The sequence below is a fragment of the Streptomyces sp. CA-179760 genome (assembly GCF_050937045.1).
Taxonomy (GTDB): domain Bacteria; phylum Actinomycetota; class Actinomycetes; order Streptomycetales; family Streptomycetaceae; genus Streptomyces.
Genome location: NZ_JBNJLZ010000001.1, coordinates 854,172 through 911,842, shown reverse-complemented (window position 1 = coordinate 911,842; position 57,671 = coordinate 854,172). Strand labels below are relative to the sequence as shown.

Here is a 57,671-nt window from a genome sequence, read left to right as displayed (position 1 = left end):
CGAGGGCGACATCGAGCAGGGCTGGGGCAACATCAGCGGGCAGGAGCTGGTCCGCCGCGCCTGGGAAGCCACCGTCCGCGGCGGCTACTTCACCCACGGCGAGACGTATGTCAACGACCGCGAGGAACTTTGGTGGTCCAAGGGCGGGGAGATGACAGGTACGTCACCCGCCCGCCTCGGCTTCCTGCGCCGGATCGTCGCCGAGGTCCCCGGCGGTGCCCTCGAACCGCTCCCGGGCGACTGGGACGCCCGTTGGGCCGGCACCGACGAGCACCGCCTTGTCTACTTCGGGTTCGGCCGTCCGTCGCGGCGCACGTTCGTGATGCCGCCGGGCACAGAGTGGGCCATCGACGTGGTCGACACGTGGAACATGACGGTCGACACCCTGCCCGAGCCGCACAGCGGCCGCTTCACTGTCTCCCTGCCAGGGCGCGAGTACATGGCCGTCCGACTGCGAAGGCGAAAGTGACGCGATCCCGCGCGACCAGGTCCGCGGGCGTGCATCTCGTCACTTGACCGGCCCTGGGCGCGACGCTCAGCAAGCAGAGGCCCTCGTCTGCGTGGCCCCTGGCGCGGGGAGCCGGCCTCCTCGAATTGATCGAGGCAATCGGCCAGGTGCGGCCTCCGCGTGCGGGCGGACGACTCGCGCTGCAATGTACTGGAGACGATGAGTGCCGTCCTGTGCTCGGCAGCCGACGGCCGCCGAGTCGAAGTGGCCACCACGACGCAGGTGACCGAGCCGGCCCTCGACGCAATCCTGGCGAGCTTGCCAGAGCCCCGACGGCCCTTTGGTAGGCCGTCCTCGCTGCAGGCCGACGCATGGGGCGCTGACGTAACGGTTGTGCAGAGTCAGGTTCTTGAGGACGAACGGACTTACCAGGGGGCCGGTGACGTTCCTTCCGCACCTCCGGTGTTGCGCGGCCAATCGACGCTCTGGCCGACGCCCTGTGCTTCGGCCCGCTCGTAGATGCTCCAGGCCGCTGCTGCGTCCTGAACACCGAGGCCGGCGCTGATGTACGTGATGATGTCGTCGTCGCTGACGCGACCGGTCGCGGCACCAGTCAGAACATGGCCGAGTTCGAGGACTTCCAGCTCAGCCGCGTCGGCCTGGGCCAGAGCCGCGACGATCGGACCGCAGTTCTGCCGCGCCGTCGGTTCGTGATCGACCACGACGTGACGGCTGGCGTGGAGGATGTCGGGTCCGATCTCGCAGCGGTGCCGGTCGAAGGATCCCACCGTGACGACGGTGGCACCGGGGGAGAGCCCGCGCGCGGAGAACAGCGGCTCCGTGGCCAAGGTGGCGCAGACGACGACGTCCGCCTCGGCGATCGCGTCGCTCAGGGACTCCACCTGCTCGACGTCGAGCCCCTGCTCGCGCAGGTGGCCGACGGACGCGTCGAGCGAGGACCGGCGCGGTGACCACATTCCGGTCCAGGCGTAGGCCCTGTCCCGCTGCAGGGCGGCGATGTGCGCCTGCCCCTGCACGCCGGACCCCAGTACGAGGAGACGGGTCGCGTCCTTCCTGGCCAGAGCTCCGACCGCGACCGCGCTGGCAGCGGCTGTCCGCAGCGTCGTGATCGCCGTGCCGTCCATGAAGGCCACAGGAACGCCGGTGAGGGGGTCGAGCACGGCGACCACGGCATTCACTGTTGGTCGGCCCGCCACCGCGTTCCCGGGGTTGATGCTCCCGAACTTGCAGACGGGGCCGCTTCGGCGGTCGAGGCGGGAGGCATAGCAGAAGACGGTGTCGGGCTCGTCTGCCACGTGGCCGCCCAGGATTTTCTCGGGTTGCCACGCCTCTCCCTGTGCGAGAGCGATGAAGGCCGTCCGCTGGGAGGAGATCGCGGTGTCGATGTCGAGGAGGGAACGGACGTCCTGCTCGTCGAGGAATCTCATGGCTGCCGCGCCGTTCGCCACCGTGATGCCGACAGCGAGCGTGCCCAGTCGGCTCGCGTACGTTCATGCCGGTCGTCGCGCAACGCACGGTGGGGTGAGAGGGTATCGGCCATCACGGCGGCGGGCCCGGCCGCGACACGGGAGGGGCCCCGGGGGTCGCGGTCAGGGGCCCGTCTGACGCGAATGGTGACGCTAGTGCGTTGGGGTCACCGCTCAGGTATGACGACATTTTCGAGTCTCCTCAAGTCGAGTGAGCCTGCGGACAGGTATCGAGCTGCGGCGCCGAGCCAGCCGCCGAAGGGCGCCGAGCTCGAGGTTTCCTGGGGAGCCGGCAGCGTGGCCGCCGGTGGCAATGAAGTATGCGAAGGACAGCGGTGACCAGCAATGCGCTCGCTGCCGGACCGGCTGTTGACGTACATCTGAGTCAGAAATTCGGCTTCGGTTCCCCGCAGTCGGTCGCCCGCGCCACACCGTGCGATCCCCTGACGCCGCGCGGACGGAGCGGAGAGCCCTCTCAGATAGCCGCGCGAATGGCCTGTTCGAAGCCTACGACGTGGCTGCCGGCCAGATGCGCCGCCTTGTCGGGGTCACCGGAGACGATGGCCTCGATCAACGGTCCGTGCTCCGAGACGTGCCCAGCCATGTCGGTGAGCCGGTCGACGAACAGGCACCAGATGCGGGTGGCCAGGTTGTCGTAGTGGATGAGGGTGTCCACCAGGTATGGGTTGTGCGTAGCGGTGTAGATGGCGCGATGGACCTGAAGGTCCAGAAGCATGAGCTCGGCGGCGTTGTGCCGCCGCGGATCGGCGCTTTCCAGTTCCCGTCGCAGGGCCGTCAGCGTCCCACGGTCCGTGGCCGTGGCGCGCCGCGCGGCCTGGGCGGCGGCGAGGGGCTCCAGTTCCTGGCGCACCTCGGAGATGTGGGCCAGGTCGGTGATGTTGACGTCGGTGGCGAAGGTGCCGCGTCGGGGATAGGTCGCGATGAGGCGCTCGTACTGGAGCCGCTTGAGCGCCTCCCGCACCGGCGTCCGGCCGACGCCGAGGGACTGTGCCAACTGGTCTTCATTGATAGGCGAACCCGGGCGGATCTCCAGCATGACGAGCCGGTCGCGGATGACGCGATAGGCGCGCTCGGCGAGGGACAGCTCCTCGCCCCCGGGCTCTGTCGCCGTCTGCTGCATGAAGTGCCCCCTTGACCTGGCCGACGAGCTCCCATACCTTACCGCACAGATTGATATATCAGTCGTTCATTAGTTGGCTCTCAGAATGGTGTGCAGATGGCAACGAACCCGTCCACCACCACGGTCGCCTCCCCTCTCTCCGTCCCGCTCAGCGAGCTCGACCCGGAGGTCGCCACCGCGGTCGACGCCGAGCTGCGCCGTCAGCAGTCCACCCTGGAGATGATCGCCTCGGAGAACTTCGCCCCGGCGGCCGTCATGGAGGCTCAGGGCTCGGTTCTCACCAACAAGTACGCCGAGGGCTACCCCGGCCGCCGCTACTACGGCGGCTGCGAACACGTTGACGTCATCGAGCAGTTGGCCATCACCCGAGTGAAGGAACTGTTCGGCGCCGAGGCCGCCAACGTTCAGCCCCACTCCGGTGCCCAGGCCAACGCGGCCGCGATGTTCGCGTTGCTCAGCCCTGGCGACACGATCCTCGGCCTCGACCTCGCGCACGGTGGCCACCTGACCCACGGCATGCGCCTCAACTACTCCGGCAAGCTGTACAACGTGGTGCCGTACCACGTGCGCGAGTCCGACTTGCGCGTCGACATGGACGAGGTGGAGCGGCTCGCTCTCGCCCACCGGCCGAAGATGATCGTCGCGGGCTGGTCGGCCTACCCGCGGCAGCTGGACTTCGCCGGGTTCCGTCGGATCGCCGACGCGGTGGGCGCGTACCTGATGGTGGACATGGCGCACTTCGCGGGGCTGGTGGCCGCGGGCCTGCACCCGAACCCGGTGCCGTACGCCGACGTTGTCACGACCACCACCCACAAGACCCTCGGCGGCCCGCGCGGCGGAGTCATCCTCAGCCGCGCCGGCCTGGCCAAGAAGATCAACTCGGCGGTCTTCCCGGGCCAGCAGGGCGGCCCGCTGGAGCATGTGATCGCGGCGAAGGCGGTGGCCTTCAAGGTGGCCGCTGGCGAGGAGTTCCGCGAGCGCCAGCAGCGCACGCTCAAGGGCGCAAAGATTCTCGCCGGACGGCTGCTGTCCGACGATGTCGCCGAGGCCGGGATCACGGTGCTGACCGGCGGCACCGAGGTCCATCTGGTCCTTGTCGACCTGCGGAACTCCGCGCTCGACGGGCAGCAGGCCGAGGACCGGTTGCACCGCATCGGCATCACCGTCAACCGCAACGCGGTGCCCTTCGACCCGCGGCCGCCGATGGTCTCCTCGGGTCTGCGGATCGGCACCCCGGCCCTGGCCACCCGGGGCTTCGGCGAGGCGGAGTTCCGGGAGACCGCCGACATCATCGCTCAGGCCCTGAAGGGCGAACGGCCCGACGACGAACTGCGCGCCCGGGTCGAGAAGCTCGCCGCCGCCTTCCCCCTCTACCCCCACCTGAACGGAGACGCGGCATGACCAGCACGCCGCTGCCGGAGCATCCGGACTTCCTCTGGCGCAACCCGGAGCCGCGCTCCTCGTACGACGTCGTAATCGTCGGCGCGGGAGGCCACGGCCTGGCCACCGCCTACTACCTGGCCAAGAACCACGGCATCACCAACGTGGCCGTCCTGGAGAAGGGCTGGCTGGCCGGCGGCAACATGGCCCGCAACACCACGATCATCCGCTCGAACTACCTGTGGGACGAGAGCGCGGCGATCTACGAGTTCGCGCTCAAGTTGTGGGAGGGGCTCCCGGAGGAGCTGGGCTACGACTTCCTGTTCAGCCAGCGAGGTGTCCTCAACCTCGCGCACACCCTCCAGGACGTCCGCGAGGGTATGCGCCGCGTCAACGCCAACCGTCTCAACGGTGTTGACGCCCAGTGGCTGGAACCGGACGAGGTCGCCGAGGTCTGCCCCATCCTCAACGTCTCCTCCCGCACCCGGTATCCGGTCCTGGGCGGCACCTTCCAGCCGCGGGCCGGCATCGCCAAGCACGACCACGTCGCCTGGGCGCTGGCCCGCCGGGCCGACGAGCTGGGCGTGGATCTCATCCAGGGCTGCGAGGTCACCGGCTTCCTCAAGGACGGCGACCGGGTCGTCGGCGTCGAGACCAACCGCGGCCGTATCCACGCCGGCCGGGTCGGCCTCGCGGCCGCCGGGCACAGCAGCGTGCTGGCCGAGCGGGCGGGTGTACGGCTGCCGGTGCAGTCCCACCCCCTGCAGGCCCTGGTCTCCGAACTGCACGAGCCGGTGCACCCCACCGTCGTCATGTCGAACCACGTGCACGTCTACGTCTCCCAGGCCCACAAGGGCGAGCTGGTGATGGGCGCGGGCGTCGACTCGTACAACGGCTACGGGCAGCGCGGCTCCTTCCATGTGATCGAGCAGCAGATGGCCGCCGCCGTCGAGCTGTTCCCCGTCTTCGCCCGCGCGCACGTGCTGCGGACCTGGGGCGGCATCGTCGACGTCAGCCCGGACGCCTCCCCGATCATCGGCACTACCCCGGTCGAGAACCTCTACGTCAACTGCGGGTGGGGGACCGGCGGGTTCAAGGCCACCCCGGCCGCCGGCTGGACCTTCGCCCACACCATCGCCACGGGTGAGCCGCATCCGCTGAACGTCCCCTTCGCCCTCGAACGTTTCGCGACGGGCGCCCTGATCGACGAGCACGGCGCCGCAGCCGTGGCCCACTGAGGAGGACACCGTGCTGCTGATCACCTGCCCATGGTGCGGTCCCCGCAACGAGACCGAGTACCACTACGGGGGACAGGCCCACGTCCCCTACCCCGGCACCCCCGCGGACCTCACCGACGAGCAGTGGGCCGAGTACGTCTTCTACCGGGACAACCCCAAGGGCCCCTTCGCCGAGCGGTGGATGCACAGCATCGGCTGCCGCCGCTGGTTCAACGTACTGCGCGACACCGCCACCCACGAGGTACTGACCTCCTACCGGCTCGACGAGCCCCGCCCCGAACTGCCCCAGGCCGGAGGGATCCGATGACCGACCAGCACTTCCGGCTCCGGCAAGGAGGCCGCATCGACCGCGACGCCGTACTGCGGTTCACCATCGACGGGCGGGAACTGACCGGGCACCCCGGCGACACCGTCGCCTCGGCGATGCTGGCGAACGGCGTTGTCGAGGTCGCCCCGTCGCTCTACCACGGTCGCCCGCGCGGCATCGTCTCCGCGGGCGTCGAGGACCCGAACGCCCTGTTGCAGCTGGACGGTTCGTACTCGGAGGGCATGCTGCCCGCGACGACGGCGGAGCTGTACGACGGCCTGTCCGCCACGACACTGTCCGGGATGGGCCGGCTCGACCCGGGCTCCGACCCCGCCGTCTACGACAAGAAGTACGTCCACACCGACGTCCTGGTCGTCGGCGCCGGACCGGCCGGGCTCGCTGCCGCTGCCGCTGCCGCTGCCGCGGGCTCCGGCGCCCGCGTGATCCTCGTCGACGACCAGCCCGAGCCCGGCGGTTCGCTGCTCTCCGCGCGCACCGAGCGGGCCGGCGCGCAGAGCGCCCGGGAGTGGGTCGCCGAGATCCGCGCGGCACTCGACGCCGCACCCGAAGTCGTCGTACTGCAACGCACCACGGCCTTCGGCTCCTACGACGACAACTACCTGCTGGCCCTCCAGCGGCGCACCGACCACCTCGGAGCCGACGCCCCCGACGCCTCCGCAGGCGTCTCACGGCAGCGGCTGTGGCACATACGGGCCCGCCAGGTCGTCCTGGCGACCGGCGCTCACGAGCGCCCGCTGGTCTTCGCAGGCAACGATCGGCCCGGCGTGATGCTCGCCGGAGCCGTGCGCACGTACCTCAACCGGTATGCGGTGGCCCCGGGTTCGCGGGCCGTTGTCAGCACGACCAACGACAGCGCCTACGACACGGTCGCCGACCTCCACGCCGCCGGCATCGACATCGCCGCCGTCGTGGACGCACGCCCCGAACTGTCCCACCGGGCCGCCGAGGTCGCCGTGGCGACCGGGGCGCGGGTGTTGACGGGCAGCGCGGTGGTCGACACCGCGGGCGAAGGCCGGCTCACCGGTGTCACCGTCCAGACCCTCGACGCCGAAGGCCAACTCGCAGGCGTACCCGAGCCGTTCGACTGCGACCTGCTCGCCGTCTCGGGCGGCTGGAGCCCGGTGGTCCATCTGCACAGCCAGCGTCAGGGCAGGCTCCGCTGGGACGAGGACCTGGTCGCCTTTGTTCCCGACGGCACCGTACGGGACCAGCAGGTCATCGGTGCGGCCCGCGGGACGTACGGTCTCGACGGCTGTCTGACCGAAGGGGCGCGGGCCGGTGCGCTGGCCGCGACGGATGCCGGATTCGCGGTTCCCGTGCCGCCGCCCGGCGATGCGCGCTCCGGAGTGGGCCCGATACGTGCCCTGTGGCTGGTGCCCGCACCGGACGGCGAGCCAGGCACCTGGGACAGCCACTACGTCGACCTCCAGCGCGATGTCACCGTCGCCGACGTCTGGCGCTCCACCGGTGCCGGCATGCGCGGTGTCGAGCACGTCAAGCGCTACACCTCGCTCGGCACGGCCAACGACCAGGGCAAGACGTCGGGCGTCAACGCGATCGGTGTGATCGCCGAGGCCCTGGGCGGTTCGTTGGGAGAGATCGGCACCACGGCCTATCGGGCGCCGTACACGCCAGTGGGCTTCGCCGCCCTGGCGGGACGTGAGCGCGGCGAGCTGTTCGACCCGGAGCGCATCACGTCCATCCACAGCTGGCACGTGGCGCAAGGCGCGGAGTTCGAGGACGTCGGACAGTGGAAGCGCCCCCGGTACTACCCGCAGACCGGTGAGGTCATGGACACGGCCGTGGCGCGCGAGTGCCGTGCGGCCCGTGAGGGGGTGGCGTTCATGGACGCATCCACCCTCGGCAAGATTGAGATCTGGGGCGCGGACGCGGGCGAGTTCCTCAACCGGATCTACACGAACGCCTTCAAGAAGCTCAAGCCCGGCATGGCCCGTTACGGCGTCATGTGCAAGCCCGACGGCATGATCTTCGACGACGGTGTGACCCTGCGCCTCGACGAGAACCGCTACTTCATGACCACCACAACCGGCGGCGCGGCGGGCGTCCTGGACTGGCTGGAGGAGTGGCTGCAGACCGAGTGGCCCGAACTCGATGTCCACTGCACCTCGGTGACCGAGCAGTGGTCGACCATCGCGGTCGTCGGCCCGCAGTCGCGCCAGGTCGTGGCCCAACTCGCCCCCAACATCGACCTGTCCGCCGAGGCGTTCCCCTTCATGGCCTTCCGCGAGACCACCCTGGCCTCGGGCGTCCCGGCGCGGATCTGCCGGATCTCCTTCTCCGGAGAACTCGCCTACGAGATCAACGTCTCCGCCTGGTACGGCCTGGCCGTCTGGGAGCAGGTGTACGCGGCCGGGCAGCCGTACGGCATCACCTCGTACGGCACCGAGACCATGCACGTCCTGCGGGCCGAGAAGGGCTACATCATCGTCGGACAGGACACCGACGGCACCGTCACCCCACAGGACGCGGGCATGTCCTGGGTGGTCTCGAAGCAGAAAGACTTCGTCGGCAAGCGGTCCTACTCCCGCGCCGACACTGCTCGCACCGACCGCAAGCAGCTGGTCGGCCTGCTGCCGGCCGACCGCACGACCCGGTTGCCCGAAGGCACCCAGCTCGTCGCGCCGGACGTCAACCTGGAGACTGTGCCCGTGCCCATGCTCGGCCACGTCACCTCCAGCTACCACAGCCCGGCCCTCGGCCGCCCCTTCGCCCTCGCCCTCGTCGCCGACGGGCAGGCAAGGAAGGGCCAGACCCTGCTCGCCCCGGTGGGCGAGGACCTGGTGCCCGTCGAGGTGACCGACTTCGTCCTCTACGACCCCGAAGGGACCAGGCGAGATGGCTGAGCTGACCGCCGCATCGCGTACCAGCCCCGTGGCGCACCTGGAGGAACGGATGCGCGCCGCCACCGTCACCGGCCACCGCGGCGTCACGCTGACCGAGTGGCCGTTCCTCACCATGGTGAACGTGCGCGTCAACCCCGCATCCGCAGCGGCCGACCGGATCGGGAAGGCCCTGGGGGCGCCGCTCCCGCCACGGTGCGGCCACACCACCACATCCGGACCCCACACGGTCCTCTGGCTCGGCCCCGACGAGTGGCTCGTGCTGTCCCAGGCCGACGCGACCGCTGTGACCGCCGAGTTGCGGGAGGCACTCGGAGCGGACCCCGGCTCGGTCGTGGACGTCTCGGCGAACCGCACCACGCTGGAGCTGAGCGGCCCGGCCGCCCGGCACGTGCTGGAGAAGGGCTGCACGCTCGACCTCCACCCCCGGGCCTTCGCCCCCGGCCAGGCCGTGTCCACCACGGTGGGACCTATCGCCGTACTGCTCTGGCAGGTCGACGACACACCGACGTACCGGCTCCTCCCGCGCTCCTCGTTCGCCGACTACCTGGCCCGCTGGCTCATCGACGCGATGAGCGAGTACCACGGTACGGAGACTCCCTGATGGCGTTGAGCGCGTTCGACCTGTACTCGGTCGGCATCGGCCCCTCCTCCTCCCACACGGTGGGGCCGATGCGCGCGGCCCGACGCTTCGTCGGGCTCTTGGACGAGGAGGGCCTCCTGCCCTCGGTCAGCCGGGTGCGGGCCGAGCTGTTCGGCTCGCTCGGCCTGACCGGCCGCGGTCACGGCTCAGACAAGGCTGTCATGCTCGGTCTGGAGGACGAGGATCCCGCACCGTGGACACCGACCGGGCCGACGGCCGGGTCGCGCAGGTACGCGACAGCAACACCCTGCTCCTGGCCGGCAAGCACCGGATCGGTTTCGACAGTGATGCCGACCTGGTGCTGCACCGGCGCAAGTCCCTGCCCGCGCACCCCAACGGAATGATGTTCCACGCCTTCGCCGACGACGGCCGGGTGCTCGGCAAACGGATCTACTACTCCGTGGGCGGCGGCTTCGTCGTCGACGAGGACGCCACCGGCGCCGACCGCGTCGTCGCGGACACCACACAAGTACGCTTCCCCTTCGGCTCGGCAGCCGAACTGCTCGCGCACTGCGCGCGGGAAGACCTCGCCATCAGCGACATCATGCTCGCCAACGAGCAGGCGTGGCGGCCCGAGGCCGAGGTGCGCGCAGGACTGCTGCACCTGTGGTCGGTCATGCAGGCGTGTGTGGAACGCGGATGCCACCGCGAGGGAGTGCTGCCGGGCGGCCTGCGGGTGCCGCGCCGCGCACCGGCGCTGTTCCAGACCCTGAACTCGGGCACCGCCGACCAGGATCCGCTGCACATCATGGACTGGGTGAACCTGTTCGCCCTGGCCGTCAACGAGGAGAACGCCTCTGGCGGCCGCATCGTGACCGCCCCGACCAACGGGGCGGCAGGCATCCTGCCCGCCGTACTGCTCTACTACACGCGGTTCGTCACCGGCGCCGACGACGACGGCATTGTCCGCTTCCTGCTGACCGCCGCTGCCATCGGCATCCTGTTCAAGGAGAACGCCTCCATCTCCGGCGCCGAGGTCGGCTGCCAGGGCGAGGTCGGATCCGCATGCTCCATGGCGGCCGGAGCACTGTGCGAGGTCCTCGGCGGGACTCCGGAACAGGTCGAGAACGCCGCCGAGATCGGCATCGAACACAACCTGGGGCTCACCTGCGACCCGGTCGGCGGCCTGGTGCAGATTCCGTGCATCGAGCGCAACGCCGTCGCCGCTAACAAGGCCATCAACGCGGCCCGGCTCGCCCTGGCCGGTGACGGTACGCACAAGGTCACCCTGGACAAGGCCATCAAGACCATGCGCGACACCGGCCGGGACATGAAGGCCAAGTACAAGGAAACCGCCCGCGGCGGCCTCGCCGTCAACATCATCGAATGCTGACACCATGACTGATTCCCCGGCTTCCGCCGCGTCCTCTGCCCACTCCGACTCGCGGACCGACCCCGCCACGGCGCCGGTCGAGCACGTGCTCACCCTCGACTGTCCCGAGGCTCCCGGCATCGTTCACGCCGTCTCCCGGTTCCTGGTCGAACACGGCAGCGACATCATCGACAACCAGCAGTTCGGAGACCGCCGCGACGGACACTTCTTCATGCGGGTGCGCTTCGCCACTGTCGGCAGCGAGAACACCTCGCAGACCCTGCGCCGTGACTTCGCAGCCGTGGCCTCTTCCTTCACCATGCGGTGGCACCTCGAACCGGTCAGCACCCGGCGCCGCGTGCTGATCATGGTGTCCCGCTACGGCCACTGCCTCAACGACCTGCTCTTCCGCGCCCGCAGCGGCGACCTGCCCATCGACGTGGTCGCGGTGGTCTCCAACCACCGCGACCACGAGGCACTCGTCGCCTGGCACGACATCCCGTTCTTCCACGTGCCGGTCACTGCCGCGACCAAAACCGAGGCCGAAGGTCGGCTACTGGAAATCATCGACTCGTGCGATCCCGACCTGTTCGTGCTGGCGCGCTACATGCAGGTGCTCTCCGACGACGTGTGCGCCCGACTGGCCGGCCGCATGATCAACATCCACCACTCGTTCCTGCCCAGCTTCAAGGGCGCCAAGCCCTACCACCAGGCACACGAGCGGGGCGTCAAGCTCGTCGGCGCGACAGCCCATTACGTCACCGCCGACCTTGACGAGGGCCCGATCATCACCCAGGAGGTCATCGACGTCGACCACAGCCACACTCCCGACGGTCTGGCCGCCATCGGCCGCGACGCGGAGTCGGCGGCCCTGGCCCGAGCGGTCCGGTGGCACTGCGAAGGCCGGGTGTTCGTCCAGGGGCGGCGCACGGTGGTTCTGCGCTGACGGCCGGGAGGCCAGGGTGGTGCCGAGTGTCGTGCTGTGTGGGTGTCGCGTCGGAAGCCATTCGGTTGGGCCGTCGGTGGCGTCGGCGCGGTCGGCTGGGCGAAGCCCTGCGTGGCCTTGCGGGTCTCGGTGGTCGGTCGGCTCGACGTTTGCCGACGTTGGCTCCAGGTTCCGCTGAACCGCCATCTCCCTGGCCTTCACCGGCCCCCTGCCCGCGCCGCGTGCGGTTGGTCCGGCAGGTCGGAATCCGCCGGCGGTCCGGCGTCAACACCGTCACCGGCAGCTCGTCCTGCCAGGACGCGGCCGTCGGCCCGGCACCGGTGAGACCGCTGTTTCCTGCTCCACCTGGCCTCGGTCACCGTGGCCGCCACCCGGCTACGGGGGCGGCGGCGCTCGTGATCGATACACCGGATGCGACGAAGCGCCGCGCTGCCCTGCGGTACCCGTTCTCACCACGTTGCCGAGGTCGACGTCCTGCGTGTATCGCCGGGACGTGGCGTGGGTCTGCCGGCGATGGCGACCCAGAGGTTGGGGTCGACGTGGTCCTGAGGCAGCAGGTTGGCCATGTAGCGGGTGCTGCGTTCGATCTTGATACGCCACAGACGTGCTGCTTCCTCACCGTCGCCGTTGAGGACGGCCTCGAAGATCGCGGTGTTCTCGCGGGCGATGAGGTCGGCGGCCGCGTCGGTGAAGTCCAGCCGCAGGATGGAGATGAACATCCGTAGCCGCATGCTGAGGCGCTGGAAGAACAGGCTTGCCTGGGGCAGGCCCGCGGTGCGGGCTATCGCGTCCTGGAAGCGCAGGTCGGCCTCCCCGATCCGCACGAGGTCGCTGCGCCGGACCGCTGCGCGGACCTCGGACAGGGCTGTGTCGACCGATCGGAGTTCGGATCGGTGCAGCATGGCGACCCGGCGCATGAGCACGGAGCCCAGTGCCGCCCGGACCGCGTAGAGGTCGAGGACGGCAGTGACGTCGACCTGAGGAACGGCGGCTCCGCGGTGGGGCAGCCGGTCGAGCATTCCTTCCTCGGCGAGCACGCGCAGTGCCTCGCGGACGGCACCTCGGGAGACGCCGAGCCGGGACGCCAGGGGTGCTTCCTTGACGCGTTCGCCGGGTGGGAACGGGCCGGCGAGGAGAGCTTCGCGCACGAGATGGACGACCGGGTCGGAGGTGTCGGCCGGTCCGGGCGTGATGCCGGATGCTTCACCGGTCCACTCGTGATCGGCGGAGTCGTCGGGGCGACATCTCTGCCCGCTCCCAGCCGCGGTTGAGTCTTTATCAAGCCTCATCCAGACGAAGGCACCGGACTGCGGCGTCCACGTGCCGCACCAGGCGCGGAGGCCGTCGCGGAGTGCGGTCGTCGATGTCGCGAAGCCGGGCACGTTCTCGTGGGTGAGCAGCGGATTGTTCGCCAGGAGAACCTCGACCTCGTCGAGCCATGACGCGTCGGTGGGAAGGAGATGCCGGTGGAAACGCGGATGGTGCCGCACCCATGTCTCGACCGTGTCGCGGGCGGGGCTGTCGGGCTCGCCCTCGACGAGAAGGTGGACTTCCGAGCCCGCCGTCATCCGCCGCTCGAGGCTCTCCAGGAAAGCGCCCAGAGCCGCGCCCGGGCCGGTCGGATCGTGTGTGTCTGATGTATCCGGTGTGTCCGGTCCGCCGCGGACCAGTGCGAACGCGTTCGCCACGGCGAGGATGTTCCTCACCTCGGTGGCGCGTCGGCTCATCGGCGCCGCGGGTGTGGAAGTCTTGGCTCCGCGATGCTGGAGAGGCGCGGCGCGACTGTCGGCGACGACGGCGAGCACGCGCGTGGGAGGGTCGAGGAAAAGTCCGATCACGTCGCGGACCTTGGCGGCGCGCAGCGAGGTCCGGCCATCGTTCGCAGGCAACCGGCCCGGTCGCGACTGCAGCCCGTACCTACGCCAGATCCGGTTCACAGTCGCCTGGCTGAGGCGGCGTTGTCCCGACCATCGGCGGCCAGGCGTGGATCAACGGTTACGGGCTGCCCCGCGATTGATCTTGGGGCGTGTTGGCCTGGAGGTTCGGCTGGTGGGGTGATTCAGCAGGCCGTCGCGCGGACGAGTACGATTTCGGTGCGCGCCTAGCGGCGAGTGGGTCTGCGGGCGGCGCGGTCGGAGACGAGTCCGGCGATGGGGCGTGCGGGCCTGACTCGTCATCACACCCGACTCAACTCGCGCGGCCTTCCCATGTGCCCACCTGTGACCAAGATCAATCGCGGGGGCAGTCCGTTAGGCGGAGAAGCCAGTGACCTTGTTCGGCGTCACCCGCACGATAAGCCAGAGCACTTCCTCCGGTTCGGCCGGCGGGTTCTCACCGAGGTACTTCTGCCAGAGCGTGTGAGGCAGCGACTTCTCCCGGTCCTCGATCAGCTCGGCGGTGCCCCGGATGTCTACAGACTGGTACGGGTTCTCGGTATCGAAGACGGTAAGGCTGACCCGCGGGTCCCGGGCGAGATTCCTGGTCTTCTGGCGCCCCGCCGTAGTGGTGAAGAGCACCGTGTCTCCGTCCCTCGCGATCCAGACCACCGAGGTCTGCGGCCCACCGTCCCGGTTCAGCGTCGCGACAGTGGCGAAGTTCCTCCCGTCCAGCAGTTTGCGCGTCCCCTCGTTAAACGTTGCCGACACAGCCCCACCCTTCTGTTCAACACTCTGAGTTGTTCACTGCTGATGCAGTACGGGCTTGAAGATCGAATTCTTCCCACCACAGGGCCGAGGGCTGCTGACCTCAGCCACGGCACCGGACCTCGCTGGTACCGCAGACGGCGCCGAGACGAGTGCGGCCGCCGCTGATGATCGCGCATTGTGCGGACTGGTGAAGAGACGGTGACGGCGGGCCCTGCCCGTCGGTAGGAGATGTTCGACGCTCTGACGGGGCCGTATCGCGGGTCAGCGCGTTATAACACCGTCGTACTCGACCCCGACGACCCGTTTGTCGACGGCTTCACCGTCGGGGATATCTAGGCTCGAATTTGGTCAAAACGAGCGGTGCCCCACCGCTGGGTCACGTACCAGGCTTGTGGTGTCGACCGGCGGCCGTGGAGTGGTCAGCGGGGCGGGCTCCCGGCCAGGCCGGCCACCCGCCCCTCCGCTACGCGAAGGATGCGACAGGCTTGCCGAAGACGCCCTCGTCGGGAACGACGCCGAGACCGGGGCCGGTCGGTACCTGAACGTGGCCCGCTTCGACCCGGATCGGATTGTCGGAGTCGTAGTGGACGTCCATGAAGGGTTCGGCGAGCCATACGCCTTCGAGCAGCTGCGGCTTTACCGTCGCGCCCATGTGAACACATGCGGCAGCGATGATGTCCCCTCCCCATGAGTCATCACATGTATGAGGCATGGAACGTGACTCGCAGAGGTCTCTGACGGTCGCGATACCTCCCAGACCGCCGAGACGTGTGACCTTGAGTCCGAACCCGTCGCATACTCCGAGCGAGATCGCCCGGAGCACGTCATGCACACTCTCGGTGTTCTCGTCGAGGTAGATCCCGTGGTGCAGTTGCCCGCGAATCGCGGCGATCTCCTCCATCGTGTTGCAGGGCTGCTCGAAGACGAAGGGGATGTCGGCGCATTCCCGGCCGATGCGCAGCACGTCGCGTGTGTTCAGCGCCCGGTTGGCGTCGACGGCAAGCCGGGCACAACCCGTCGCTTCCCACACCTTGCGAATCGTCTCGATATCGAGTTCGACCGGCCGCCCACCCACCTTGATCTGAAGACGCGGATAGCCCTCGGCAATCTTCTCCACGGCGATCCGGGCAACTTCATCCGGGTCGCCGACGGTCAGCGAGTAATACGAGTTCACGCGCTCGCTCGCGGCGCCGCCCAGCATGTCGCACACGCGTATGCCGTGGGCCTTGCCGATCAGATCGTGCATCGCGATGTCGATCGCGGCTTTCGCATAGTTGTGCCCATGAAGGAGTGTTGCCATCGCGCGGCGTATCTCCAGCGGACCCGTCACCGTTCTGCCGATCAGGCCCGGCGCCATCTGGTTCAGCGCGGCCCGGGCACCCAGAGCGTGCTCCTGCGCGTACACCGGGCCGACCGGGCACACTTCCCCCCAGCCGGAGACGCCCGTGCTGGACACGACTTCCACAATCGTCGAATCCAGGGCCGAATAGGCGCCTTCGGACATCCGGTAGACCTTGCCGCTCAATGGCAGGTCCATTTGATACACGTGAATCTCGGCGATGCGCATTCTTGCCTTCTTTCGTTTTCACACCGTCGAGGCCGGCGGGATGAGCACCAGCTTTCCGAGGTGGCGTTTCGTGAGGAAGTCTTCCTGTGCTTGAGCGATGGCTTCCAGGGGGTAAGTGCGGGAGACGACCGGTCGCACCTCCTCGCGTTCGAGATACTTGATCACGTTCTCGAACACCTCGTCCTCCTGGAACGTGCAGCCGAACACCGAGAGATCCTTGAGGTACAGCGTGCGCAGATCGATCTCCGCGACCGGCCCTCCGATGGCGCCCGCGACGGCATAGCGGCCGCCGGGGCGCAGCAGGTCCAGCAGGCTCGGAACCTGAGGGCCGCCGACGAGATCGATCACCACGTCGACGGAGCCGCCGCCAAGGGCGCTGATCACATCTGCGCCCCGGTCGACAGTCTGGTCGGCGCCCTGCGCCATGACATCGGCGGCCTTCGTGGCCGAGCACACCGCGATGACGGTCGCGCCCCGGCGTTTGGCGAGTTGTACGGCGGCGAGCCCCACTCCGCCCGAGGCGCCGGTCACGAGTACCCGCTCCGCTCCGACCGCGGCCCGGTGCAGCATGTTCTCCGCGGTGGAGTAGGCACATGGCACGGCCGCGAGTTCCTCGTCGCTCCAGTCGCTGTGAACGGCGTACGTCTCCGCGGCGGGGGCCACTGCGAACTGCGCGAATCCGCCGTCGCATTCGCTGCCGAACGTCCAGCACGCGAAGGGCTGGTGGTCGACGGGCGTGCGCAGCATGTTCCGAACGAGGACTCGTTCGCCGATGCGATCGCGCGACACACCCTCGCCCACGTCGGCGATGCGGCCGCAGACGTCCGCACCCTGGATGCGGGGGAACTCGAGGGCTTTGCCCGTCCACGTCGCGTCCGCGTCGTCGACGGCGTCGAAACCCGCTGATCCTCCTTCGCCTGTCCCAGAGGTGATCACCTTCGAGTACCAGCCGATACGCGTGTTCACGTCCGTGTTGTTGATCCCGGCGGCGGCGACCTGGATGAGCACCTCGCCCTTCTTCGGGCGAGGAACGGGTACGTCAGTCCGGTACTCGAGTTTCTCCAGCCCGCCGTGCCCGGTGAGGAGGACGGCTGCCATTGTCTTCGGCAACAAGTTTTCGCTACCTTCGATGTCGTTCACTTACAGCCCCCTGTCATGCGTCGATTCGGACGTCGCTCAAGGGCTTGGAGCAGCAGATCAGGATCTTGTTCTGGGCGATTTCGCGCGGACGGATTCCCCCGTTGTGCTGCATGTCGACCTCTCCGGCGAGCATGGTCGTCTTGCAGGTCCCGCACATCCCCTGGGTGCACGAGGCCGGAGGCCTGAGGCCGGCCGCGTAGGCGGCGTCGAGCAGGGTTCCATCCGCGGCGCAGGTGACGGTGCGGCCACTGCGGACGAACTCGACGCTGTAAGTGGTGTGCGCGTCGGCTTCTTCGGCCGGTGCAGGGGCGTGGTCACCCTCGAGGGCGTCGGGCAGCGCTGCGGCTCCGTCGGCATCGCTGTCGACAGGAGGGGGAACGTCGGAGGCCGGGAGGCTTTCGAAGGAGAAGCTCTCCTCGTGGTACCCGCTCATGTCGTAGCCGAGTTCCCCGAGGATGCCCCGGATCGACGCCATGTAGCCGGCGGGCCCGCAGGTGTAGGTCTGGCGTTCGTCGAGATCGGGTGCGAGTGCCTGGAGTATGGGCGCCGACAGGCGGCCGCGCAGCCCCATCCACCGTTCCGATGGATAGTCGTCCTCACATACGTGGACGATCCGGATGTTCGGCATGACAGCGGCCATGGCTTCGAGCTCGCGGCGGAAGATGATATCCGCAGGCGTGCGGGCGCTGTGTACGAAGAGGACGTCCGCATCCGAGCCGAGGTCGTACATGGTCCGCGTCATTGACATGAGCGGAGTAATGCCGCTGCCGGCGGACAGGAACAGGTACTTCGGCGCCGACGGGTTCGCCAGCGTGAAGCCGCCCAACGGTGCCTGGGCGGTGATGCGTGCGCCGGGGACCACGTGGTCGTGCAGCCAGTTCGAGACCGGGCCACCGGGGACGCGCTTGACCGTGATCGAGATCAGGTGCGGGCGTGTCGGTGGTGACGAGATGGTGTAGCAGCGAGTGAATGCCACCCCGTCGATCTCGAGCTGGAGCGTGATGAACTGACCTGGGTCGAAGCGGAACGTGCGATGGCCGTCAGCCTCGAAGTGGAAACTTTTGACGTCATGGGTGATGTCGAGGACCTTGCGGCACACCAGTACCGCCTGGTCCTCCTCGCCCCAGCAGTCCGGAGCCCAGGGCGGGGACACTAGGCCGAAATCTGCCTGGGTCGCGAACAGGTCACCTGTGGTGACCACGGTGTCCGGGCCAGTTGCTGCGACCACCACTTGAACCTCCAGTAGCACGGTGGGCACCGATTGATGACTCGAAGCCGAACCCGCTGCGTCGGGTGAGCAGCGACTCGGTTGTGTGAAGCGTTCGGTTCTGCTCAGCCGGAACTCAGGCGGTGATGTGCTCACTCCTGCATCAGGTCCCGGCTTGTAGCCAGGGGCTCGTGAACCCGTTCGGCGGTCAGTAGCGCACCGAGGGGTTCCCGCGGGGTGACTCGCAATGTTGTACCGCATGGCGCAACCTTCGTATCCTGCGAGACAAGAGTGAGTCCGTCGGTCCTCGGTTGTCAACAGGCCTCGTCAGGTCGCCGAAGGAGCCCTTGGGGGAGGGGTGGGGCTGCTTGCTCGTCAAGCGGATCGCCGCCGCCGCAGAGCCGCCTCCGCCGTGTCCGGCGCCCGGCCGGTTCGTCGATGTGCCGGTGCTCCGTGAGTCGAGGCGGCAGGCGAAACCGCCAGGTAATCAAGCATTTACCAAGCGGGTGCCAATTCGTCGGAACCGCCAGGCTGGAGCCCTTGACAGGGTATGGGGTCACTTCTAGCCTCGGTTCGCACAGTGCGATTGTCCCACTGTGCGAAACAGGGACTCGTCGTAAATTCTTGATCATGAGTGGGAGATGTCCCGTGAACTTCTCGTCCGCCAATCCGGCATCGGCCCCTGATATCGCCGAGATGGTCGCGCGCCGAGCGGTCGGCTACAGCCTTGAGGCGCCCTTCTATACCAGCCAAGAGGTCTACGACCTCGACCTCGAGGTCATATTCGGTAGGCACTGGCTGTTTGCCTGCGCGGAGGCGGAGCTGGCCGAGCCGGGTGACTACGTCACCCTGGACATCGGGCGGCAGTCGATCATCATCGTGCGGGATGACGACGAGAGCATCCGAGCCCTCCGTAACGTCTGCCGGCACCGTGGCTCCCGGATCCTGGAGGACCCGTGTGGTTCTGTGGGCAACCTGGTCTGCCCGTACCACCAGTGGACCTACCGCACGGACGGCACCCTGATCCACGCCGAGGGCCAGGACCCCGCGCTCGACCGTAAGCAGTTCGGTCTCAAGCCCGTCAGCGTGCGCACCGTGGCCGGACTGGTCCTGGTGTGTCTCTCCGATGAGCCTCCCACGGACATCGACGAGGTGGCCGCGGTCATCGAGCCCTACCTGGCGCCCTACCGGCTCCAGGACGCGAAGGTCGCGCACCAGATCGACCTGATCGAGGAGGGCAACTGGAAGCTGGTGATGGAGAACAACCGCGAGTGCCAGCACTGCGATGCCGGCCACCCGGAGTTGCTCACCGCCTACTTCCCCCTCGGGCTTTACGCCGGGGGCGATTATCCCCCACGGATGCGTGCCGTTCTCGAGCGTTACCAGGCCGCCGAGGCTCGTCTGCACTATGCGTGCGCGGCGACCGGCATGCCGGTCGGCACGCATCGCGAGCTCGACGATCGGCCCACTGGGTACCAGATCACCCACCTGCCGCTCGACGGCGTAGGTGCCTCCTTCGGAGAGGCGGGTGCGCAGGTCAGCCGCAGGCTGATCGGTGAGATCGCGATCCCTGAGTTCGGCGACATGTCGCTGCATCTGCAGCCCAACTCGTGGTTCCACATGCTCAGCGACCACGCCGTGGTCTTCCGTGTCATGCCTGTCGCGCCGGACAAGACCCTTGTCCGCACCACCTGGCTCGTGCACGCCGACGCCGTGGAAGGTGTCGACTACGACGTCGACTCCCTGACCGCCGTATGGAGCGCCACCAACGATCAGGACCGGGCATTCGTCGAGAAGTGCCAGCGAGGTGCGAGTGACCCTGGATACGAGCCCGGCCCCTATGCGGGGGTCGAGGGCGACGTCGAGGCATTCGACAACTGGTACATAAAGCGCCTGCGCGATCATCTCGGTCTCAATGACGCACACCTGTCCCTGATCACTCACGCCTCCGGCCAGTGACCATCCACCAAACACTCGAAGTCTCGGGCCCCGTGGCCTTCACGTGACTGAGAGCCGAGTTCGCACCACAACCGGCGACAGGAGTCCGGCATGAACGCGATTGTGGCCCATGAGACGTACAAGGTCTTCGGTAAACGTCCTGACCGTGGCGTCGCACGTCTGCGCGAAGGCGCGACGCGCGAGGAACTGCGCAAGGACGGCATCACCGCAGCTGTGATCGACGCGTCCTTCGAGGTACGTGAAGGCGAGATCTTCGTCGTCATGGGACTGTCCGGCTCGGGCAAATCCACGCTGATCCGCATGGTGAACGGGCTGTGGGAGCCCACCGCGGGTGAGTTGCTGGTCCATGGCGAAGACGTCGTCACGATGAACCAACAGCAGTTGCGACGCATGCGCCGGGAGAAGGTCAGCATGGTCTTCCAGCACTTCGCGTTGTTTCCGCATCGCACGGTGGGTGAGAACGCCGCGTACGGCTTGAAGGTCCAGGGCATACCCAAGGACGAGCACGAGCGCCGAGCCAAGGAAGCACTGCGCCTGGTGGGGCTCAAGGGCTGGGAGGACTCACTCCCGGGACAACTGTCCGGGGGCATGCGGCAACGTGTCGGCCTGGCGAGGGCACTTGCCGCGGGTACCAACATTCTGCTGATGGACGAGGCGTTCAGCGCGCTGGATCCCCTGATCAAACGCGAGATGCAGGACCAGCTGATAGAGCTTCAGCACAAGCTCGGCAAGACCATCCTCTTCATCACGCACGATCTGAACGAGGCCATGCGCCTCGGGGACAGAATCGCGATGATGCGCGACGGGCGGGTCGTCCAGGTCGGCACGGCCGAGCAGATTCTCAACGATCCGGCCGACGACTTCGTCGCCCAGTTCGTTCTGGACGTCGACCGGACGCGTGTGCTGACCGCCGGCGCCGTCATGACCCCACCGGTGGCTCTTGTCGGGTCCGAGCTGGGACCCCGAGCCGTCCAGAAGATGATGCGTGACCATCAGGCCGCGCGCCTCTTCGTGGTCGACCGGAACAGGAAACTGTGCGGTGCCGTCGACGAAGAGGCGGTCGTGGGCGCTGTGGGGGAGGGGGCGGACTCCCTGGACGGCGTTCTCGACGACCAGGTGGTCAGCGTGTCCGAGCATGCCCACCTCTCCGAACTGCTGGCGTTGAGTGCCGACACCCCCAAGGCTCTGGCCGTCGTGGACGACGAGAGCCGAGTGGTGGGGGTGCTGGCTCGCGTCACGCTGCTCCACGCCCTGGCGCAGCGAGGCGGCGTACATCAGGCCAGTAACGGCCAAGCCTCTGCGGTCCCGGTGCTCCATTCCGATCACGACCGTGCGGAGGTGAGTGCGCGATGACCGCGCTGTCGCTGTTCGATGTTCCCAAGATCCCCGTCGGGGATGCGCTCCAGGACTTCTTCGACTGGCTCACCACACACATGGGTGGGTTCTTCGACACGGTGAGCAACGTCATCGGCTCTGTTGTCGACAGCTTCATCAGTGTCCTCGAAGCGCCGGACCCCGTTGTTCTGGCGCTGATCTTCGCCTTGATCGGGATGCTGTTCAAGGGATGGAAGTTCGCCGTCGTCGCCTTCCTCGGATTGCTGTTCATTATCAGCATGGAGCAGTGGGCCGCCGCGATGCAGACACTGGCGCTCGTTCTGGTCGCCACTTTGGTGGCGATTGTGATCGCGATCCCCACAGGAGTGCTCGCAGCGAGGAAACCGTGGGCGAGTGCGGCGCTCAGGCCGATCATGGATCTGATGCAGACGATGCCCGCGTTCGTGTGGCTGGTGCCCGTCGTCACACTCTTCAGCATCGGTGTAGTCCCGGGCGTCGTCGCGACGATCATCTTCGCGTTGCCGCCGGGCGTCCGACTGACGGAGCTGGGGATCCGGAACGTCGACGCGGAGGTCGTCGAGGCGGCCAACGCGTTCGGGTCCACGCCCCGCCAGACCCTGCTGGGCGTACAACTGCCACTGGCGCTCCCGACGATCATGGCCGGGGTCAACCAGGTCATCATGCTGTCCCTCTCGATGGCTGTGATCTCCGGCCTGGTGGGAGCCGAAGGACTGGGCGGTCAGGTGACAACCGCCATTTCGACGCTGGATCTCGGTCTCGGCTTCGAGGCAGGGCTCTCGGTGGTGATCCTGGCCATCTATCTGGACCGGGTCACGGCCTCCGTGGGACAGGGCAGGGGCGGCGGGAGGCGCGGTTTCTGGCTTCGCAAGCCACGGCCGTCCGCTCCCGAAGAAGAGGATTCCACTCTCGACGGAGGTGAGAAGGAATCACCCGCAGTGGCGGAAATCGGGGCGTCAAAGATCGGCGGATAGGTCACTGCGGCCGTCCGGTACGTGAGAGGAACAAGAATGATGGCGAAGCGATGTAGAGCGGTTTCGATGCGGCTCGGTATAGCCGTGTCAGTATTCGCCCTGGCCGCGGCCGGCTGTGCGGAAAACAGCGGCTCCGGCGGCGACGACAAGACCATCACGATGGGCGTGATCCCGGGATGGACCGACGAAACGAGCACGGCGTATCTGCTCAAGAACGTTTTGGAAAAAAATGGCTACACCGTCAAGGTGACGAAGCTCAGTGACAACGCCCCGATGTACACCGCGCTCTCGAACGGGGACATCGACCTCCTTTCCTCCGCCTGGCCGGAACGCACGCACAAGTCCTACATGGACAAGTACGGCGACAAGATCGAGGACATCGGTACCTATTACGACAACGCGGGGCTCTTCCTCGCGGTGCCCACGTACTCGGACGTCAAGTCCCTCGCCGACCTGCCCAGCCACGCGAAGGAGTTCGACGGCAAGGTCACCGGGATCGAGCCGGGCGCCGGTCTGACGAAGGCGACGCAGGACGACGTCTTCCCCGCCTACGGACTCGACAGCAAATTCAAGCTGGTGACCTCCTCGACGACCGCGATGCTCACGGAGCTGAAGAAGGCCACGGGGGCGAAGGAACCCATCGTGGTGACGCTATGGAAGCCGTTCTGGGCCAATCAGGCTTTCCCCGTCCGGCCCCTAGAGGACCCGAAGGGAGCGTTCGGCAAGCCGGAAGGCCTGCACAGCCTCGCTCGCGACGGATTCTCCAAGGACTTCCCGGACGTTGCTGAAATGATCAAGAACTTCAAGTTGACCGACGCGCAGTACGGCAGCTTGGAGGACTCCGTGGTCAACAAGTTCGGCCAGGGCAAGGAGCCGCAGGCCGTTCAGGCGTGGCTCAAGGAGAACCCGGACTACGCGCCGTCCCTGGAGAAGTACCTGAAGAAGTGACGCGGCTGCCCCGGTACGGCACTTTCCTCGGCACTTTCCTCCCCACGAGGCAGAGCGCCGTATCGGGGCCCGACGGTTCCACCGAGCGGGCGGGAGTCGTATGACGAAGCCCGCCACGCACCCGTGAATCGCTCCCCAACCAGGAGCAGGACGGAGTCACCTCACATGGCAGGCAACAAGGTCGTCGTCTACCAGGGGCCCGGCAAGGTCGGGATCGAGGAGATCGACTATCCCAAGCTCGAACTCCCCGCCGACGTGGTGAAGGGGCTGAGTATCAAGAAGGCCGCGCCGCATGCCGTCGTACTGAAACTCGTCACCACCAACATATGCGGCAGTGACCAGCACATGGTCCGTGGCCGTACGACGGCCCCGGTCGGCCAGACGCTGGGCCACGAGATCACCGGCGAAGTCGTCGAGGTGGGTGACGACGTCCTCTTCGTCAAGGAGGGCGACATCTGCTCGGTGCCGTTCAACATCGCCTGCGGGCGCTGTCGGATGTGCAACGAGGGCAAGACTGGCATCTGCCTGAACGTCAACCCGGCCCGCGCCGGCGCGGCGTACGGCTACGTCGACATGGGTGGCTGGCTGGGCGGCCAGGCGGAGTACGTCATGGTGCCGTTCGCCGATTTCAACCTGCTGAAGTTCCCCGACCGCGACGCCGCATTGGCCAAGATCCTCGACCTGACGATGTTGTCCGACATCTTCCCGACTGGCTACCACGGCGCGTACACCGCCGGCGTGACCACCGGCTCCACCGTGTACGTCGCGGGCGCCGGTCCGGTCGGTCTCGCCGCGGCGTACTCCGCGCAGTTGCTGGGTGCCTCGGTCGTCATCGTCGGTGACATGAACGCCGACCGGCTCGCGCAGGCCCGGAGCTTCGGCTGCGAGACCGTCGACCTCAGCACCGGAAACGACCTGGCCGACATGATCGCGGACATCCTGGGCGAGCCAGAGGTCGACGCCGCCGTCGACGCGGTCGGCTTCGAGGCCCGCGGGCACGGAGCGGGGGCGGGCGAGGCTCCGGCGACGGTACTCAACGACATGATGACCGTCGCTCGTGCCGGCGCGTCGCTCGGCATCCCGGGGCTTTACGTCACGGGCGATCCGGGTGCGGTCGACGACGCGGCCAAGGTGGGGCAGATCGGGGTACGCCTGGGCCTCGGCTGGGCCAAGTCGCACGAGTTCACCACCGGCCAGTGTCCGGTCAAGCGCTACAACCGGCAGCTGATGAACCTCATCCTCGCCGACAAGGCGCACATCGCGAAGGCGGTCAACGCCGTCACGATCGGACTCGGCGAGGCGCCGCAGGGCTACCAGGAGTTCGACCAGGGCGCGGCGAAGAAGTACGTCATCGATCCGCACGGGATGGTGGCTCCCTGACTCCCGTTCATCCGGCGGCCGAACAGCCGTCGTAGGGAAGGCCGTCCCCGGAGCACACCGCCAAGCAACACATACGCACAGGCACATGGAGGATACAGTGAAGGACGTGGTGATCGTCGGGGGCGGCCTCGCCGGCCTGGCGGCGGCGTGGAGACTGCGCCATCGCGACATCCTGTTGATCGAGGCCGACAACCGGGTCGGCGGCAGGATCCGCTCCGAGGCCCGTGGCCCCTACTGGCTGAACTGGGGTGGCCACGTCTACGACGGCGGTCCCGCGTCGGCCACCCAGCGGCTGCTGAAGGACACAGGGTTCACGTCAAGGCCGGTGCCGGGGAACCTGACCGGCCTCAGCATGAACGGCCGACTGCTGCTCAGCGGTCGCGTGGAGACCTTTCCCTTCCGGGTCCCCATGTCCTGGGGCGATCGGGCGAGTCTGATCAAGGTGGGAGCGACGGTCCGGCTGGCCGTGGCGCGCTACGCCCGTCTGGTCAAACGTCGCCCGGGCGAGGACGAGGCCACCCGTCAACAGCGGGTCTACGACTTCATGAATGATCGTTCCTTCGCCGACTTCATCGGCACCCTTCCCGAGGACGCCGAGGCGCTCTTCAAGCCCACGGTGACCAGGTCCTCCGCGGAGATGCACCAGATCTCCGCCGGGGCCGGCATCGGGTACTTCAACCTGGTCTGGAACATCGGCGCGGGACTGTCGCACAGCATCGACGGGGGACCCTCCACCCTGCTCGAGGGCATCGCCGACGCACTGGGCGATCGGGTGCAACTCGGCGCCGCCGCCGAGGAAGTCGTGAGCAAGGGCGCGTCCGTCGTGGTGCGATACCGCCAGGGTGGCGTCGAGCACGAGGTCGAGGCCCACAGCGTCATCCTCGCCACGACCGCGAGCGTGAGCCATCGCATCGGTGTCGACCTCGACGAAGACCTCCGCGACGCACTCTCCCAGATCAAGTACGGCCCGTTCGTGAGCGCGGCCTTCCTCACCAACGAGACCGAACGTCAGAAGTGGGACGGCACCTATGCGATAGCCACCCCCAAGCGGTCGTTCAACGTGGTGCTCAACATGTCCAACAACGTGCACGGCCACACGCAGGAACGACAGCCGGGCAGCAGCTTCATGACCTTCTCTCCGGCCGCACTCGCCCGCCAACTGCTGGAGCAGGACGACGAGACCATCCTCCGGACCTACATCGACGATCTCGACCAGGTGCTGCCCGGCTTCGCCTCGCACGTCGCCGAAGCAGAGGTGGCACGGTGGCCCGAGGCCTCGCCCTACTGCTTCCCCGGCCGCGGCCGGCTCCAGTCGACCCTCACCAGGCCCAACGGTCGAGTGATGCTGGCGGGGGACTACCTCGGCACCCAGTACACGGAGACCTCGGTGCACACCGCCTTCGCGGCCGCCCAAGCCGCGGAGAACCTCGTGAACGCCGACCAGCCCCAGCGCCGAGCCGCATAGCTGCCGCCGGACCCGACGCTGTCGTAGGTCCCCGCCTTCTTCTCCTCCGCTTCCTCCCCGATCTCGACTTCGACACCGAAGGTGCCTCCACCATGTCCTCACAGCTGCGCGGCGTCCTGTCCGCCCTCCTCACCCCCTTCGATGACAACGGCTCGGTCGACGAGGCGACTCTGCGACGAGTCGTCGACCGCAACATCGACGGCGGCGTCCACGGCGTCGTGGCCTGCGGTTCGACCGGGGAGTTCACCACGCTCAGCAACGCCGAGCGCCGCCTCGTCGTGGAGACCGTGATCGACCAGACCGCGGGCCGGGTGCCAGTGGTGGCACAGACCGGCGCCCAGTCCACGAGGGAGGCCATCGAGCTCTCGCGCCACGCGGAACAGGCGGGCGCGTCTGTGCTGATGGTGGTGGCGCCGTACTACGAGCCGCTCACGATCGAGGAGACCAAGCACTACCTCACGACCGTGGCCGAGTCGGTGAGCATTCCGATCATGCTCTACAACCTCCCGATCGCCACCGGCGTCAACATGACGCCCGACCTGGTCGGCGAACTCGCCCGCGAGGTCGAGAACATCCAATACATCAAGGACACCTCCGCCGACATAGCCCAGGCCGGGCAGCTGATCCACAACCACGGAGAAGTCGTCTCGACCTTCGTCGGCTGGGACTCCCTGCTGCTCGCCGCGCTCTCCGAGGGCGCCGCCGGGGTGATGGCCGGAACCGCCAATGTCGTGGCGGCCCAGCTGGTATCGATCCACGCCGCCATGAGCGAGGGCGATCTGCACCGGGCGCGTGCCGAGTGGGAGCTGGTCTACCCGCTGATCGACGCGATCATGTCGGCGCCCTTCTCCGCCGCGGTCAAGACGGCGCTCGGCGCGACGGGCTTCGCGATCGGGAGCCCCCGGCCGCCCGTGGCGCCGCTCGACCCCGAGGTGGCCGCGGCCATCTCGAAGCTGGCGGCGCCCCTTTCGTCATCGACGGTGAGCCAGGACGCCGCAGCCGTCTGACCTGCTCACCGCGCGACTCTCATCGCCGGTCGCGTTCACAGCCCCACAACCACCGAAGGAGTGGACATGTCCCTCAAGGACCCGACCACAGGCGTACGGCGTGCGCCGGAGGCCACCAAGTTTGATCCGGCGGACCTGCCGCCGGCCGGGCATGTCATAGACGGCGCCTTTCGCGAGGCCCCGACCGCCGAGCTGCTGGACATTGTCAATCCCGCCTCCGAAGAGGTGATCGCCCGGGTCGCGCTGGGCACCGAGGCGGACGTCGACCTCGCGGTCGCCGCGGCGGTCAAGGCCAAGGAATCCTGGGCGCGTCTCGTGCCCAAGACGCGCTCGGAAATCCTGCACGCCATCGCCGACCGGCTCGCGGCCAACCATGACGTGCTGGTTCGTCTGGAGTCCGCCAACACGGGTAAGCCGACCTCGGTGGCCCGCGACGACGTCGACGGAACCATCGACACGTTCCGGTTCATGGCCGGCGCGCTGCGCGCGTCCACGACGATGGCGGCCGGCGACTACGCCGAATCCCACCTCTCGGTGATCCTGCGCGAACCCCTCGGTGTGGTGGGCGTCGTCACACCGTGGAACTACCCCCTCCTGATGGCGGCGTGGAAGATCGCGCCGATCCTTGCCGCGGGCAACACTCTGGTGATCAAGCCTTCGGAGCAGACGCCCCTGACCACGCTCAAGTTCGCCGAGCTGGTCGCCGACCTGCTCCCCGCGGGCGTGCTTAACGTTGTGACGGGACTCGGTCCCGTCGTCGGCTCCGCCCTCGCCTCGCACGCCGACATCGGCATGATCGCGTTGACCGGATCGGTCGGCAGCGGGCGTGCCGTCGCGCGTGCCGCCGCGGACACCCTCAAGCGGGTCCACCTCGAACTCGGCGGCAAGGCCCCGGTCGTGGTCTTCGAGGACGCCGACCTGGACCTCGTGGCGACCTCGCTGCGCGCCGCCAGCTTCTACAACGGGGGCCAGGAGTGCGGTGCCGCCTGCCGAGTGCTGGTACACGAGTCGGTCGCCGACGAACTGATCGACCGCCTGGTGGCACAGGTACGCGAACTGAAGGTCGGTGACCCGGGCGCCGGCGACGACATCGAGGTCGGCCCGCTCGTGTCCAAGGCGCACTACGACCGGGTGCTCGCCCACCTCGAGCGTGCGTTGGCCGAGGGGGCGCACGCCGCCGTCGGTGGCGGCGCCTTCGACGGCACGGGCTACTTTGTCCAGCCGACCGTGCTCGTCGACGTGCCCGTCGATGCCGCGTGCACCCGGGAGGAGATCTTCGGGCCGGTGGTGACGGTCGAGACGTTCTCCACTGAGGACGAGGCCGTCCTGCGCGCCAACAACGTGCCGCTCGGCCTGTCCGCGTCGGTCTGGACGAGCGACGCCCGCCGCAGCCACGACGTAGCCGCCCGGCTCGACTCCGGCACGGTCTGGGTCAACTCCCACCTCGTGCTCGCCAACGAGGTGCCCTGGGGCGGTTTCAAGGGCTCCGGGTACGGGCGCGACCTGTCGATCTACGCACTCGACGACTACTCGCGTACGAAGCACGTCATGCACTATCACGGCCGCTGATCTTCCGTCGTCACCAGTGCCAGGGTGACTACAGGCCTTCGTGAACGCAGAGGCGCCCGGCAGTACTCCGCCGGGCGCCTCTGATCGTTTCCTGGCCGGGCCCCCGGTCGGCGGCCCACGATCCGGTGCAGGGCTCACCGCTGCGACGGGTCACAGATGGCCCACACGACGCGGTGGCGGGTCCGCTGCTGATAGTCGATGCCGTCGTGCATTCGGGCCGCTGAGCCGACGGCAGAGATGTTTCTCCTCTGCCCGCCGACGAGTCTGTGTGTTGCGTCCCCTGCGATCGGCGCCGATGCGCTGTGCTTGCCAGGTGTTGTCCTCGGCCGCCGATAGCGCGACTCAGCCGGCTTTCGGGTATCCGTTTCGCTCCGAGATCTCCGCGGCAGCCGACAGCAGGTGCTCGACTATTCCCAGAATCGTGTCCTCGTTGATACGGAATGCGGGACCGGAGACCACCAGGGCGGCGGCGACCTGGCCGTCGTGGGCTCGAATCGGCGCCGCGACGGCCGCGAGCCCGATCTCCTGTTCCTCGTCGACTCGGGCATAACCGTGCTTGCGTGCGGTCTCCAGCTCGGTCTCCAGGGCGCCCGGATCGACAATCGTGTGCGGGGTGAGGCGTTCCATTTCCGCGTCGAGGTAGGTCTGCAGTTCGGCGCGGGGCATGAACGCGAGGAAGACCTTGCCGGCAGCAGTCGGGTGAAGAGGATGGTGCTGCCCGACCCGGTTCACGATGGTGAGTGAGTCCGAGCCATTTACCTGGTCGATAGAGACCACTGTGCGGCCCTCATGCACCGCGACAATGACGGTCTCCTTCAACTCCTCCGCGAGGCGGTTGCACACGGTGCGACTGATCACGGTCAGATCGTGTTGCTTGCCAACTCCGTCCGCCAAACGCTGGATGCCGTAAGCCAGCCGGTACCCACCTCGTGTGGAGGCTTGCTCGACCATCCCTCTGGCCTCCAGGGTCGCAATCAGCCGAGACACCGTCGACTTGTGCACGGAGATCTCGTTGGCGATTTCTGTGATGCCAGCCACTCTGCGCTGAGAAAGCACCTGGAGGATCGAGATCGCCCTGTCTACCGAATGGACCGAATTGTCTCGCCCTTGCCTGCGCCCGTCGCTCACATGGGACAAGATACAGAGTCGTCCACCCCTTGAGGAAATCTGTCATATCAAATGAGTCATTTTGATGCATTCTGTTCCTTCTGGGGTTATGCCTCTCGAGCCGGGTGCGTTCATCTACACGGCCGCAGCCGCCGTCGCACCTGCACATTGCTGTCTTTGGAGGCCAGCCGCAGGAGCCCAGGCTCAACCCGACGACCTGGCAAGGGTGAGGCGCCCCGCCCCCTCCTGTCGCAATGGCTGGGCGGGGAGCTCCGGCGGTAGGGGTTCTAATGCCGAGGCGGCGTCGCGGGAGATGCCATCGGCGGTGAGGGGGACGAGATGCCGGCCGGCGTCAGCTGACGGAAGGCGAGGCTGAGAGGTTCTCGTCGGCGACCCAGAGGAGGAGGCGCCCCGATCTGTTGACTGCCTTCCGGCGGAGTTGCTTGCGGCGGGCCCGTCTGGAGCTGTGTCTCATGCCTCGTCCTCCGGCCCGGTGTGAGGGGCGGGATCGTATTCGAGGGAGGTTGCGTGGCGCGTCGGGGTCTGGCCGCTGCGCGGCCCGGTGTGGGGCGGCCGGGGGTCGTTCCAGCGCAGGATGAGGCGCTCGCGCAGGTCGACGACCGATTGGGAGGTGTATCCCGTGGCTGCCCGTCCGGCGATGAAGGTGGACAGCGGGCCGGTCATCCAGTGCTCGCGGATGACGTGGTTGAGTACTTCGACCACTGCGTCGGCGTCGAGTGCGCCGTCCGCCACTGCTTCGGCCCAGGCAGCGAGGACTTCCTCGCACCGTGTTTCCAGGGCTGGCACGGACAGGGCGGCGGACCAGCCCTGTACCAGTTCATCTGCTGTGTCTGGGTGCTCCAGGGCATTGGACAGCAGCAGGGTCGCCGCAGGGTGATCAGCGGAGGGATCGAGCAGGGCCAGGACGGCGCGGCGTGCCGCGAGATGATTCCGATCATCCGGCTGCTTGTATTCGGTCACCCATTTGCTGACCGTGTCCCATACGCGCGGCAGCAGCCAGATCTCCGAGCACATGGCGCGCACGACCTCTTCGGTCACGGATACGGCGCTGTCGTGCTCGGAACGGCCCAGGACCGCAGTTTCGCACGGGCTTCTGGGCCGAGGGCGGGGTCCCTGGCGACGCGTGCGAGCATACGAGAAGCGCCGTCCTGCCCGGCGTCGCCGGCGGTGGGCCATGACTGGGCGACGTCCAGAGGGCGCAGGTCGCTTTCGTCCACGGTGAACTGGGCGAGCAGGTCCGCGATCTGGGGGATGCGCCCGGCGCCGAGCCCCTTGGGGACGGTGAGCTGCTTGACCCACTGGATCAGGCTGGGCTGGATGTCACTGAGCTGGCGCCGAAGTGCCGCAGCACTGCGGCCGGGTACACGGGCAGGTGGCCGAAGGAGACTCGCTGCCCGTCGATATTCGCTTGGACTGCCTCCAGCCGGGTGACGAGATCGCGGCCGGTGAGAATGTCCCGGATGCCGCGCGTCTTCCGGTCATCGAGCAGCAGACGCGCCCCGGCCAGGATCTCGGCGGGGCTGAGCCCCTCCAAGAGCACGGCCGCCAGCAGCAACGCTCGGTCGTCCGCGCTGTCCCGCGTTTCGCGAAAAGCGGTACTGACCCGTTCACGCCAGCGCAGACCGAGGTCGCGGGCGTCCTTGACCGTGCCACCCGAGTCCGCTGATGCGGCTGAGTTCAAAAGCGAGTGCCGCGGCGTCGCCCGGCTGCATGTCGGCTCGAAGGAGGCTGGCAAGCGGGCCTCGACGGTCCTCACCGTCACTCTCCTCACCCCGTCCGCCAGCTTCGCGGACGCTTTCCTGTAACCATCCACGGCGTGCGACCCACGGACAGAGCCGCTCGATGTGGCGGAGCGCGATCCGGTCGCCCGAGGGTGCGCTGAAAGCTCGAACGACGGTGCGCCCCAGGACCGGGTCGTTCTCGGGCCAGCCGTGCTCACCCGCGACCACGACAAGGTAGGAGCCCTTCTAGGAGCCCTTCTTCCTCAGGATTCGGCGTGACCGAGGAACTTCGTGGCCGTGACGTCCGGCTTGTCCCAGCGCGCGCTCTCGCCAAACATTGAGCAGGTACCCTCGGCCGTGCTCGGCGGGAAGCAGCCACTTGTCCTTCTCGACCGATTCCCATCCGGCAGCACGTGCTCAAGGCGCAGCCTTAGCCTCGGCCCGCCGGTCCCGGGCAGTATGGGTCGCAGCTCGGACAGGGCGTGCAGTCCCGCTGCGGTCTTGCCCGCCCCGGGCGGGCCGACGATCACAACCACCCGCTCGTCCTGGCCGAGCATGGCCAGCACTTCCGGGGCGGTCGCGATCTCCTTGCCCCCGCTGTCCTCGGCGACCCAGGCACGGCGCACCGCGTCGATTTCCGCTGGGAACACGGGCTCGGTGGGAAGGGGCTCTTGCTGATGCAGGTTGATGTCCCGCCCGGCCTGCAGCAGAGTCGCGTAGGTGTTGTTGGCTGCGTGAATCCCGCTGCCGCCGGACACAAGGTTGTCGGGCGGCACATTGGACGAGGTCACGGCCTGCTCACGCCCTCGGGTTGCGTGGCGGGACCCCGTAGTTGATGCCCCCACTGCCCGCGTCCAGGTTGCCGGACGCCTGCACGATCTGGCTGTTGGTGTTGTTCCGCGCCATCAGCGCCGGGGCGCCCGCTGACGGCGCGCCGTCCTGTAGGGCCGGCAGGAGCGCTGCCAGTTCCTCGCCCATGTCCGGGTAGCGGTCCAGGTAGGTAGCGAGTTGCAGGACGAGCTCGAACTCGCCGTGCGCGTCGAGGAAGGTGTCGAGAAGCGCGTCGTGGTCGCCGGCATCGGCCAGGTAGACGGGGACGGCCTCCGGCTCCGGGCGGGAGGGGTCGGACCTGGCCGTGGTGGCGTCGAAGACGGAGCGCGCTTCGATGGCGGCGCGTTCGGTGTCGGTCAGGGGAGCTGGGCCGGGGCGCATCTCGGCTGCGTGGGCCTTCTCGAAGGCGAGCAGGGCCTTTGCGGGTGAGTCGAAGGTGTCGGCGATTTGGCGCAGGTGGTCCTCGTCGTGCAGGTAGACGGACTTGCCGCCTGGGTGGAGGTATGTGCCGACCGCGACGGTGGTGTGGCCGTCGTGGGCGTGGGCGTGGATGAGGAGCTGGCCGTTGCGGATGTCGTCGTGGATCTTCTGCGCCTGGTTGGAGACCTCGCGGATTTCGCTGCGGGTGCACCAGGGCATCGGGTAGTTCGCCCAGGTCCATTCCTCGTCGATGGCCTCCTGGAGCCGAGGGGTGCTCTCGACGGTGATGCCTTCGGCGATCAGGTGCTTGGCTGCGTCCTCGGCCCAGTAGGGCTCCTCGTGATCGATGCGGGCCAGGACCAGGATGTTTTCGGCGGCGGCGCTCCAGTCGGCAGCCTCCAGAGCCATGAGAGCGACGTGGGCCTGGCTGCCGGTTAGGACGGCCTGCACGGCGCTCGGGTGAGTGGGGTGGGTGTCGAGGCGGACGTGGGCGTCGATGGCGGGAGTCACGTGGGGGTCTCGTCTCTTCTGCTGGCGCCCGGGCCTTGGGGTCCGGCCACCGGTGTACGCGGGGGCTATCGGGTTGCTCGTGTGGACCGGGCGGCGTGTGCGGCCGTGGTGGTCGGCGGGCCGGCGCGGGTGGTGGGCGCCGGTCGCCGCTGCTGTGGCGGGGTGGTTCCGGTGGCGTGCTGCCAGCGGGTGCGGACGGCGGCGATGTCGGCGAGGGCGCGGCGGGCGCCGACGACGAGCTGGAACGGGGTGTTCGCGGGGTTGCCGGCGTACGCCTCGATGCGTCGGCCGGTGTGTTCGGCCGTGGCCATGAGCGAGCGCTGCAGGGCCCGCTCACCCCAGTGCTCGAGGGAACCGGCGGGTTCGGCCAGCATGCGCAGGACCCCGCCCGGTTCACTTCCGTCGTCCAGCAGGCCGCGCTGCTGGGCTTCCCATAGGACCGTGACAGGGTCGACGGGCTCGTTGCGGCGGGCCAGGGTGGTCAGGCACTGCCACAGGCCGGCGTGCAGCGGCAGGGTGAGGTCCTCGGGGAGCAGCCACCGGACGGCCTCGATGTCGGCGGGGTAGGCCGTGGCGGTGGCGAGCAGAATCTGTTCCTCCTCGGCTGCCTCTGCGGGGTCGGGTGCGGCGGACGGCGGCGGGGCGGTGGTGCGCGGCAGCACACCTGCGCGTGTCGGGAAGCGGTTAGCGATGTCATCCACGACCGCAGCGAGTGCGTCCGCCTCGGCAAGCACCGTTTGTACGGGGTAGGGGAGGCTGGCGTCGTGGACGGTGTGGACGAGGCGTTCTGCAGCCGTCCGTAGGCGGCGGCGGGCGTATTCGGCTTCGACTATCCGGGCGTAGGCGGGGGCGTGGCTGGCCCAGGGGCAGACTTGGATGAGGGTGTGCAGGTAGGAGGCGGTGAGTCCGCGCGCCTGCTGCCGGCCTGTGGCGAGCACGCGGTCGAGCCACTTGGTGTTCTTCGCGTGCTCGGCGGGGTCGGGCGGCGGCAGGCTGGTGATCGCGGCGTACAAGGCGGCGTGCGCGGCGGTGGAGAACGAGTCGGCGGCGACGCCGGTCGCGTTGCTGAGACGGTGCGGATCGAGGAGGAGGGCGCCGAGGAGGGCCTGCTCCACGTGGAACACCGGCTGGGGCGGTGCGATGGCGTCGAGGTCGTCTGCGTCGGGTTCGGGGGCGTGGGGCATCAGGCGGCGAGGAGGTGGCCGGCGAGCAGTGGGGGCACGGCGTTGCCGATCTGGGAGAACTGCTGGCCCTTGTTGCCGGCCCAGGGATAGTTGGCGGGGAAGGTCTGCAGGATGCCTGCCTCGCGGGCGGTGATCCGGATCGGCTCGGGAACTGCTGGCGCGTCGACATCCATGGTCGGCGGAGAGGCGGGCTCGGCGATCCAAGTGCACTCGTTCGCGCGGTGCCCGAAGAACAGCGTGCCAGCCGGCTCGGACAGTGGACGGACGGTGGCGTTGGCCTGGTTGTTGCTGCGCAGGGACCAGGACCAACGGTGGGCCTCGGCGGTGAACGTCGGCGTCGGAGCGTCGGCGGCTCGGTTCTCGTGGGTGCCGTGCCGGGCCGCCCATCCGGCGCCTTCGGGGCGGGACTGCAGGACCACTCCGTCCGGCCGGGGCATCCAGGTGCCGCGCTCACGGGCGTCGGACAGCGTCTTGCGGGAGCCCGACGGGAACGGTTCGGGTCCGCCGCCGGGTCCACCGCCCGCGCAGACGGTGGGGACGGGCCGGTCGGTTGCGCCCCATCCCAGGGCCTCGGCCATGCTGACCCAGCGGGGGCGGCCCGGACCGAACAGCGACTCCGGTTCGGCGAATTGGGAGTGCGTGGGGGTAGGAGGCTGCGCCGTACGGACGCGGGAGGCCAGGAGTATCGCCCGCTTCCTGGTCTGCGGGACGCCGAAGTCGGCCGCGTTGAGGATCCCGTACCAGACGGAGAACCCCCACCCGCGCAGGACGGCCGCGTATTGCTTCCACAAGGGCAGGACGTGCGGCACTTCCTCCATGGCGACCCAGTCGGGTTCGCCGACCGTGTTCAGGGCGTACAGATAGCGCATCGGCTCGGCTGCGAGCAGGGAGCGCTCGTCACGGCATGCGGCGAGGAGGCGTTCGCGGGAGTCGCGTCCGGCGGCCAGGTCCTCGACCGCCGCGTGCACCAGCGGCTGGTCGAGCAGGCCGAGGCGTTTGCCGGCCATGCTCCACGCCTGGCACGGAGGGGAAGCGATCATTCCGCGGGTGCGGGCCGATGAAAGGCCACGTCGGATACATTGCCACGTCGGTGCGGATCGTCAACTGCCCAGCCGCAGCCCGGGTCTTGCACGCCCACTCGTCCCATTCCAGCCCGATGTCGCGCACGCCGAGGACGTGCAGTGCCCTGCTCCAGCCGCCCGGCCCCGCGAAGAGGTCGAGTATCACGTGGCCAGCCCGAAGTCGGACTGTGTCGGCGCGTGCTTCGCCACGGCGCGGGCGGTGATTGCCTGCGACGCGCGGGCGGACGCCGCGGACAGTTCCTCCGCGCCGGGCTCCCGGTACCACGGTCGGAGGTCGAGCATGGCGGCGCGCATGCCGGTGGCGAAGCAGAGCGCGGTGCCCTTGGGCAGGGCGCGGATCGCGTCGGCGGGCAGGATCCGCTCCTGCCGCATCGACACCGACGTGCTCTTTCCGGACTCTGAGTGCGAGGTGGACGTGGTCTCCACGTCGTGGTCGCCGATCAGGCGGCTGAGCTTGTCGGCGAAGTCGGGGTCGTCGATGCCGCTGCCGATCACCTTGACGGTCGAGGCGGACCACATGGCGTCCATGCCCGCGTCTCCCCAGACCTTCTGGCCCTGGCGGTAGGACTGCAGGATCGTGATCGGGATGATCCCGCGGCTGCCGAGGTGGGAGTACAGGTCCGGCAAGTCGCTGATCTTGCACACGTTGGCGGCCTCGTCGAGGATCGCCAGCATGGGCGGATCCAGGCGCCCGCCAGCACGTTCGGCCTGCGCGGTCGCGGCCCGCATCACCGAGTCCGCGCACGCGGCGATCAGCGCCGAGGCTCCGCCGCCGCCGTCCTTGCTGAGCAGGAACAGCGTGTCGGTGGACGTGACGAACTGCTCCGGCCGGAATTCCGGGACGTCCTTCTGAGGGGTCACCCACGCGGCGATTTCCGCGTTCAGGAGCGCGGAGGCGTACTGCCGGGCTGTCTCGTAGATGCCGTCCCTCGTTTCCGGGGGACCCTCGACGGTGCCCTTGAGCTGAGCGGCGACGGCGGCGAAGTCGTGGTCGCGCAGGATGTCCAGCGGAGTGCGGTCGGCGGGGAAGGCGAGCCACTGCATGATGTCGGTGATGGGCCGTTCGTCGAGCGCCGCGGCCAAGAGCAGCTGGGACAAGATGTTGCTGCCGGCCTTCGACCAGAAGTCGCCCTGCTGGGAGGCGTCCACCGAGGCCGCGAGGAAGTGTCCGGCGAGCCGGTTCGCCCCGTCCAAGGTGGTCGCGCTGGCGAGAGGGTTCCACCACATCTCGCGGGCGGCATGCGCGATCTGCTGTGGATCCATGGTCCACACCGCCCCCACCCGAGCTCTTGCCTCGTAGGCGGTGGTGAAGGCGTCGCCGGCGGCTTTGTTCGACGTCAGCAGGACCGGGCCGGGTGCGCCGAGCATGGACGGGATGGCGAGCGAGGTGGTCTTGCCGGACCGGGGCGCCATGATCGCGACGGCGACGTCCTCGAACCCCATCCGTACCTCGTGGCGGCTGCCCTGCAGGTTGCCGAGAAGGATGCCGGTGTCCTTCGCGTCGATGTGCTTGCTGTCCTTCAAGCTGGGGCGCAGGGAGCGGGCCTTGTCGGTGATCGCCTTGGCCATCAGCGGCTCGATGTCCCGGGCCTTGGCCATGTCGGTGATCTTCTTCCGGCCGCCGCTTCGGTTGTTGTGCTGGGCCCACAGGACGCCGGCCCCTGCCCCGAGAGCGAGGACCAGGAGAACGGGGACGATGCGGGCACCGACCAGCAGGGACGTTTCTCCTGCGTCGGGCCAGACCCGCTCGGGGCGGAGTAGGGCGTTGGTTGGCTGATAGGAGGCCCAGCCGGTGCCGGTGAGGTAGGCGGTGATGTTGCCGGACAGCCAGGCCAGGTGGGACAGGGGGACGACGACGGCGAGTACCCCGAGGAGGAGGCGTAGGACGAGGTCGTATCCGTCGGTGTTTCTGCTGGAGGAGGACACCTTCCTCGCCCTGCCCGCCCTGCGTTCCCGCGGCATCGACATCCAGGCGGTCGACGACGATGCCTACGAACACGCAGCCCTGCGCCTTCTGGACAACCACCGGGGCTTCTTCAAACTGAAGGCATACACCGAACGCCGCCATGACGGACGCGACCTCGTCGCCCGCGCCCACTACGTATGCGACGCGGGCGAACTCACCGTCACCGGACCAACCGGGTCCCTGCCCTTCAGCAGCACCAGTCCCAGCGGACAACAACTGGTCCGCCTCAAGAACGACCTCGCCGACCAAGGCCTCTTCCGCTACAGCGACATGTTCGCCATCGCCGAGCACCATCTCCTGCACCACCCCGACATCGCTCGGGCCACCGCACACCGCTTCCCGTTCGTCCTGCTCGACGAGATGCAGGACACCAGCGACGTGCAGCAGCACCTCCTTGATCAGGTCTTCGGTAAAGGCGGCACCGTCGTACAGCGGGTCGGCGACGTCAACCAGGGCATTTTCGCCGACTGCACCCCCACCCGCGTGCTGCCCTCGGCCTTTCCGCACGCCTCCGCAGCCGAGCTCCCCGTCAGTCGACGTTTCGGGACCCAGATCGCGGATCTGGCCAGCCTGCTGACCGTTCAGCGCCGCCAGGGCATCGAAGGCGTCGGCCCTCAGGGAACCATCGCGTTGCTGCTCTTCGACGACAACTGCGTCGCCGACGTCATTCCCGCCTTCGAGCGCCTGGCCCGTGAAACTGTCCCCGACCACCTACTGGCGGCAGCACCACCACGCGTCCTGGCCTCACGGCTGGCCCCCGGAACAGCCGATGCCTTCCCCCAGTCGCTGACCTGTTACCTGCCCACCTTCACCCCCAACACTGCCGCGCGGCCCGCCGCTGAGTTGATCACCACCGTCCGCGCATCGCGCGCTCTGCTGGCCGCCGGCGACCGGCGCACTGCAACGGCTCAGACCTGGGATGCCGTGCGCCGAGCGTTCCGGCAGGGCTCAGACAACGCTCTGCCCGCGATCCAGCGCATCGAACGCAGTGCTGCCACGGCTGGCCTGCAGATGCGCGAATTGCTACACGACCTGCTCAGTGCGGACATCGACGACCCCGAGCAGTGGAAGGCTCTGATGAAGCGTTTGCGAGAGGTGCTGCCGCAGCTTGCCGACGCGCCGCCTGCTGCGCGCCGTCTCGACGACGTCCTGCGCTACATTGCCCTACTCGCACCGCATGCCGAAGCGGTTGGCAACGACACGACACCGATGATGTCGGTGGCCACCTCCATCCAGCGAGCCAAGGGCGAGACGCACGCGGCCACCCTCATCCTGGAGTGCCTCGACAGCCGCGGCCGCAAGTACGACGTCCACGAGACACTCGCGCTCGTGGCCCAGTCAAGGGATGTCGCCGATGCCCCGGTCACGGTGCGCAAGGCGGCTCAGCTACTCTTCGTGGGGGCGACCCGCCCCACACATCTGCTGGCCTTCGCCGCGCACCGGAACCGCATCGAACCCCATCTCGGGGCACTAGAGGCCCGCGGGTGGCTGGTGCGGTCCGTGTCCCACGGGCGGTGAGGGAACGAAGTCCCGTCACGATTCGTTATCCAGCGTCCCGAAGTGCCTGGCCGCCACGAGAGCTTCGCCGGGGTCACCAGCGCGCTCGGTTGCGGGGCAGGCCGACTGTAAGCAGTTGAGGATATGCCGAGCGCCTCACATCGGCAGGAGGCGCAAGGTTCTCATGGGACGTGGAGCAGGAGAGTATCCGGCCTCGGGGGTGGAGATGGGCCCTCATGGCGGTTGTCGCGGACGTGAACCTTGCCGTAGCTGCCTGTCGAGGCCTTTTCGTGCGCCCGGCTGCCACAGCACTGCGGGTTAGCCGGATTGTCCTGAAGCTGCTCCTCCGCGGACTGACGCTGTACGGGGCCGTGCCGAGGCCGGTGGCGCGGCCAATAATTCAAGGGCGCCCTCTGGGAGGCATCTGCTCCCTCAGGGGCTCTCCTCCTCGTCCTTCTTCGGCAGCACGCGCAGAGCCATCACGGTGCCTTCAGCGCCGAAGGAAACGGGACCCCACAGCGGGGCCGTGGTGCTGGTCGGATGTGTGTCACGCAGTTCGTACGCCCGGTGCCGGTATGCCTCCACCTGTCCCTTGACCAGCAGGTCGTACAGTTCCTCGGCTATCCCTGAGAACGCCTCGACGCGGATCCGGTTGAGTCGGAACACTTGATCTGTTCCGACGTAGACCGTCGCGCCTATCTTGTGCCGCGCGTCCCGGACGCTGGACGAACCGGCGAAGGTCTGCTGCTTGTAGTGTTTGTGGCCCTGCTTGTCGGTCAGGTACTGGGCGATCTCGGTGCCCGCTCCAGCGAAGGCCAGCTGGCCTGCGGCTTCAGTGCGCGCGAGCAGTTGGCCGTACCAGCCAAGCTCCTTGCGGGGGATGAGGAACCCGTCCTGAATCCGTTCTCTGTGGCCGTCGGTAGGGACCTTCACTGCGCCGGCGTACGCGAGGTTCCGCTCCGACAGCACCGCGTCCGCACTCCCTCGCCCTGTGGTCGACCTCGCGGGCAGCAGTCCTGCGCCCGGCGCCTGCAGAGCGTTGACGGTGATTCCGTCCACCGCGAGTAATTCGGTCGACATCAAGAGGCACGGCGTGGTGTTCCACTCGGCAAGGTGGAAGTGCTCAGCGCGCTCGCTGCCCCTGGCCAGCTGCTTGAATGCTGAGCGGTCAGCCTTGGCGGTGCGCTTGGTGGCCTTCTGATGGTTGCCGTTGACCGTCACCACGAAGACGCGTGACCGCTCGCCCGGTCGCCATGCTTCGATGAAGAAGTCGGGTCGTGGCCGGGCGCCCAGGGACGGTCGAGGGCCGGAGCGTGCGAAGCCCGCCAGGAGTATGGCTTCCGAGTCCAGGGTGGAGACCATGTGGTCCGGGAAGCGGTTCCGCACGGTGCGTTCGGCGACGGCGAGTCCGAAGGCTCGCCCCAGTTCCCGTGCCTGCATGGCTCTGTAGGAGAGCTCGGGGCTTTGGCCATCGTCGGTGAGGGCCAGGTGGCCACCGGGACCGGTGGCCATGGCCTGGCAATACTTCAGTCCTTGCCAGTGTTCGGCCAATCCTCTGCCGCGTCCATGACGGGCGAGGGCGGTGGCTCGCGCAAAGAGGCTTAGCAAGTCCCAGGGGGTGGAGACGAGATCCTGCCGGTCGGCGCCTTGTAACGGGCCGAGTTCGGGCTTGCGGAAACTCGGCTCCTTCTCGTTCCGGTTCCGTGCGCGCTGTCGATCGATGGCCGCGGCCGCCTTGTCCATGTCCGTGACCAGTGCGGCGGTCGAATTGATGCGGACGGGGATCGTTGTGCTGAGCCGGTCGAGTACCTCTTCCACAGATGCTGACATGGCTCGGCACCGTACGAACGAAGGTATAGGCGCACGCAAGTGCGCATAGGCGCTCGGGTTGCCCCAGCAAGGCGGCACGCTCATCGGCCCGCCTGGCGTGTGAGAAGGGCGAAGTCACAGTGTCCTGAGGCCCCCTTCGCTTGTCCTCGCGATCCGTATGGCGTTGGCCCTCATCGGGGGGTGGGCCTATCCCTGTCGGCTCAGGCTGTTCGTGACACTGAGCAACCATGCGCGGACCCCTCGGTACCAATGGAGCGCGCTGCGACGCAGGTCGGCCAGCACCGAGCCAGCACGCCACCTACCCCGTGCTGGTTCCGTGCTGACTTCGAGGGCCAGAATCAAGGAAACCCGCAGGTCCTAGCCCCGATCGAATGAGTTGTCGTACCACTCGATGGTGGTGCCGATGAGGCTGGCGGCGACGATGCGCTTGAGGTTGCCCTGGGGTGGGGGAGCGGTTGCTGCGGAGGCCATGGGCGCCACTTCCTCGTGTGCGGTGGGGACGGGTACGTGATGGCACACGGTAGGAAGCCGCAGGTCAGGGGCACATGTGGCGGGACAACATAGTTGACGGGTGGGGTATGCGCGCAGCCACCATGATGGCTCAGGGAAGGGTGGTTCAGGTGCCCGGGGGCGGTCGAAACGATGACTGTCCGGCAAGTGCGGTTCGGGGTGATTTGACAGCGCAGTGCTGACTCCCGTGTTGGTTCAGTGCTGACTGAAAGCCCACGTCATCACCCGTCCTCACCTGTCCCGTGCTGACTTGGTGCTGACTACGCCGCGTCGAACTCGGGAATGTCGCCCCGCTCGGACAGGGGCTCACTTCCTGGTTGCCGTCGGTGCGCCAGGAGGCCTCTACCAGAGTGTCGGAAGCCCGAGCGCTCCAGACCTGTGCGCAGCCCGTAAATGATCTCTAACGCGTTGATGTGATCGTCGGTTGCGGCGTTGCGGGCTACTGGCGAGGCCACTGACGACGAGGCGATGGACAAGATCAAGGCGATGACCGTCGGCGAACTCGAGCCCGGCTCCCGCCTGCCCAAGGGGGGCGTCCTCGCCGGACAACTCGGCCTGTCCCGCAACTCGTTGCGCGAAGCCGTCCGCGCCCTTACCGCCATGCGGATCCCGGTCAGCAGGCAGGGCGACGGCACCTATGTCTCGAGCCTGGAACCCCAACTCCTCCTCGAGGCACTGTCCATTGCCGCAGACGTCTCCCAGGGCCGCGCCGCCTGCAACTGCTCCCGGTACGCAGACTGCTCGAACCCCAGGCGACCGGACTGGCCGCAGCCGTGCTGCAACCGCCCGACCTGAAGGAACTCCGCGACATCCTCGGCCGGTGCCGCTCCGCCGCCACCGTCGAGGACTTCGTCGCCCACGACATCGCCTTCCCCCTGCGCATCGCCGAAGCCGTCGGCAACCCGGTGCTCTCCATGCTCCTGCAGGTGCGCCAGGCAGCGTTTCCCGACTGGCTGGACTGGTACAGCTACCACCGACCCCACACCGGCATCAGCGGCCACACACCGGCCAGCCGCGTCACCAACCTCTCCGAACAGCACAGGGTGGGTGTCCGGACACGGTAGAAACGCGCACGGCAGGAGCGCGTGCGGTGGGGCAACATGGTTGCGGGCGTGCCTATGCGTGGGGCAACCACGCCCGCTCACGGAGCGGCGGTTCAGGGGCTCGATAGGACGGCCGCCCTGCGCCCGGCCACGGCCGGGCACAGGGCGTGACTGCGGTGAAACGCGGCGCGGGCCGGCCCCAGCGCTTGTGTGTGTGGGGGCCGGCTCTCGGTGATGCGGGTTGAGTCGCCGCTTCCGGTCAGGTGCCCGGGCGGCGCCCCGTGATCTCCGCGGCCGTGTCGGCGACCATGCGGCCCCACTCGGGCAGCCGGGCCTCGTCGTACCGGGATTCGGGCATGGAGACGGCCACGGTGGCCAGCGGCGTGCCCTCCTCGTCGAGGACGGGTGCGGCGATCGCGCAGACGCCCGGACGGAACTGGTTGTGGTTGACCGAGTAGCCGTCGGTGTGGATCCGCTGCAACTCGGCGCGCAGCTCGTCGGGGTCGGCGGGCGTCGCGTCGCCGAACTCCTCCAGCCCTCGCGCGATGAGCTCGTCCACGTTCTGCTTGGGCAGATAGGCGAGGACGGCGCGCCCGACCGCGGTGGAGTGCAGGGGGAGGTTTCGCCGATGGCGTGGAAGGTCCGTACGGCGTTGTCGCAGTCGACGCGGTCCACCACGACCATGCACTGAAGGGCATCCGGCACTGACAGGTGAATGGTCTCGTTCACCTTGTCCCGCAGGCGCAGCATGGGTTCCCTGGCGGCGACGAACAGGCTGGATCCCTGCAGCGCGGCAGGCCGTACGGCCAGCACTCGGGCGCCGATCTCCCAGCGGGTGGTGTCCCTGCGGTTGGCCCGCAGCCAGCCGGCCTCGGCCAGTGTGACCAGGGTGCGCTGCACGGTCGACTTCGGAAGTCCGAAGAGCTTCGTCAGCTCCCCTACGGTCACCGGCTGATGCTGCGCGACCGCCTCCAGGATGTGCAGCGACCGGGTGAGGCTCTTCATTTCCATCCGATCCCCCTGTTGATCCACGGAGTTCCTTGCGGACCCCCTCTGCCGAGCCCTCAAGTGCTGCCGACCGCCCATGCCAAGACCCGCCCCGGCTTCAACACGCACCGCCCGACAACGGCGGGTCGGGTCCTGACGCATCGCATCGCGAGGGGCCGCTCCGAGCCCGGTTTGCAAGGCACCAGGCGTTGGGGGAGCGGCCCGTAGCACCACGGGACTGCCCCTGCGCTGAATCCTGCTGCGCGCTCACTCACCTGTGCGACGCGCTGCGATCTCCTTCGCCGTGTCAGTGACAAGACGCCCTAGCTCCGGTAGGCGTGCTGCGTCGTACCGCGACTCGGGGATCGAGACGGTGATCGTCGCAAGGGGCGTGCCATCCCCATCCAGGATGGCGGCGGCCACCGCGCAGACGCCCGGCCGGTACTGATTTCGGTTGACGGAGAATCCGTCGGCCCGTACTCGCTCCAGATCGGCGCGCAGCTGGACCGGATCGGTCGGCGTGGCATCACTGAAACGTTCCAGGCCGCGCCTGACAACCTCATCGACGTCCGCTGTCGGCAGATGCGCGAGGATCGCTCGCCCCGAGGCGGTCGCATGCAGGGGTGATATGTCACCAATGGCGAAAACGATCCGGAGTGCGTGGGTGCAGTCCACCCGGTCCACGATCACAGCGCCCTGCAGCCCGTCCGGCACCGACAGGTGGATTGTCTCGTTCAGTGCGTCCCGGAGTCGGATCATGGGCTCGCGCGCGGCGGCGAACAGGCTCGAGCCCTGCAATGCCGCCGGTCGGACGGCGAGCACCCGTGCGCCGATGTCCCAGCGGGTGGTGTCCTTGCGGTTGGCCCGCAGCCACCCGGCTTCGTTCAAGGTGACCAGTGTGCGCTGGACGGTCGACTTGGGCAGCCCCAGGAGCTTGCTCAGTTCTCCGACCGTCACCGGCTGGTGCTGCGCGACCGCTTCCAGGATCTGCAGGGCCCTGGCGACGCTTCTGACTTCCATGCGGTTGCCCCCGTTAATTGTGCATTTCCTCAGACAACATCTCTTGACTCCCTCCGACACCGCTGCCATTGTTCGTCGTGCCGAAGAGTAGCACACCGTGCCGCTGAGTGGAACGGGCTGAGCGAGGCCGGCCTGAAGTCGCCTCCCGAAAGCCCGAGTCGGCAATCTCCAGCCCGCCTCGCATCCGGAATCCAAAAATCCGCATGCCGGGCGCCCGGCGTCCAGGCCGGGAGACGAAAGGAACCGCTGTGTCTGTCAAGAAGCGAGTCGCCGTCGTCGGCGTCGGAACGATGGGCAGCCAGGCCGCCTGGCGGCTGGCGGCCCGGGGCGCCGAGGTCGTCGCCTACGACCGGTTCGCGCCCGGCCATGACCGCAGCGCCGCCGGCGGTGAGACCCGGATCTTCCGCAGCGCCCACTTCGAGGACTCCCGGTACGTCCCTCTGCTCCAGCACGCCGACGGCCTCTGGGAGCAGCTCCAGCAGGAGACCGGACGCGAGCTGCGCCGCCTGACCGGCTGCCTCCTGATGGGACCGACCGAGCACCAGCAGATGGCCACGGTGCTTGAATCCATCGCCGAGCACGGCCTGGACCACGAGGTGCTCGACGTCGACTCGCTCGCCAAGCGCTTCCCGCAGTTCCGGATCGAGGATGGCGACGTGGCCGTGCTCGACCGCCGGGCCGGCTTCATCCGCCCGGAGCTGACCATCCAGACCGCCGCCCGCCGGGCCGAGCAACTGGGCGCCGTCATCCACCGCTACAGCGCGGTCCGCGAGATCGTCCCCGTCGCGAACGGCGTCGAGATCCGCACGGACGCCGGCAGCGAGCTCTTCGACACGGCCGTGGTCAGCCCAGGTCCGTGGGTCAACGACCTGCTGCCCGACCTGCCCTGGGAGGTGGACATCCGCAGGCTGATCAGCGCCTGGTACGTGCCCACCACCGACGCCTGGTTCGGCGAGGAGCGTCCAGCGTTCATCCGCACCGCGCCCACCCACTGCTACGGCCTGCCCTCCCCGGACGGCGTCTCCGTCAAGCTCGGCCTGTCCCGCGCCCTGCACCGCCCGGCCGGCGACCCGAACCAGCTGGACCGGACCGTGCAGCCGGAGGAGCTGGAGATCTTCACCGAGCTGATCGGCCGCCACATGCCGGACCTCAACCCCGACCCGACCCGCCTCTCCGTCTACATGGAGGGCTACACCGAGAGCAGCCGCCCCCTGGTCGGCCCGCTGCCCGGCGCCGGTAACGAGAACGTGATCCTGCTCGCCGGTTTCTCCGGCCACGGCTTCAAACTCTCGCCCGCCTTCGGCGACATCGCCGCGGACCTCGCGCTGGACGGCGCCTCGCCCCAGCCCATCGACTTCGTGTCGACCGTCGGCCGCACCTCGGCCTGAACTGCTCCCGACCACCATCCGGCAAGGAGAACCACATGGCTACGCGGAAACGTGTCGCGGTCGTCGGCACGGGCACGGTGGGCAGTCAGGCCGCCTGGCGGCTCGCGGCCCGGGGCGCCGAGGTCGTCGCCTACGACCGCTTCGCCCCCGGCCACGACCGCAGTGCCGCAGGCGGTGAGACCCGGGTCTTCCGCAGTGTGCAGACCGACGACGGCCGCTATGTGCCGCTCGTCCGGCACGCCGACGCCCTCTGGACGCAGTTGGAGGCGGAGACCGGACGGGAGCTGCGCCGTCTGACGGGATGCCTGTTCATGGGGCCGGCCGACGACCCCGAGATGCGCACCGTCATGGACGTCGTCGCCGAGCACGGCCTCGACCATGAGGTGATCGAGGCCGAGGCGCTGGCCAAGCGTTTCCCGCAGTTCCGCGTCGAGGACGGAGATCTGGCGGTTCTCGACCCCCGTGCCGGCTTCGTCCGCCCCGAGCTGACGGTCCAGACCGCAGCCCGGCGCGCCGAGGAGCTGGGGGCCCGGATCCGCCGCTACACACCGGTGCGGAAGGTCAACGCGCTGGCCGGGGGCGGCGTGGAAATCCGTACGGACACCGGCGTCGAGCGCTTCGACGCGGCTGTGGTCGCCCCGGGCCCCTGGGTGGGCGACCTGCTGCCGGACCTGCCGTGGGGAGTGGGCGTGTACCGTGCGATCAGCGCCTGGTTCCTGCCCGACGAGGACCACCGGGCCGGCGCGGAGCGCCCCGCCTTCATCCGGGCGGGCGGCACCCACTTCTACGGCATCCCGTCCCCGGACGGCCTCTCCGTCAAGCTCGGCCTGTCCCAGGCCCACCACCGGCCCGTGGACGACCCGAACCGGCTGGAGAGGGCCGTGGCGCCGGAGGAGCTGGAGACCTTCACCGCGATGGTGCGGCGCCACCTGCCCGGCCTGAATCCCGACCCGGTGCGCCTGTCCGTCTTCATGGAGGGCTACACCGACAGCACCCGCCCGCTGGTCGGCCCCCTGCCGGGCTGCGACGACATCATCCTGCTGGCCGGCTTCTCCGGTCAGGGCTTCAAACTCTCGCCCGCCATGGGTGACATCGCAGCGGACCTCGCCCTGCAGGGCCGCACCGACCAGCCGATCGATTTCATCACGACGCTCGGCCGCACCGCGGCCTGAACGAGGTACGACATGACACTGACCATCGGCCCGCTGAGCGCCGAGCCCGGCCGGAAGGCCCGCGGCATCATCCCCGTGGACCTCGGCCCCACGACCGTGGACATCCCCCTCATCCTCGTCAATGGATCCCGCCCCGGCCCGAGAGTGGTGGTGACCGGCGGTGTCCACGGTGGCGAGTTCATCGGCACCGACGCCGCGGCCCGGCTCGGCGGCCTGCTGGAACCGGAGGAGGTAACGGGCCAACTGGTGATCTGCCCCGTGGCCAACCCCCCAGCGGTGTACGACGGCCGCCTCGGCAAGTCCCCGCTGGACGGCGTCAACATCAACCGCGTCTTCCCCGGTGACAAGGACGGCGGGCCCACAGAGCGGCTGGCGGCCTGGCTCTTCGAGAACGTGATCAGCGGCGCCGACGCCTACGCGGACCTGCACAGCGGCGGCATCGACGAGACCCTGCTCGACTTCGTCGGCTACCGCCTGACCTCGGACGAGGCGCTCGACGCGAAGACGCGGGGCATGGCCCACGCCGTCGGCTACGAGCGTGTACTGTTCGGCCGCAACGCCCAGGGCGGCAACAGTCACGCCGCCGCCGCCCGGCAGGGTATCCCCGCCATCCTCATCGAGACCGGCCAGCTCGGCGACCGGGACCCCGCCCAGGCGCGGCCCCTGCTCGACGGCCTCTACCGGCTCCTGCACCACCTCGGCGTCGTCGAGGTACCCCAGCACGTCGCACCGGTGACCGTCCAGCCGCGCGACTGGGTCTGGACCGGCTCCGTCGTGTCCCCGGCCACCGGCCTGTGGTATCCGGACGCGGCCACCGGCGACGAGGTGACCGAGGGACAGCCCATCGGCCGGATCATCGATCCGGCCGACGGCAGCGAACACAAGGTCACCGCCACCGCCACCGGCCAGATCCTCTACGGCATGAACGGGCTCACCGTCGCCCCCGGAGCGGAGCTCGCCGCCATAGCGGTGCCGCACGACTGACGGGCCCTTACGAACCACCGTCCCCTGATGCCACCTCCAACCCCCGTACAGCTGGTCCCCACGCGCCAATTCCAGGAGATTTGTCATGAGTGATCCCAAGATCGGTCGCAGAGCACTCCTGCGCGGAGCAGGCGGCCTCGCCGCCCTCGCCGCCCTGCCCTCCGTCGCTGCCTGCGGCACCGGCACGAGCCGCGTCTCGTCCGGCGCCAACGGGGGCAGCAAGACGGTGATCGTCCGCGACAGCGGCGGCGCCTACGGCGAGGCCCTCCAGAAGGCGGTCTACACGCCGTTCACCAAAGAGACCGGCATCAAGGTCCAGGTGGTCAACCTCCAGGGCACCCAGATGCTGGCCCAGATCAAGCAGGGCCGCCCCCAGTTCGACCTCATCAACAACTCGATGATGGACCACGCCAAGTTCGTGGCCCAGGACGCCCTGGAGAAACTGGACACCGAGCGGATCAAGAGCCTGAAGAGCGCCAAGATCCCCGAGAACCAGATCACCGATCATGCCGTCGCCCACAGCTTCTACGGCCAGTGCATGGCGTACCGCACCGACGCCTTCGGCGGCCGTAAGCCGGAGTCGTGGGCGGATTTCTGGGACACCAAGGGGTTCAAGGGCAGCCGCTCGATGTGCAACCCGGACGCCGACCTCCCCGAGCTGGAGTTCGCGCTGCTGGCCGACGGCGTCCCGATGGACAAGCTGTACCCGCTCGACGTGGACCGCGCCTTCAACGTGTTGACCCGGCTGCGGTCCGACATCAAGAAGTTCTGGGACAGTGGCCCGCTTCCCGGCGTGCTCCTCAGCCGTCAGGAGGTGACGATGGCCACAGTCTGGGACGGCCGGCTCGCCGCTCTGCAGCAGCAGGGCGTCCCGGTCCAGCGGCAGCTCAACGGCGCCCGCCGCCAGTTCCAGGGCTTCGGCATCGCCAAGGGCGCGGCCAACGCCGACGCCGCCTACCAGCTCATGGACTACTCGCTGCGGCCCAAGGTCGCTGCCGCCCTCGCCAAGACCTATCCGTCGAATCCGGCTTCCGCGGAGGCTTACACGCTGCTCACCAACGAGGAACGCTCCAAGCTCGCCGGTGCACCGGAGTACTACGACAAGGGCTTCGACGCGGACATCAACTGGTGGATCAAGAACGAAGCCGCCATCACCAAGCGTTGGTTGGAGTGGGCTCGTGGCTGAATTCGGTGTGGTGACCCCGTCCGTGAAGCCGGCCGTCGGCCCGTCCGCCACGGCGACCGGTAAAGCCCTGTCGGTGGTGGGCCTGCGCAAGACCTACGGGGACGTCGTCGCCGTCGACGAGGCGTCCATGGAGATCGCGGCCGGGGAGTTCGTCACCTTCCTCGGCGCCTCGGGGTCGGGCAAGACCACGACCCTGATGATGATCGCCGGGTTCTGCGAGCCGGACTCCGGCACCATCACCGTCGGGGACCGTGACGTGACGCGGCTCGCCCCGCAGAAGCGGGGTCTCGGTTTCGTCTTCCAGCAGTACCTGCTCTTCCCGCACATGACGGTCAGCGAGAACGTCGCCTTCCCGCTCACGCTGCGCGGAGTGCCGAAGAACGAGATCCGCAGGCGGGTCGGGGAGACCCTGGAGATCGCCGGCCTGTCCGGCTTCGGCGGCCGCCGCCCCCGCGAGCTGTCCGGCGGACAGCAGCAGCGCGTCGCCCTGTGCCGGGCGCTGGTCTACCGGCCGCCGGTGATCTTGATGGACGAGCCGCTCGGCGCGCTGGACAAGAAGCTCCGCGACCAGCTCCAGGTCGAGATCAAGGCCATCCAGCAGGAACTCGGCTTGACCGTCATCTATGTGACGCACGATCAGGAGGAGGCGCTGGTTCTGTCGGACCGCATCGCGGTGATGCGCAACGGCCTCATCGAGCAGTTCGACACGCCCCGGGAGCTGTTCGAGCGTCCGGGGACCCCCTTCGTGGCGGACTTCCTCGGCGCGGCCAACTTCCTTGACGGCCGCATCGAGCAGCACACCGGCGAGCACACCCTGGTCCGCCTCGACCAGAACGGGAGCGTGCTGACGGCACGCCGCCACGACCTGGCCACCGGCGCCGCGGTCAAGGTCGCCGTGCAGCCGGGTCGCCTGCGGGCCGGCGCTCTGGACGAAGGTTTCTGTACGGGAACGGTGGAGACGGCCACGTACGTGGGCACCATCGTCCGCGCCGGGGTGCGGGCCGACGGCGGTGACGCCCCGCTGCTGCGCCTGGAGGTACCGGCCGGCCGCGGCCCCGTCGGCGGCGAGCGGGTCGGGGTCACCGTCGATCCCGAGGACGTCAACCTCTATCCCGCCGAACAGGACGGGTGAGCCATGGCCGCCACCCTCGCAGGCGCCCCCGCGCGCCCCCGCAAGCTTCTCGCCTCCCGCAGAACGCGGGTCGGGATCCTCTACGCGCTGCCGGTTGTCGTCTACCTGCTGGTGCTGTTCGTCTACCCGATCCTCAGCACGCTCTTCCTCAGCCTGAAGAACACCGACGGCTCCCTGACCCTGCACTGGTACGTCGACGCGCTGACGGGCGTCAACCTCTCCGTGCTGTTCACCACGGTCCGGATCTCCGCGGAGACGGCGCTGTTCAGCCTCGTCTTCGGGTTCGTCCTGGCGAACGCGATCTCGCGGCTGAAGCCCCTGTGGGCCGGACTGGCCATGCTGATCGTCGTCGTCCCGCACTTCATCAGCGCCCTGGTCCGCACCTACGGCTGGATCATCCTGCTCGGCGACAAGGGCCTGGTGAACGAGTCCATGGCCCATCTGTGGGTCCCCGGGGCGCCCTTCCAACTGCTCTACAACGAGATCGGCGTGGTCATCGGCACCACCTCCGTGATGCTGCCGTACACGGTGCTGCTGCTGTACGGCGTGATGCGGGGCGTGGACCGGCGGCTGCTCGCCGCCGCGGCCAGCATGGGCGCGGGACGGGTGACCATCTTCCGCCGGGTCTACCTGCCCCTGGTCGCCCCCGGCCTGGCCAGCGCCGGACTGCTCAGCTTCATCCTCTCGCTGGGCTACTACATCACCCCCGCCCTGATGGGCGGGCCCGACCAGACAATGATCGCCTCCCTCATCAACCAGCAGGTGATGAAGCAGAACCAGTGGAACGGAGCCGCCGCCGAAGGCGTCGTGCTGCTGCTGATGACCTTCGCGGGACTGCTGCTGGTCAAGCTCGTGACCTCCTTCGGCGCCAGCCGGAAGAAGAGGAGCACCTCATGATGGAGCTGCGCAGCACCCTCACCGGCCGCATCGCACTGACCGCGACCGCCACCGTGATCCTGCTGTTCCTGGCCCTGCCGATCGTCGTCATCCTTGTCACCTCCTTCAGCAGCAACGCCTTCGGTTCCTTCCCTCCGGACGCTTGGACGCTGAACTGGTACCAGTCACTGTTCGCCGACGGCAGCAAGTGGCCTGCCGCGCTGTCACTGAGCGCGCTGGTGGCCTGTCTGAGTACCGTGTTCTCGCTGATCATCGGGGTGACCGCGGCGACCGCGCTGACCCGCAGCGAACTGCCGCTGCGCTCCGCGGTCTTCGCCCTCGTGCTCGGACCGCTGCTCATCCCGCAGATCGTCACGGCCCTGGGCCTGTTCCTGCTCTTCGAGCCGGCCGCGATGCTGGGCAGCCCGCTCGCGATCGCCCTCGGTCACACCGTGCTGGCCTCACCGATCGCGGTGCTGATCCTGATCGCGACGCTGCGCGGGATCGACGAACGGCTGGAGGACGCCGCGGCGAGCATGGGCGCGAACCGGCTGACCATCGCGCGCAGGATCACCTTCCCCCTGGCGGCGCCGGGCATGATCGCGGCAGCGATCTTCTCCTTCATCACCAGCTTCGACGAGTTCTACATTTCCCAGTTCCTGTCCTCGGTCGACACCGTCACTCTGCCGGTTCAGGTCTACAACTCCCTGACATTCGACATCGATCCGAGCGTGACGGCGATCAGCGCGCTGCTCATCGCAGGCGCCATCCTCGCTCTCGCCCTGGTGGCCCTGGCGCGCTGGCTCGGCTCGGGACGGCAGGACTCCCTGCTGTCGGTCGAGACCGCGACGGGGATCGCCACCCCTGGAGGTGAGGCCGTATGACCAGAACCGCTCAGCGGCACCTGCTGCTGAACATGACCGCCAACGGGTCGCTCGCGAAGCCGGGCAAGGAACTCTTCGTCGTGCGCCACGGTGAGGGACCGTACGTGGACGACGCCGTCGGCAACCGCTACATCGACGGCCTGTCCGGGCTGTACTGCTGCCAGATCGGCTACTCCTACGCCGAAGAGTTCGCCGAGGCCGCCGAGAAGCAGCTGCGCGAACTCTGCTACAGCCCCCTGTGGTCGGATTCCGCGCACCCCACCGGCCTGGCCCTCGCGGAACGCCTCGCCGCCCTGGCCCCCGACGGCATCGAGCACGTCTTCTTCAGCGGCGGCGGCGCCGAGGCCGTGGAGACCGCCTGGAAGATCGCCCGCAGGTACCACACCCTGCGCGGCGAGGCGGGCCGGACCAAGGCGATCGCCCGGCGCGGCGCCTACCACGGCCTGACCCTCGGGGCGCTGTCCTTCACCGACGACCCCGGCCTCACCGAGCCCTACGGGCCGCCGGCCGTGGAGACCCACTTCGTGGCGAACACCAACCGCACGGCACTGGAACAGCCTCTCGACGAGGCGGCGTTCACCGAGTACCTGCTGGCGGACGTGGAGGCCACGGTCCTCGCGGCAGGGCCGGACTCGGTCGGGATGCTCATCGCCGAACCGGTGCAGAACCGGGGCGGTTGCATCACCCCGCCCGCCGGCTACTGGGAGGGCCTGCGCCGACTGGCCGACCGGTACGGCTTCCTGCTGGTCGCCGACGAGGTCATCACCGCGTTCGGGCGGTTGGGGGAGTGGTTCGGCGGTGAGCGCTACGGCGCCCGCCCGGACATCGTCACCGTCGCCAAGGGCATCACCGCCGGTTACGCCCCGATGGGCGCGACGCTGGTCGCGGGCCACGTCGCCGAGGTGATCAACCGGCCGGGCGAGGTCCTCAACCACGGCTACACCTTCAGCGGCCACCCGCTGAGCGCGGCCATCGCACTGCGCAGCCTGGACATCATGGAGCGCGACCGGATCCTGGAGAACGTCCGCGGCCACCAGAATCACCTCGCCGGGCGGATGGCCTCTTTGAATGACCTGCCGATCGTCGGCGACGTCCGCGGAGCGGGCTTCTTCTACGCCGTCGAACTCGTCGGCGACCTCGACGGCGGCGGCTTCAGCGACAAAGCCCGGGCGGATCTCATCGGCGACCTGATCCCGCGCCGACTGCGCGAGGCGGGCCTGCTCGCCCGCGTCTACAACCGTGCCGCCCCACTGGTGCAGATCGCGCCTCCGCTGATCAGCGACCGCCACCTCCTCGACCGTATCGCCGACATCCTCGCGGACACCCTCGACGAGGCGTCCGCCCGCCTGTGACCCACGCGTGAGACCTGTGACTCACGCTCCCGAAAGGAACTCCCTGATGTACTCCATCGGTCCGCTGACCGTCGCCCCCGGCGAGCGCGCCCAGGGCCTCATCCCCGTCGGTACCAGCAGCTACGGCGTGGAGCTCGGCATCCCGCTGATCGTCGTCAACGGCACCGAGGACGGCCCGGTCCTGTGCGTGGACGCCGGTGTGCACGGTGACGAGTACGACGGGCAGGAGGCCATCCGCCGCGTCCTCGCCGCGATCGACCCGGCCGGCCTGCGCGGCACGCTCGTCGGCATTCCCTGCATGAACACCCCGGCGTTCGAGGCGGCCGCCCGCACCAGCGGCCTGGACTACCTGAACCTCAACCGGATCTTCCCCGGCGACGCGGACGGCTCCTACTCGCTGCGTCTTGCCGCCACCTTCGTCGAGCAGGTCGTCCCCGCCATCGACGCCCTGGTCGACCTGCACACCGGCGGCACCTTCGGCGAGATCGCCCCGCTCGTCATCCTCCAGGGCGGCTACGAGGAACTCGCCACGGACCTCGCCCTCGCCGCCGGTCACGAACTCGTCTGGAAGGGCGGCAAGTGGGGCGGCACGGTCCGCCACCCCACCCTCGCGGCCGGCAAGCCCGCCATCACCATCGAGGCCGGCGGCGGCACCTACCGCGAGCAGAACGTCGCCCTGCACGTCCACTCGATCCGCAACGTCATGCGGCAACTCGGCATGATCGACGGTGAGGTGGAGCTGCGCGACACGTACACGACCGTCTCCGGCACCTTCGCCCGCTCCGACGCCGGTGGCTTCTTCCTCGGCCACGCCGAACCGGGCGAGACCTGCAAGGAAGGCGACCTGATCGCCCACATCGTCGACCACTACGGCAACACGCTGGAGGAGGTCCGCGCCCCGCAGGACGGCATCGTGCTCTGGGTACGCCGGATCCGCACCGTCCGTCCCGGCGACGAGGTCGTCATCTTCGGTGAAGTGCAGGGGGAGATCACGCCATGAGCAGCGACACGCGGCTGCTCGTCGTCGACGGCAAACACGTTCCCGCCGCCGACGGCCGCACCTTCACCGTCCTCGACCCGGCCGACGGCACAGCAATCGCCAGGGTAGCCCTGGCCGGCCCGGCGGACGTCGACCAGGCGGTGGCCGCCGCGCGGGCGGCGTTCATGGCCCCCGACTGGGCCCGGATGCGCGCCGCCGACCGGGGCAGGATCCTGTACCGGATCGCCGAAGCCATCCGCTACCAGGGCGAACGGCTGGCCCGGCTGGAGTGCCAGGACGTCGGCAAGCCGCTGCGTCAGGCGAAGGCCGATGTCGAGGCCGCGGCCCGCTACTTCGAGTTCTACGCGGGCGTAGCCGACAAGCTCGGCGGAACGACCATCCCCCTCGGGCCCGGTCTGATCGACTACACCGTCCGTGAGCCGATCGGTGTCTCCGGCCAGATCATCCCGTTCAACTACCCCCTCCAGAACACCGCGAGGGGCTCCGCCCCGGCGCTGGCGGCCGGCTGCACAGTGGTGCTCAAGCCCTCGCCGGAGGCGCCGCTCACACCGCTGGAGATCGGCCGCATCGCCCTGGAATGCGGTCTCCCGCCGGGCGTGCTGAACGTCGTCCCCGGCGACGGCGAGACGGGTGCGGCCCTGGCCGGGCACCCGGGCATCGGCCAGGTCACCTTCACCGGCTCCGTGCCGACCGGCATCAAGGTCGCCCAGGCGGCCGCCGCCAACGTGGTGCCGTCCGTCACGGAACTGGGCGGCAAGTCGCCGATCGTCGTCTTCGCCGACGCCGACTTCGACTTGGCGATCAAGGCGATTCTGGGCGCCTCGTTCAGCAACGCCGGGCAGATGTGCTCGGCGGGGACGCGGCTACTGCTCCAGCGCGGCGCCGAGGACTTCCTGGACCGGCTGGTCGAGAAGATCGCCACCCTGCGTGTCGGCCCCGGCCTGACGGACCCGGACATCGGCCCGCTGGTCGCCGCCCGGCAGCGCGACCGGGTACTGACCTACCTCGATCTGGCACGCCAGGAGGGCGCTGTCGCACGAGTCGGCGGCAACGCCCCGTCCGACCCGGAGCTGGCCGACGGGTATTACGTCGAGCCGACCGTCCTCACCGGCCTGACGAACCAGTCCCGGTGCGCCCGCGAGGAGATCTTCGGTCCTGTCGTCACCGTCATCGACTTCGACGACGCGGACGAGGCTCTGGACATCGCCAACGACAGCCCCTACGGCTTGTCCTCCTATGTCTGGACGCGCGACATCGACAAGGCGATGCGGCTGGCCGAGGGCATCCGGGCCGGCCAGGTCTACGTCAACGCCACCGGTGTCGGCACCGGCGTCGAGCTCCCCTTCGGCGGCTACAAGCACAGCGGCTGGGGCCGGGAGAAGGGCCTGGAGGCGCTGGCGAGCTACACGCAGACGAAGAACGTCTGCATCGGATTCGGGAGCCGGTCATGAGGTATCGCAGGCTCGGCGAGCGCGGGCCGATGGTCTCGGTGGTCGGCGTCGGCGGTAACAACTTCGGCTCCCGCCTGGACGAGGAGGGTACGAAGGCTGTCGTGCACGCCGCGCTGGACGCGGGGATCACCCTCTTCGACACCGCCGACATGTACGGCGGGTTCGGCGAGGCGGGAGGCGCGCGCGGTGACGGCGAGCGGCTCCTTGGCGCCGCCCTCAAGGGCCACCGCGACCAGGTCGTCCTCGCCACGAAGTTCGGCATGGAGATGGGGCCCGAGGCGGACCTTTACGGCCGACGGGGCGCCCGCCCCTATATCCGCCACGCCCTGGAGGCGTCGCTGCGCCGCCTCGGCACCGACCGGATCGACCTGTACCAGTACCACGAGCCGGACGGTGTCACCCCGCTCGACGAGACGATCGCCGCTTTGCGGGAACTGGTCGACGAGGGCAAAATCGGCCACATCGGCTGCTCCAACCTTCCGGCCGAGGACCTGTCCGAGGCGTTCGTCAACACCCAGGCCCGCTACCACCTGCTCGACCGCGGTGTGGAGAACGACCTGATCCCTGCCTGCCTGGAGCACGGCATCGGTCTGCTGCCGTACTACCCGTTGGCCAACGGCCTGCTCAGCGGCAAGTACCGGCGCGGCGAGCAACCCCCGCCCGGCAGCCGCCTTTCCTGGCGGCAGGGCTGGCTCACCGACGCCGCCCTGGACCGCGTCGAGGCGCTCACCGAGTACGGCGCCGAACGCGGCTTGACCCTCCTCCAGGTCGCCGTCGGCGGGCTTGCCGCCCTACCCGCCGTCGGCTCCGTGATCTGCGGCGCCATGAACCCCGGCCAGGTCACCGCCAACGCCGCGGCGGCCGACTGGATCCCCGACGCGGCCGACCTGACCGCACTGGACGCGATCGTCACTCCGGGCGAGCGGATCGTCTGACCCCCTGTAGAAACCCTCCCCCTGTAAGAACCGGAAATCGAGGTTGAACACCATGCGAGAGATCGTCACCTTCGACGCGTATGCGACCCTGATCGACTTCCAGCTCGGCCCCACCACCCTGAAGGTGCTGGAGGACCGGCTGGACCTGGACAACCTGGATGTCGACGAGTTCCTCGACGACTTCCGCGTCATGCGCTTCCAGGCCGTCCTGGAGGCGTACCGCCCCTACCACGAGGTGCTGCACTCCAGCCTGCGCAACGCCATGCGCCTGCACGGTTTGGAGTACCGGAGGTCCGACGGTGACGCCCTGGTCGAGGCCGTCCCGACCTTCGGCCCCTTCCCGGAGGTCCCGGATGCCCTGCGTGCCCTGAAGACAAAGTACGAGATCGCCATCATCTCCAACACGGACGACAACCTGATCGCCCGGAACGTCGAGAACATCGGCGTCGAGTTCGACTACGTCATCACCGCCGAGCAGGCCGGCGCGTACAAGCCGGACCGCCAGACCTTCGAGCACGCCTACCGGACCATGGGTGTCGAGCCCTCGCAGGTCATCCACACCGCCCAGGGCTGGGAGTACGACC

44 protein-coding genes and 6 pseudogenes (2 of these 50 cut by a window edge) are annotated in these 57,671 nt (G+C 68.5%); 31 read left to right on the top strand and 19 right to left on the bottom strand.

Annotated elements, in window-relative coordinates; translation table 11 throughout:
* Nucleotides 1-469: the 3' end of a DUF5605 domain-containing protein gene (locus ACQEV8_RS03915; RefSeq protein ID WP_432957334.1), read on the top strand. The gene continues 1,286 nt to the left of window position 1, outside the view; 469 of the gene's 1,755 nt are visible here — the last part of the coding sequence; its start codon lies off the left edge, out of view; it ends in the stop codon at nucleotides 467-469.
* A gap of 404 nt (nucleotides 470-873) precedes the next feature.
* Here the strand turns inward: ACQEV8_RS03915 and ACQEV8_RS03910 are convergent, their stop codons facing one another.
* Together ACQEV8_RS03910 and ACQEV8_RS03905 are read right to left on the bottom strand one after the other, a co-directional pair.
* Nucleotides 874-1,896 (bottom strand): ornithine cyclodeaminase family protein, encoded by a 1,023-nt coding sequence (locus ACQEV8_RS03910; RefSeq protein WP_432957332.1) that lies wholly within the window; start codon nucleotides 1,894-1,896, stop codon nucleotides 874-876.
* Between the two features lie 514 nt (nucleotides 1,897-2,410).
* Complete coding sequence (locus ACQEV8_RS03905) at nucleotides 2,411-3,076, bottom strand: GntR family transcriptional regulator (RefSeq protein ID WP_432957330.1); 666 nt, start codon at nucleotides 3,074-3,076, stop codon at nucleotides 2,411-2,413.
* Between the two features lie 96 nt (nucleotides 3,077-3,172).
* Here ACQEV8_RS03905 and glyA point away from each other — a divergent pair, with 96 nt between their 5' ends.
* The 7 genes and pseudogenes from glyA (at nucleotide 3,173) to purU (ending at nucleotide 11,784) form a co-directional block, all read left to right on the top strand.
* A complete protein-coding gene (glyA, locus tag ACQEV8_RS03900) occupies nucleotides 3,173-4,477 on the top strand; it encodes a serine hydroxymethyltransferase (protein ID WP_432957329.1) in 1,305 nt (434 codons plus the stop codon).
* On the top strand, nucleotides 4,474-5,694 hold the full coding sequence (locus ACQEV8_RS03895) for a sarcosine oxidase subunit beta family protein (protein ID WP_432957327.1): 1,221 nt from the start codon (nucleotides 4,474-4,476) through the stop codon (nucleotides 5,692-5,694). The genes glyA and ACQEV8_RS03895 overlap by 4 nt, the downstream gene beginning before the upstream one ends.
* 10 nt (nucleotides 5,695-5,704) lie before the next feature.
* Entirely contained in the window at nucleotides 5,705-6,001 is a 297-nt protein-coding gene (locus ACQEV8_RS03890; protein WP_432957326.1) for a sarcosine oxidase subunit delta, read from the top strand.
* Nucleotides 5,998-8,886, top strand: coding sequence for a sarcosine oxidase subunit alpha family protein (locus ACQEV8_RS03885; RefSeq protein WP_432957324.1), 2,889 nt, complete (start codon nucleotides 5,998-6,000; stop codon nucleotides 8,884-8,886). The genes ACQEV8_RS03890 and ACQEV8_RS03885 overlap by 4 nt, the downstream gene beginning before the upstream one ends.
* On the top strand, nucleotides 8,879-9,487 hold the full coding sequence (locus tag ACQEV8_RS03880) for a sarcosine oxidase subunit gamma (protein ID WP_432957323.1): 609 nt from the start codon (nucleotides 8,879-8,881) through the stop codon (nucleotides 9,485-9,487). Before ACQEV8_RS03885 ends, ACQEV8_RS03880 begins: the two co-directional genes overlap by 8 nt.
* Nucleotides 9,487-10,859: pseudogene (locus ACQEV8_RS03875) on the top strand (L-serine ammonia-lyase). Before ACQEV8_RS03880 ends, ACQEV8_RS03875 begins: the two are co-directional and overlap by 1 nt.
* 4 nt (nucleotides 10,860-10,863) lie before the next feature.
* Nucleotides 10,864-11,784 carry a formyltetrahydrofolate deformylase gene (purU, locus tag ACQEV8_RS03870; protein WP_432957321.1) on the top strand — a complete coding sequence of 307 codons (921 nt, stop codon included), beginning with the start codon at nucleotides 10,864-10,866 and terminating at the stop codon, nucleotides 11,782-11,784.
* Between the two features lie 449 nt (nucleotides 11,785-12,233).
* Here purU and ACQEV8_RS03865 read toward each other — a convergent pair whose 3' ends face one another.
* From ACQEV8_RS03865 to ACQEV8_RS03845, 5 genes are all read right to left on the bottom strand, one after another.
* Complete coding sequence (locus ACQEV8_RS03865) at nucleotides 12,234-13,622, bottom strand: GntR family transcriptional regulator (RefSeq protein WP_432957320.1); 1,389 nt, start codon at nucleotides 13,620-13,622, stop codon at nucleotides 12,234-12,236.
* A gap of 411 nt (nucleotides 13,623-14,033) precedes the next feature.
* Nucleotides 14,034-14,429, bottom strand: a complete 396-nt coding sequence (locus tag ACQEV8_RS03860; RefSeq protein WP_432957318.1) for a PPOX class F420-dependent oxidoreductase — start codon at nucleotides 14,427-14,429, stop codon at nucleotides 14,034-14,036.
* Between the two features lie 463 nt (nucleotides 14,430-14,892).
* Entirely contained in the window at nucleotides 14,893-15,996 is a 1,104-nt protein-coding gene (locus ACQEV8_RS03855) for a mandelate racemase/muconate lactonizing enzyme family protein (protein ID WP_432957317.1), read from the bottom strand.
* 18 nt (nucleotides 15,997-16,014) lie between these two features.
* Complete coding sequence (locus ACQEV8_RS03850; RefSeq protein WP_432957316.1) at nucleotides 16,015-17,094, bottom strand: alcohol dehydrogenase family protein; 1,080 nt, start codon at nucleotides 17,092-17,094, stop codon at nucleotides 16,015-16,017.
* 55 nt (nucleotides 17,095-17,149) lie between these two features.
* The gene (locus ACQEV8_RS03845; protein ID WP_432957314.1) at nucleotides 17,150-18,367 is read right to left on the bottom strand and encodes a 2Fe-2S iron-sulfur cluster-binding protein; all 1,218 of its coding nucleotides are present in this window, start codon (nucleotides 18,365-18,367) and stop codon (nucleotides 17,150-17,152) included.
* A 624-nt stretch (nucleotides 18,368-18,991) separates the two neighbouring features.
* Between ACQEV8_RS03845 and ACQEV8_RS03840 the strand changes: the two genes are divergently transcribed.
* The 8 genes and pseudogenes from ACQEV8_RS03840 to ACQEV8_RS03805 all read left to right on the top strand — a co-directional run bounded on the left by ACQEV8_RS03840 (nucleotide 18,992) and on the right by ACQEV8_RS03805 (nucleotide 28,998).
* The gene (locus ACQEV8_RS03840) at nucleotides 18,992-20,302 is read left to right on the top strand and encodes an aromatic ring-hydroxylating oxygenase subunit alpha (protein ID WP_432957313.1); all 1,311 of its coding nucleotides are present in this window, start codon (nucleotides 18,992-18,994) and stop codon (nucleotides 20,300-20,302) included.
* Nucleotides 20,303-20,392: 90 nt separating this feature from the next.
* The gene (locus tag ACQEV8_RS03835; RefSeq protein WP_432957312.1) at nucleotides 20,393-21,655 is read left to right on the top strand and encodes a quaternary amine ABC transporter ATP-binding protein; all 1,263 of its coding nucleotides are present in this window, start codon (nucleotides 20,393-20,395) and stop codon (nucleotides 21,653-21,655) included.
* A 287-nt stretch (nucleotides 21,656-21,942) separates the two neighbouring features.
* A pseudogene (locus ACQEV8_RS03830) lies at nucleotides 21,943-22,485 on the top strand (ABC transporter permease); the annotation flags it as partial.
* A 180-nt stretch (nucleotides 22,486-22,665) separates the two neighbouring features.
* Nucleotides 22,666-23,577, top strand: coding sequence for a glycine betaine ABC transporter substrate-binding protein (locus ACQEV8_RS03825; protein WP_432957311.1), 912 nt, complete (start codon nucleotides 22,666-22,668; stop codon nucleotides 23,575-23,577).
* Nucleotides 23,578-23,742: 165 nt separating this feature from the next.
* Complete coding sequence (gene fdhA, locus ACQEV8_RS03820) at nucleotides 23,743-24,957, top strand: formaldehyde dehydrogenase, glutathione-independent (RefSeq protein ID WP_432957309.1); 1,215 nt, start codon at nucleotides 23,743-23,745, stop codon at nucleotides 24,955-24,957.
* Between the two features lie 85 nt (nucleotides 24,958-25,042).
* Nucleotides 25,043-26,422, top strand: a complete 1,380-nt coding sequence (locus tag ACQEV8_RS03815; RefSeq protein WP_432957308.1) for an FAD-dependent oxidoreductase — start codon at nucleotides 25,043-25,045, stop codon at nucleotides 26,420-26,422.
* A 92-nt stretch (nucleotides 26,423-26,514) separates the two neighbouring features.
* The gene (gene dapA, locus ACQEV8_RS03810; RefSeq protein ID WP_432957306.1) at nucleotides 26,515-27,429 is read left to right on the top strand and encodes a 4-hydroxy-tetrahydrodipicolinate synthase; all 915 of its coding nucleotides are present in this window, start codon (nucleotides 26,515-26,517) and stop codon (nucleotides 27,427-27,429) included.
* A gap of 66 nt (nucleotides 27,430-27,495) precedes the next feature.
* Entirely contained in the window at nucleotides 27,496-28,998 is a 1,503-nt protein-coding gene (locus ACQEV8_RS03805; RefSeq protein ID WP_432957304.1) for an aldehyde dehydrogenase family protein, read from the top strand.
* Between the two features lie 342 nt (nucleotides 28,999-29,340).
* Here ACQEV8_RS03805 and ACQEV8_RS03800 read toward each other — a convergent pair whose 3' ends face one another.
* The 8 genes and pseudogenes from ACQEV8_RS03800 to ACQEV8_RS03765 all read right to left on the bottom strand — a co-directional run bounded on the left by ACQEV8_RS03800 (nucleotide 29,341) and on the right by ACQEV8_RS03765 (nucleotide 37,836).
* The gene (locus tag ACQEV8_RS03800) at nucleotides 29,341-30,126 is read right to left on the bottom strand and encodes an IclR family transcriptional regulator (protein WP_432957302.1); all 786 of its coding nucleotides are present in this window, start codon (nucleotides 30,124-30,126) and stop codon (nucleotides 29,341-29,343) included.
* Nucleotides 30,127-30,576: 450 nt separating this feature from the next.
* Nucleotides 30,577-31,164, bottom strand: coding sequence for a hypothetical protein (locus ACQEV8_RS03795; protein WP_432957301.1), 588 nt, complete (start codon nucleotides 31,162-31,164; stop codon nucleotides 30,577-30,579).
* A 265-nt stretch (nucleotides 31,165-31,429) separates the two neighbouring features.
* Complete coding sequence (locus ACQEV8_RS03790; protein ID WP_432957299.1) at nucleotides 31,430-31,882, bottom strand: hypothetical protein; 453 nt, start codon at nucleotides 31,880-31,882, stop codon at nucleotides 31,430-31,432.
* Nucleotides 31,883-32,110: 228 nt separating this feature from the next.
* Entirely contained in the window at nucleotides 32,111-32,638 is a 528-nt protein-coding gene (locus ACQEV8_RS03785) for a hypothetical protein (RefSeq protein WP_432957298.1), read from the bottom strand.
* Between the two features lie 229 nt (nucleotides 32,639-32,867).
* Nucleotides 32,868-33,608, bottom strand: a pseudogene (locus ACQEV8_RS03780) (DUF317 domain-containing protein); the annotation flags it as partial.
* Nucleotides 33,609-33,673: 65 nt separating this feature from the next.
* Complete coding sequence (locus tag ACQEV8_RS03775) at nucleotides 33,674-34,792, bottom strand: DnaB-like helicase N-terminal domain-containing protein (protein WP_432957296.1); 1,119 nt, start codon at nucleotides 34,790-34,792, stop codon at nucleotides 33,674-33,676.
* Nucleotides 34,792-36,019: pseudogene (locus tag ACQEV8_RS03770) on the bottom strand (DNA cytosine methyltransferase). Before ACQEV8_RS03770 ends, ACQEV8_RS03775 begins: the two are co-directional and overlap by 1 nt.
* Nucleotides 36,016-37,836 carry a type IV secretory system conjugative DNA transfer family protein gene (locus tag ACQEV8_RS03765; RefSeq protein ID WP_432972425.1) on the bottom strand — a complete coding sequence of 607 codons (1,821 nt, stop codon included), beginning with the start codon at nucleotides 37,834-37,836 and terminating at the stop codon, nucleotides 36,016-36,018. Before ACQEV8_RS03765 ends, ACQEV8_RS03770 begins: the two are co-directional and overlap by 4 nt.
* Here ACQEV8_RS03765 and ACQEV8_RS03760 point away from each other — a divergent pair.
* Nucleotides 37,778-39,358 (top strand): UvrD-helicase domain-containing protein, encoded by a 1,581-nt coding sequence (locus ACQEV8_RS03760; RefSeq protein WP_432957295.1) that lies wholly within the window; start codon nucleotides 37,778-37,780, stop codon nucleotides 39,356-39,358. The two genes, ACQEV8_RS03765 and ACQEV8_RS03760, sit on opposite strands and share 59 nt — an antisense overlap.
* Before the next feature lie 411 nt (nucleotides 39,359-39,769).
* Here the strand turns inward: ACQEV8_RS03760 and ACQEV8_RS03755 are convergent, their stop codons facing one another.
* On the bottom strand, nucleotides 39,770-41,167 hold the full coding sequence (locus tag ACQEV8_RS03755) for a hypothetical protein (RefSeq protein WP_432957293.1): 1,398 nt from the start codon (nucleotides 41,165-41,167) through the stop codon (nucleotides 39,770-39,772).
* Between the two features lie 978 nt (nucleotides 41,168-42,145).
* On the opposite strand from ACQEV8_RS03755, the gene ACQEV8_RS03750 reads away from it, so the two are divergent.
* Nucleotides 42,146-42,472 carry a FadR/GntR family transcriptional regulator gene (locus ACQEV8_RS03750; RefSeq protein ID WP_432957292.1) on the top strand — a complete coding sequence of 109 codons (327 nt, stop codon included), beginning with the start codon at nucleotides 42,146-42,148 and terminating at the stop codon, nucleotides 42,470-42,472.
* Nucleotides 42,451-42,597 (top strand): annotated as a pseudogene (locus ACQEV8_RS03745) (FCD domain-containing protein); the annotation flags it as partial. The gene ACQEV8_RS03750 and the pseudogene ACQEV8_RS03745, both read left to right, overlap by 22 nt.
* 382 nt (nucleotides 42,598-42,979) lie before the next feature.
* Here the strand turns inward: ACQEV8_RS03745 and ACQEV8_RS03740 are convergent.
* The 3 genes and pseudogenes from ACQEV8_RS03740 to ACQEV8_RS03730 form a co-directional block, all read right to left on the bottom strand.
* A complete protein-coding gene (locus ACQEV8_RS03740) occupies nucleotides 42,980-43,408 on the bottom strand; it encodes an IclR family transcriptional regulator (protein WP_432957291.1) in 429 nt (142 codons plus the stop codon).
* 212 nt (nucleotides 43,409-43,620) lie between these two features.
* Nucleotides 43,621-43,725: pseudogene (locus tag ACQEV8_RS03735) on the bottom strand (helix-turn-helix domain-containing protein); the annotation flags it as partial.
* 249 nt (nucleotides 43,726-43,974) lie between these two features.
* Nucleotides 43,975-44,727 carry an IclR family transcriptional regulator gene (locus ACQEV8_RS03730; RefSeq protein ID WP_432957290.1) on the bottom strand — a complete coding sequence of 251 codons (753 nt, stop codon included), beginning with the start codon at nucleotides 44,725-44,727 and terminating at the stop codon, nucleotides 43,975-43,977.
* 248 nt (nucleotides 44,728-44,975) lie between these two features.
* Here ACQEV8_RS03730 and solA (ACQEV8_RS03725) point away from each other — a divergent pair, with 248 nt between their 5' ends.
* From solA (ACQEV8_RS03725) to ACQEV8_RS03670, 12 genes are all read left to right on the top strand, one after another.
* The gene (gene solA, locus ACQEV8_RS03725; RefSeq protein WP_432957288.1) at nucleotides 44,976-46,115 is read left to right on the top strand and encodes an N-methyl-L-tryptophan oxidase; all 1,140 of its coding nucleotides are present in this window, start codon (nucleotides 44,976-44,978) and stop codon (nucleotides 46,113-46,115) included.
* A 35-nt stretch (nucleotides 46,116-46,150) separates the two neighbouring features.
* The gene (gene solA, locus ACQEV8_RS03720) at nucleotides 46,151-47,287 is read left to right on the top strand and encodes an N-methyl-L-tryptophan oxidase (RefSeq protein ID WP_432957286.1); all 1,137 of its coding nucleotides are present in this window, start codon (nucleotides 46,151-46,153) and stop codon (nucleotides 47,285-47,287) included.
* A gap of 12 nt (nucleotides 47,288-47,299) precedes the next feature.
* On the top strand, nucleotides 47,300-48,271 hold the full coding sequence (locus ACQEV8_RS03715) for a succinylglutamate desuccinylase/aspartoacylase family protein (RefSeq protein ID WP_432957284.1): 972 nt from the start codon (nucleotides 47,300-47,302) through the stop codon (nucleotides 48,269-48,271).
* An 85-nt stretch (nucleotides 48,272-48,356) separates the two neighbouring features.
* Nucleotides 48,357-49,457: an ABC transporter substrate-binding protein gene (locus ACQEV8_RS03710; protein ID WP_432957283.1), complete on the top strand. Its 1,101-nt coding sequence runs from the start codon at nucleotides 48,357-48,359 to the stop codon at nucleotides 49,455-49,457.
* Nucleotides 49,450-50,589 (top strand): ABC transporter ATP-binding protein, encoded by a 1,140-nt coding sequence (locus tag ACQEV8_RS03705; RefSeq protein ID WP_432957281.1) that lies wholly within the window; start codon nucleotides 49,450-49,452, stop codon nucleotides 50,587-50,589. Before ACQEV8_RS03710 ends, ACQEV8_RS03705 begins: the two co-directional genes overlap by 8 nt.
* A gap of 3 nt (nucleotides 50,590-50,592) precedes the next feature.
* Nucleotides 50,593-51,486 (top strand): ABC transporter permease, encoded by an 894-nt coding sequence (locus ACQEV8_RS03700; protein ID WP_432957279.1) that lies wholly within the window; start codon nucleotides 50,593-50,595, stop codon nucleotides 51,484-51,486.
* Nucleotides 51,483-52,349: an ABC transporter permease gene (locus ACQEV8_RS03695; protein WP_432957277.1), complete on the top strand. Its 867-nt coding sequence runs from the start codon at nucleotides 51,483-51,485 to the stop codon at nucleotides 52,347-52,349. Before ACQEV8_RS03700 ends, ACQEV8_RS03695 begins: the two co-directional genes overlap by 4 nt.
* Nucleotides 52,346-53,701 carry an aminotransferase class III-fold pyridoxal phosphate-dependent enzyme gene (locus tag ACQEV8_RS03690; protein WP_432957275.1) on the top strand — a complete coding sequence of 452 codons (1,356 nt, stop codon included), beginning with the start codon at nucleotides 52,346-52,348 and terminating at the stop codon, nucleotides 53,699-53,701. The genes ACQEV8_RS03695 and ACQEV8_RS03690 overlap by 4 nt, the downstream gene beginning before the upstream one ends.
* Nucleotides 53,702-53,747: 46 nt before the next feature.
* Complete coding sequence (locus ACQEV8_RS03685) at nucleotides 53,748-54,701, top strand: succinylglutamate desuccinylase/aspartoacylase family protein (RefSeq protein ID WP_432957273.1); 954 nt, start codon at nucleotides 53,748-53,750, stop codon at nucleotides 54,699-54,701.
* Nucleotides 54,698-56,152 carry an aldehyde dehydrogenase family protein gene (locus tag ACQEV8_RS03680; RefSeq protein WP_432957271.1) on the top strand — a complete coding sequence of 485 codons (1,455 nt, stop codon included), beginning with the start codon at nucleotides 54,698-54,700 and terminating at the stop codon, nucleotides 56,150-56,152. Before ACQEV8_RS03685 ends, ACQEV8_RS03680 begins: the two co-directional genes overlap by 4 nt.
* Nucleotides 56,149-57,087, top strand: a complete 939-nt coding sequence (locus ACQEV8_RS03675) for an aldo/keto reductase (protein ID WP_432957270.1) — start codon at nucleotides 56,149-56,151, stop codon at nucleotides 57,085-57,087. The genes ACQEV8_RS03680 and ACQEV8_RS03675 overlap by 4 nt, the downstream gene beginning before the upstream one ends.
* A gap of 52 nt (nucleotides 57,088-57,139) precedes the next feature.
* Nucleotides 57,140-57,671: the 5' portion of a haloacid dehalogenase type II gene (locus tag ACQEV8_RS03670; protein WP_432957269.1), read on the top strand. Its footprint extends 134 nt past the window's final position; 532 of the gene's 666 nt are visible here — the first part of the coding sequence; the start codon lies at nucleotides 57,140-57,142; its stop codon lies beyond the right edge, outside the window.

Excerpts from the sequence above, each read along its gene's own strand:
- ACQEV8_RS03835 (WP_432957312.1), top strand. The coding sequence starts at position 20,393 with ATGAACGCGATTGTGGCCCATGAGACGTACAAGGTCTTCGGTAAACGT.
- ACQEV8_RS03885 (WP_432957324.1), top strand. The coding sequence starts at position 5,998 with ATGACCGACCAGCACTTCCGGCTCCGGCAAGGAGGCCGCATCGACCGC.
- purU (WP_432957321.1), top strand. The coding sequence starts at position 10,864 with ATGACTGATTCCCCGGCTTCCGCCGCGTCCTCTGCCCACTCCGACTCG.
- ACQEV8_RS03905 (WP_432957330.1), bottom strand. The coding sequence starts at position 3,076 with ATGCAGCAGACGGCGACAGAGCCCGGGGGCGAGGAGCTGTCCCTCGCC.
- ACQEV8_RS03775 (WP_432957296.1), bottom strand. The coding sequence starts at position 34,792 with ATGCCCCACGCCCCCGAACCCGACGCAGACGACCTCGACGCCATCGCA.
- ACQEV8_RS03855 (WP_432957317.1), bottom strand. The coding sequence starts at position 15,996 with ATGCGCATCGCCGAGATTCACGTGTATCAAATGGACCTGCCATTGAGC.
- ACQEV8_RS03880 (WP_432957323.1), top strand. The coding sequence starts at position 8,879 with ATGGCTGAGCTGACCGCCGCATCGCGTACCAGCCCCGTGGCGCACCTG.
- ACQEV8_RS03680 (WP_432957271.1), top strand. The coding sequence starts at position 54,698 with ATGAGCAGCGACACGCGGCTGCTCGTCGTCGACGGCAAACACGTTCCC.
- ACQEV8_RS03715 (WP_432957284.1), top strand. The coding sequence starts at position 47,300 with ATGACACTGACCATCGGCCCGCTGAGCGCCGAGCCCGGCCGGAAGGCC.
- glyA (WP_432957329.1), top strand. The coding sequence starts at position 3,173 with ATGGCAACGAACCCGTCCACCACCACGGTCGCCTCCCCTCTCTCCGTC.
- ACQEV8_RS03695 (WP_432957277.1), top strand. The coding sequence starts at position 51,483 with ATGATGGAGCTGCGCAGCACCCTCACCGGCCGCATCGCACTGACCGCG.
- ACQEV8_RS03910 (WP_432957332.1), bottom strand. The coding sequence starts at position 1,896 with ATGAGATTCCTCGACGAGCAGGACGTCCGTTCCCTCCTCGACATCGAC.
- ACQEV8_RS03700 (WP_432957279.1), top strand. The coding sequence starts at position 50,593 with ATGGCCGCCACCCTCGCAGGCGCCCCCGCGCGCCCCCGCAAGCTTCTC.
- ACQEV8_RS03815 (WP_432957308.1), top strand. The coding sequence starts at position 25,043 with ATGGAGGATACAGTGAAGGACGTGGTGATCGTCGGGGGCGGCCTCGCC.
- ACQEV8_RS03690 (WP_432957275.1), top strand. The coding sequence starts at position 52,346 with ATGACCAGAACCGCTCAGCGGCACCTGCTGCTGAACATGACCGCCAAC.
- ACQEV8_RS03685 (WP_432957273.1), top strand. The coding sequence starts at position 53,748 with ATGTACTCCATCGGTCCGCTGACCGTCGCCCCCGGCGAGCGCGCCCAG.
- ACQEV8_RS03730 (WP_432957290.1), bottom strand. The coding sequence starts at position 44,727 with ATGGAAGTCAGAAGCGTCGCCAGGGCCCTGCAGATCCTGGAAGCGGTC.
- solA (WP_432957286.1), top strand. The coding sequence starts at position 46,151 with ATGGCTACGCGGAAACGTGTCGCGGTCGTCGGCACGGGCACGGTGGGC.
- ACQEV8_RS03755 (WP_432957293.1), bottom strand. The coding sequence starts at position 41,167 with ATGTCAGCATCTGTGGAAGAGGTACTCGACCGGCTCAGCACAACGATC.
- ACQEV8_RS03825 (WP_432957311.1), top strand. The coding sequence starts at position 22,666 with ATGATGGCGAAGCGATGTAGAGCGGTTTCGATGCGGCTCGGTATAGCC.
- ACQEV8_RS03675 (WP_432957270.1), top strand. The coding sequence starts at position 56,149 with ATGAGGTATCGCAGGCTCGGCGAGCGCGGGCCGATGGTCTCGGTGGTC.
- ACQEV8_RS03850 (WP_432957316.1), bottom strand. The coding sequence starts at position 17,094 with ATGGCAGCCGTCCTCCTCACCGGGCACGGCGGGCTGGAGAAACTCGAG.
- dapA (WP_432957306.1), top strand. The coding sequence starts at position 26,515 with ATGTCCTCACAGCTGCGCGGCGTCCTGTCCGCCCTCCTCACCCCCTTC.
- ACQEV8_RS03710 (WP_432957283.1), top strand. The coding sequence starts at position 48,357 with ATGAGTGATCCCAAGATCGGTCGCAGAGCACTCCTGCGCGGAGCAGGC.
- ACQEV8_RS03765 (WP_432972425.1), bottom strand. The coding sequence starts at position 37,836 with ATGCCGCGGGAACGCAGGGCGGGCAGGGCGAGGAAGGTGTCCTCCTCC.
- ACQEV8_RS03805 (WP_432957304.1), top strand. The coding sequence starts at position 27,496 with ATGTCCCTCAAGGACCCGACCACAGGCGTACGGCGTGCGCCGGAGGCC.
- ACQEV8_RS03895 (WP_432957327.1), top strand. The coding sequence starts at position 4,474 with ATGACCAGCACGCCGCTGCCGGAGCATCCGGACTTCCTCTGGCGCAAC.
- ACQEV8_RS03750 (WP_432957292.1), top strand. The coding sequence starts at position 42,146 with ATGGACAAGATCAAGGCGATGACCGTCGGCGAACTCGAGCCCGGCTCC.
- fdhA (WP_432957309.1), top strand. The coding sequence starts at position 23,743 with ATGGCAGGCAACAAGGTCGTCGTCTACCAGGGGCCCGGCAAGGTCGGG.